Below are 55,551 nucleotides of genomic sequence, written 5' to 3' on the forward strand. Positions count from 1 at the left end.
GCGAGACCTATACCGGCACGGTGGTGGAAATCGTCGCCGTCTCGCGCGACATCACGTTGCGCATCGAAGCCCAGGAGACCCTGGCCCACAGCGCCCGCGTCGCCACCTTGGGCGAGCTCGCCTCGGGCATTGCCCATGAGATCAACCAGCCGCTGGCAGCGGTGCTCAATTACAGCAACGCCAGCCTGCGTTACCTGCACAACCTCGACCATGACCCCCAGGCCCGCGAACGCATCGCTCAGGGCTTGCAACGTATCAACGCCCAGGCCAACCATGCCGCGCAGGTGATCCGTCGCCTACGGGCCTTCCTGCGCAAGGGGCCGCGTCATCTCCAGGCGCTGGATATCGCCGATGTGGTGGGTGAGGCGTTGCGTCTGTGCGCCTGGGAGGCCGGGCAGGCCCAGGTGCGCATCGAACAGCGCCTGGGCCCGCAGTTGCCCAAGGTGTACGCCGACCGGGTATTGCTCGAGCAGGTGCTGCTCAATCTGCTGCGCAATGCTATCGACGCCAACCGCGAGCAGCACGGGACGCAGGCCTCGCGTATCCTGCTCATCGCCAAGGCCGTGGACGACGGGCTGCTGGTGGAGGTCTGCGATCAGGGCCCGGGCGTGGCGGTGAAACGCCTGGATGAGATCTTCACGCCGTTCACCACGACCAAGGCCGATGGCCTGGGATTGGGGTTGAGCATGAGCCGGAGCATTGTCGAGGGCTTTGGTGGCAGCCTACAGGCGCGGCCGGGCGAGGCGGGTGGCTTGGTGCTGTGCTGTCGTCTGCCGGCGAACAACGGATAAGGAGAGGGGCCAGTGGTGCAAGCGAAGGTGTATGTGGTCGATGACGACCAGGGCATGCTCGACTCGACGGTCTGGTTGCTGGAGTCGGTAGGCCTGCACGCGCTGCCGTTCACAGGGGGGCAGGCGTTTCTCGATGTCTGCGATGACCGCGAGCCGGCCTGCGTGCTTTTGGATGTGCGCATGCCAGGCCTGGGCGGGCTGGCGGTACAGGCGGCGCTACGTGAGCGCGGGCTCGACATCCCGGTGATCTTCGTCAGCGGCCACGCCGATGTGCCCATCGTGGTACGGGCCTTCAAGGCCGGTGCCTGCGACTTCATCGAAAAACCCTACAACGACCAATTGCTGCTCGACAGCGTGCAAGCCGCCCTGGACCAGGTCCGTCGCCGACAGCAGGGCAGCGAAGCCCTGGCCGCCGTGCAGGCGCGGATCGACGGGCTCACGCCCCGTGAGCGCGACGTGTTCATTCCCTTGGCCCAAGGGCTGAGCAACCGGGAAATCGCCGAGCAATTGGGCGTCAGCGTCAAGACCGTCGACCTGTATCGAGGGCGGGTGATGAAGCGCCTGCAGGCTGCGAGCCTTCCTGAGCTGGTGGGTATGGCCATCGCTTGTGGGCAGGTCGCGGCGCTGGGATTACAGGAGTCCTGAGGGCTTCTGTACGAAAATTTACATAGCAGGCTATTTAAGGCTTTGACATTCACTGCCTAGGCAGTAATATTTTTAAACAATTGCCTGAGCAGCCTGTCATGTCCCATTTCTCTCCGGAAAACTTCCAGACCTGCACCATCGGCCTGCTGCTTGGCCGCGCCGCGCTCCTGAAGGACCGCATCCTCGACTCTCACCTGGAAGCCGACGGCGTCACTGCCGCCCAGTTCAAGGTGCTGATCATCGTCACCCAGTACCAAGTGGACACGCCGGCCGAGCTGTGTCGCTACCTGGGCCTGGACAGCGGCTCGATGACCCGCATGCTCGATCGCCTCGAGCAGAAGGAGCTGATCGTGCGTAACCGCTGCCCAGAAGACCGTCGCCAGGTGCGCCTGGCGTTGACTGCCGAGGGTCAGCGCCTGGCCGACCGGCTGCCGGAGATCGGCGCGGCGGCGATGAACGAGCTGGTCGGTGTGCTCGAGCCCGAAGAGCTCAAGGCCCTTGAAGGCTTGCTTGCCAAGGTGCTGATCAGCGCCGGCGACCCCCTGACGATCAGCCGTTTCGCCGATCGTTGATCCCTCACGACTCATCCAAGGTATTGTCATGGCCACTTCCGCTGACACCTCCACCCCAGCACCTGCGCCGGACAACACAGGCAAGCGCAAGGCCTGGTTGCTTGGCTTGCTGCTGGTGCTGATCCTTGCCGGTGCCGCCGCCTGGGGCTGGTACACCCTGGTCGGGCGCTGGCATGAAAGCACCGACGACGCCTACGTCAATGGCAACGTGGTGGAAATCACGCCGCTGGTGACCGGTACCGTCACCAGCATCGGTGCCGATGATGGCGACTTGGTGCACGAAGGCCAGGTCCTGCTGCGCTTCGACCCGGCCGACAGCGAGGTCGCCTTGCAGGCCGCCGAGGCCAAGCTGGCGCGCACTGTGCGTCAGGTCCGGGGCCTGTACAGCAACGTCGATGCGCTCAAGGCGCAATTGCAGACGCGTCAGGCTGAGCTGCAGAAAGCCCAGGACAATTACAACCGGCGCAAGGTGCTGGCAGACAGTGGGGCAATCGCCGCTGAGGAAATCTCCCACGCTCGCGACGACTTGATCGTCGCCCAGAGCGCCTTGAACAGCGCCCGCCAGCAACTGAACACCAGCACTGCACTGGTCGACGATACCGTGGTCTCCTCGCACCCCGAGGTAATGGCTGCCGCCGCCGACCTGCGCCAGGCCTACCTCGACAATGCCCGCACCACATTGGTAGCACCGGTCACCGGCTACGTGGCCAAGCGTACCGTGCAACTGGGCCAGCGCCTGCAGCCGGGTGTCGCGACCATGGCGGTGATCCCGCTGGACCAGGTCTGGATCGATGCCAACTTCAAGGAAACCCAACTGCGCGACATGCGCATCGGTCAGCCGGTGGAAATCTCTGCCGATCTTTATGGCAGCGACGTGAAATACAGCGGTACCGTGGACAGCCTGGGCGCCGGTACCGGCAGCGCCTTTGCGCTGTTGCCGGCGCAGAACGCCACCGGCAACTGGATCAAGATCGTGCAACGGGTACCGGTGCGTATTCACCTGAACCCCGAACAGCTCAAGGACCACCCCCTGCGTATTGGCCTGTCCACCGTTGTCGAGGTCGATCTGCATGACCAGAGCGGCCCGGCGCTGGCCCAGCAGCCGCCACAGCAAGCCAGCTACACCACCCAGGTGTACGATCGCCAGTTGGTCGAAGCCGACAACCTGATCGCCCGGCTGATCCACGAGAACAGCGCCACCGGCAAGACGGCCCAGCGATGAGCAAGGACGCGCCCGCGCAGTTCACTCCGCCGAGCCTGCTGCTGACGACCATCGGCCTGTCGCTGGCGACTTTCATGCAGGTGCTCGACACCACCATCGCCAACGTGGCCCTGCCGACCATCTCCGGCAACCTGGGGGTGAGCTACGAGCAGGGCACCTGGGTGATCACCTCGTTCGCGGTGAGCAATGCCATCGCCTTGCCGCTGACGGGCTGGCTGAGCCGGCGCTTCGGCGAGGTGAAGCTATTCCTGTGGGCCACATTGCTGTTCGTGCTGGCCTCGTTCCTGTGCGGCATCGCCCAGTCGATGCCGGAACTGGTGGCCTTCCGCGTGCTGCAGGGTGTGGTCGCCGGGCCGCTGTACCCGATGACCCAGACCCTGCTGATCGCCGTGTACCCGCCCGCTAAAAGGGGCATGGCGCTGGCCTTGCTGGCCATGGTCACGGTGGTGGCGCCGATTGCCGGGCCGATTCTCGGTGGCTGGATCACCGACAGCTACAGCTGGCCCTGGATCTTCTTCATCAACGTCCCCATCGGCCTGTTCGCCGCGGCCGTGGTGCGCCAGCAGATGCGCGCGCGACCCGTGGTCACCAGCCGTCAGCCGATGGACTATATCGGCCTGCTGACGCTGATCATCGGCGTGGGCGCTTTGCAGGTGGTGCTGGACAAAGGCAACGACCTGGATTGGTTCGAATCCTCGTTCATCGTCATCGGCAGCCTGATTTCGGTGGTATTTCTGGCGGTCTTCATCATCTGGGAACTCACCGATCGTCATCCGGTGGTCAACCTGCGTTTGTTCGTGCACCGCAATTTCCGTGTCGGCACCTTGGTGATGGTGCTTGGCTATGCGGGCTTCTTCGGCATCAACCTGATCCTGCCGCAATGGTTGCAGACCCAGATGGGTTACACCGCCACCTGGGCGGGCTTGGCAGTGGCGCCGATCGGCCTGCTGCCTGTGGTCCTGTCGCCATTCGTGGGCAAGTATGCGCACCGGGTCGATCTGCGTTTGCTGGCGGGGTTGGCGTTCCTGGCGATCGGCGCCAGCTGCTACATGCGCGCCGGCTTCACCAGCGAGGTGGACTTCCAGCACGTGGCACTGGTGCAACTGTTCATGGGCATCGGCGTGGCGCTGTTCTTCATGCCGACCTTGAGCATCCTGCTGTCGGACCTGCCGCCTCACCAGATCGCCGATGGCTCGGGGCTGGCGACCTTCCTGCGCACCCTCGGAGGCAGCTTCGCCGCCTCGCTGACCACCTGGATCTGGATTCGCCGCGCCGACCAGCACCACGCGTACCTGAGCGAGCACATCAGTCAGTACGATCCTTCCACCCAGCACATGCTGGAGCAGTTGGGCGGGGCCAACCCGCAGAGCTATGCGCAGCTGGAGCGGATCCTCAACGGCCAGGCCTACATGATGTCGACGGTGGATTACTTCACCTTGATGACCTGGGTGTTCGCAGGGCTGATCCTGCTGGTATGGCTCGCACGGCCGCCGTTCACCGCCAAGGCGGGGCCAGCGTCGGCCGGACACTGATGCAACGGCTTCTTCGCGGATGAGCCACTCGCGCCTGGCCCGGGTTGCTCCCTGTGACAGTGGACTCGCCCGCGAAGGGGCTCTGCACGCGTGCGACCGCTAACGTTCAGGCGGGCATTCACAACCCTCTGCATTTCTTCTATTGTCGAACGTTCATTTCCAGGCAATTGGCAGATTCATGGAGAACGTCATCGTCATCACCGGTGCCAGCCGTGGCATCGGCGCCGCCACCGCCTTGCTGGCGGCGCAGCAGGGTTATCGCATCTGCATCAACTACCACGCCGACGACCAGGCCGCCGAACAGGTGCTGGCCCAGGTGCGTGCGCTCGGGGCCACGGCCATCGCCGTGCGAGCCGATGCCAGTGTCGAAGATGAAGTGGCGCAGCTGTTCCATCGCGTCGACCAGGAGCTTGGTCCGGTTACCGCGCTGGTCAACAACGCCGGCACCATCGGCCAGCAGAGTCGGGTGGAGGAGATGTCTGAGTTCCGCCTGCTCAAGGTGATGAAGACCAACGTGGTCGGCCCAATGCTGTGCGCTAAGCACGCATTGCTGCGCATGGCCCGCCGTCATGGCGGGCAGGGCGGGGCGATCGTCAATGTATCGTCCGTGGCGGCGCGCCTTGGCGCTCCCCACGAATATGTCGACTACGCCGCCTCCAAGGGTGCGCTGGACACCTTCACCGTCGGCCTGGCCAAGGAAGTGGCAGGCGAGGGCGTGCGGGTCAATGGCGTACGGCCTGGCTACATCCACACAGGTTTCCATGCGTTGAGTGGCGATCCGGACCGGGTATCCAAACTCGAACCGGGTTTGCCCATGGGGCGTGGAGGACGGCCGGAGGAAGTGGCCGAGGCGATCCTGTGGCTGCTGTCGGACAAAGCGTCCTATTCGACAGGTAGTTTCATTGACCTGGGTGGTGGGCGCTAAGTAGCTGGGGGAGCGCGCACCGCGGTGGGCTGCGAAGCAGACCCTGCTGCGCGATCAGAACGACCTCACGATCCGCCCCAACGTCTCCATGGCCTGCTCGGCACCCTCATTCCAAGGGCTGCCGTAGTTCAGGCGGATGCAGTTACCAAAGCGCCGCGTGGGCGAGAAGATTGGCCCCGGGGCGATGCTGATGCCCTGGGCCAGGGCCATGTGGAACAACTTGAGCGCATCCATCTGCTCCGGCAGTTCAAGCCACAGGAAGTAACCACCGCTGGGGTGGCTTACACGGGTCTGCGCCGGGAAATGCCGGGCGATGGCGGCCAGCATGCTCAACTGCTGGCCTTCCAGGGCATAGCGCAGCTTGCGCAGGTGGCGGTCGTAGCCGCCGTATTGCAGGTAGTCGGCGATCGCAGCCTGGGCGGGCATCGAGGCGCACAGCGAGGTCATCAGCTTGAGCCGCTCGATCTTCTGGGCAAAGCGCCCGGCAGCCACCCAGCCAATGCGATAGCCCGGTGCCAGGCTCTTGGCGAAGGAACCGCAGTGCATCACCAGGCCCTCGGTGTCGAAGGCCTTGGCCGGCTTGGGCGCTTGCTGGGCATAGTAGAGCTCGGCGTAGACATCGTCTTCGATCAGCGGCACCTGGTGGCGGCGCAGCAGCTCCACCAACGCCTGCTTCTTCGCCTCAGGCATGCTTGCGCCCACCGGATTCTGGAAGTTGGTCATGCACCAGACGGCTTTTACCGGGTGTTTCTCCAAGGTTTGCGCCAGTACTGCCAGGTCCATGCCTTCACGTGGATGCACCGGGATTTCCACGGCCTTGAGCTTCAGGCGCTCGAGCACCTGCAGGCAGGCATAGAAGGCCGGGGCTTCGATTGCGACCAGATCGCCAGGTTCGGTGACCGCCTGCAGGCACAGATTGAGCGCCTCCAGGGCGCCGTTGGTGATCAGCAGCTCCTCCATGGGCAGCATCAGCCCACCGACCATGTAGCGCAGGGCGATCTGCCTGCGCAGTTGCGGATTGCCCGGCGACAGGTCAGTGACCACCATGCGCGGGTCCATGGCTCGGCTGGCGCTCGCCAGCGAGCGCGACAGACGCTGGAGGGGGAAGAGTTCCGGGCTGGGGAAGGCCGAGCCGAACGGCACGGTATGCGGATCCTTGATCGAGTCGAGGATGGAGAATACCAACGCGCTGACGTCCACCTGGGTGGATTCGCTGACCGGTGCCAAGGCCTGGGGTTCGCTGAACGGCCGGGGTGCGTGGGCATTGACGAAGTAGCCTGAGCGCGGCCGGGCGCGAATCAGGCCACGGCGCTCGAGCAAGTAGTAAGCCTGAAACACCGTGGACGGGCTGACGCCGTGGGTCTGGCTGGCGTAGCGCACCGAAGGTACACGTTGACCGGGCCCCAGGACGCCGGAGCGGATCAGTTCGGCAATGTCGTCAGCGAATCGTTCGTAGCGTTTCATCGTGGCTCGGCAGTCAAGGTGACAAGTCAGTGTAAGGGATCAACGGTTCAGTGGCGCGACGAAGCGGCTGTCGGCGCGGCTGTAGATCGTCGGCTCATCGCTGTCGCGGACTTCGAAGGTGATCTGCTGGGCACTGTTGGTGGGGCGGTCGGCCAGCAATGCGACCGATACCGGCAGCTCGCTCATTTCTCCGGCGGGAATGACGAAGGCCGTCTTGCCGTTCAGCGCGAAGCCCTCGGCGTCCACCAGACGCAGTTCGTAGCGCTGGGGAGACTGGGTCTTGTTGATGACCTTGAGCAAGTAGATGTTCTCGATCTGGCCTTGAGCGTTCTCGCGGAACAGGCCGCGGTCCTTGATCACATCCAGCGACACCATCGGGCGCAGGTTCAGGGCCACCACCAAGGCACCGATCATCAGCACCAGGGCACTGGCGTAGCCTAGCAGGCGTGGGCGCAGCCAGTGCGTCTTGCCGCCTTGCAAGGTGTGTTCGGACTTGTAGCCGATCAGGCCACGGGCATAGCCCATCTTATCCATCACGTTGTCGCAGGCGTCGATGCAGGCGGCGCAGCCAATGCAGGCCATCTGCAGGCCGTCGCGGATATCGATGCCGGTGGGGCACACCTGCACGCACAGGGTACAGTCGATGCAATCGCCCAGGTTCTGCGCGCGCGGGTCGCTGCCTTTCTTGCGCGGGCCACGGGCCTCGCCGCGGCGAGGGTCGTAAGCCACCGCCAGGGTGTCCTTGTCGAACATCACGCTCTGAAAACGTGCGTAGGGGCACATGTGCATGCACACCGCTTCGCGCAGCCAGCCGGCGTTGAGGTAGGTGGCGGCGGTGAAGAACACCACCCAGAACAGCGCCACGCCGCCCAACTGCAAGGTGAACAGCGCCTCGGCCAAGGGGCGGATGGGCGTGAAGTACCCCACGAAGGTCAGCCCTGTGAGCACTCCGATGGCCAACCACAGGCTGTGCTTTAGGGTGCGGCGCGCAAGCTTTTCAAGGGTCCAGGGGGCTGCGGCGAGCTTGATACGCTGGTTGCGGTCACCTTCGCTGACCTTCTCGCACCACATGAACAGCCAGGTCCATACACTCTGCGGGCAACTGTAGCCGCACCAGACACGGCCCGCGAACACCGTGATGGCAAACAGCCCGAAGGCGCAGATGATCAAAAGCGCCGACAGCAGGATGAAGTCCTGAGGCCAGAAGGTGGCGCCGAAGATATGGAATTTGCTTTCGGCAAGGTCCCAGAGCACAGCCTGGCGGCCGTTCCAGTCCAGCCAGGCGGTGCCGAAGAACAGCACGAACAGCGCACCGGCAAAGCCAATACGCAGGTTGCGGTACAGGCCGGTGAAACTGCGTGTATGGATGCCGCTGTCGCCCAGGCGCTTGCGCGGGCTGGCGGGCGCGTCAACGTCGATCACGCGGTACGGGATTCTATCGCTCATGGCTTGTGCTCTTGAGTCTCGATCAGGCCCGTTCACTATGGGGCGCGATCTGTTTCCAGCACAGACTCAGGTGGCGCGATAAAAACCGTATCAGATGAACCGCTGGTACCTCGCAGGCCTCAGATCACGGAGCCTGGCGTGCTTGCCTTCAGATGCCTGCGGCTATCCACCGCACCGGCCACGGTGAGCGCGTCGGCCTCGGCTTCGGTGATGGGGACGCGCTGGTTGGCGAGCAGGGCCACCGACATGCGCAACTGCTCATCCGTGACGATCTCGATGTCCGGCCCTTCGGCCTCGAGGCGTAGGTCTTCGCCGATCAACGTACAGCGGCGGGTGCTTTCGTCGATTTCTACGGGCATGGCGATGTCCTCTTGGTTGGCTGTCTGCAGTTGTGACCGCGCCAAACAGGTGGTTGCTGCATCGCTGCGCTCAGTGGATTCGGTTGCACTCCCGGCAAGCCCAACGGTCCATCCCTTGAGAGGTACGAGCGTCGCTCCCACGACCTGGAGGTCTGACATGCACCCTTGGTGGCACACGGTATGGCTGGCCATACAAGCCGAGTTCGCCGACATCGCCGACCTGCGCGAGGTCACCCAGATCCTGGTGCGCTTGTTGATGGCCGCCGTGCTGGGCGCGGTGCTGGGCTTCGAGCGCGAGCACAAGGGCAAGTCCGCGGGCGTGCGCACGCACATGTTGGTGTGCCTGGGGGCGGCGCTGTTCGTCCTGGCGCCGAGCATGGCCGGCGCTGACGAGCAGGCGCTCAGCCGAGTGGTCCAGGGGATCGTCGCGGGGATCGGTTTTCTGGGCGCCGGGACGATTCTCAAAGGGAACGGCCAGGAGACCAGCCATGTGAAAGGCCTGACCACCGCCGCCGGATTGTGGATGACCGCCGCCATCGGCACGGCCGCGGGTGTGGGGCGTGAGGCCACTGCCGTGATCAGCACGGTGCTGGCGCTGCTGGTGCTGGGCAGCATGCCGCTGCTGGTGGAGAAGCTTGAAGGCGAGGATGAAGGGAAGCAGGAGGAGGAGCGTGACAGGAAGCACTGAGGGGAGCCGAAGCTCCCCTCAAAGCGTTGTTGCCTGCTCTTTTTTTTATTATTGGAGACTGGCCTGTTGTTGTTTTTGTCAGCCATTGCCTCGGTAGTGCGGGTGGCCCCCACTCGGGGCACAAGAGCAAACGTATTTTTTTGAGCGCTGACCTGCTTTCATCATTGCTGATCCGATGCTGACTGCCGCTACCTTGCAGGTAGTTTTATTGTTCTGTGTCAGACCGCGAGGGCGAACCCTCTGAAAAGCGTGCCTACTCCAAAAAAATCTGCTTGCTACGCCTCTGCCGTGTTGTTCTTGTTATGTCAGAGCCGTTACCTATTGTTTTTATTGGGTGTCACGTTGTTGTTCTTGTTATGCCAGAGATAAAGCAGATGCCATGCCAACTTTTTAAAATCCTTTAAAATCAATGCCTTGTCTGAATTCGCAGAAGCCGGGCCACCTGAAAATCTGTCGATTTGTTTCCCTGTTACCCGATTTTTTGCTGGCAAACGGGGGTGAGGTAACACTCACCCACACACATGTGACACCCGTATGACTTATTGAGCGCTACGCGCCCGTGCAACCCGCGACCCCGTGACGCGGCCCAGCACCGAACTGATGCGCTGGCCGGCCGCGATCAGGCGCTCCAGGTCGATGCCGGTGTCGATTCCCAGGCCTTGCATGAGGTACACAACATCCTCGGTGGCAACGTTGCCGGTCGCGCCCTTGGCGTACGGACAGCCGCCCAGGCCCGCCACGGAACTGTCGAAGACCTGGATGCCTTCGAGCAGACTGGCATAGACATTGGTCAGGGCCTGGCCGTAGGTGTCATGGAAATGCCCGGCCAATTGCCCACGTGGCACCTGGGCCGAGACCACCTCGAACAACCGGCGTGTTTCGCCAGCGGTACCGGTGCCGATGGTGTCGCCCAAAGACACTTCGTAGCAGCCCATCTCATGCAGTGCCCGCGCCACCGGCGCGACCTGCTCGGCGCTGACCTTGCCTTCGTAAGGGCAGCCCAGCACGCACGACACATAACCGCGCACGCGCACGCCATGGCTGCGCGCCGCCTCCATGATCGGCTCGAAGCGCTTGAGGCTCTCGCTGATCGAGCAATTGATGTTGCGCTGTGAGAACGCCTCGGATGCGGCGGCGAATACCGCCACTTCTTTCACCCCAGCTGCCAGGGCGTCTTCGAAACCGCGCAAGTTGGGCGCCAGGGCGGCGTAGGTCACGCCTGGGCGTTGCTTGATGGCGGCGAACACCTCGGCTGAGCCGGCCATCTGCGGTACCCATTTGGGCGAGACGAAGCTGCCCACCTCGATATAGGACAACCCGGCCTCGGTGAGCTCGTCCACCAGGCGCACTTTGTCCGCGACGCTGATGGGCTGGGCTTCGTTCTGCAGGCCGTCGCGCGGGCCGACTTCGACCAGGCGGACTTTCTCGGGCAATGACATGGCGGGGTTCCTGTGTCAGGTCAACGGTTATTGTGATTGTGCTGGTTGAGGGTGGCGGCCAGGGCCTGTTCGCAGCGTTCCTGGGCAGTGTCCAGCTCCAGGTGCATTTGCTGGATATCGAGCATCTGCTGTTCCAACTGAGCGCGGCGCTCGGCGATCTTGGCCAGCATGCTGTTGAGCTGCTTGAGATTGCCGCTGGTAGGGTCATACAGCTCGATCAGCTCCCGGCATTCGGCCAGGGAGAAACCGATGCGCTTGCCGCGCAGGATCAGCTTCAAGGTGACCTTGTCGCGCGCCGAATAGATGCGCTCCAGGCCTCGACGTTCGGGGCTCAGCAGGCCTTGCTCCTCATAGAAGCGAATCGCGCGGGTGGTGATGTCCAGCTCGCGGGACAGGTCGGAGATGCTGTAGGTCTGGCTGCTCATGCTTGGGCTCGGAAGAGGTGATAGCCGCTAACCTAAAGGCTGCTTGACGTAAACGTCAAGCAGGCGCTGCTGGCCCCTGGGATTGGGCCGATCGCCGGAAGCCATTTGGCGTCTGGCCGGACAGGCGCTTGAAGAACCGGGCGAAGTAGGTCGGGTCGGTGAAGCCCAGGCGGTCTGACAGCTGGCCGATGCTCATGCGCGTGTACACCAGGTTGCGTCGTGCTTCCAGCAACAGGCGCTGGTGAACGACTTGCAGAGCGGTCTGCCCGGCCAGGTCCCGGCACAGCTGGTTGAGACGCAGGCTGGAAATACCCAGCTTCGCCGCGAAGTCTTCGACCGACAGGTGCTCGCGGTAATGGGCTTCCACCAAGCGCAGGTATCGGCTTAGCAATTGCCGGTCGCGTTCATCTCGGTTGCGCGGGGCCTGGCCCAGTTGTTGGCGACGGCTGATCCACACCATCAGTGCGGTGAGCAGCGCCTGCAGCATGGCGCCCCGCCCGGGCGCGTGGCCCTGGTATTCCTGCTGCAGCGTGTCGATCAGACCGTGCAGGCGGATACGGTCCTTGCCCAGCGGGTAGCAACCCACCGACGTCAGCACTGCCAGGGGTGCGCCGAGGCGCTGCTCCAGATCGGCCACCAGGGCGGTGCCGAACGTCAGCACGTGGCCCTGGATGTCGGCGCTGAAACGAAACCCATGCACGGTCAGCGGAGGGACCACCTGAATCGCCGCTTCGTGGATTTCGCTGCGCTGGCCTTCGATCTGTACCTGCGCCCGGCCCCTTTGCACGTAAAGCAGCTGGAACAGCTCGGCATGGCGATGGGGCTTGATTTCCCAGTGGTGCAAACGGCTGCGCGCAGGGATCGACTCGCAATGCAGCAAGTCGGCACCGGGCCAGGCCTGGTTTTCGCCGTAGAGCTGGAACAGTGGCACTCCGGGAAGTCGGGTGGTCATGGCATGTCTGTCCGTTAATCGAACGAAATTTGCAAAAGTGCAGTTAATGCACGGGATTTCACACTTTTTGCCAGGCAGTGGCCAGTAAAAATGCAGGTGCAAACCCAAATCTGCAGATGCCAAGGCATGCGTTGCCAGTACCGGCATCGATACGACGAGACAACAACAATGAAGACTCAGGTTGCAATCATCGGGGCTGGTCCGTCCGGCCTGCTGCTTGGCCAGTTGCTGCACAGAGCTGGCATCGACACCGTGATCCTCGAACGTCAGACCCCAGACTACGTGCTCGGCCGCATCCGTGCCGGCGTGCTGGAGCAAGGCACGGTCGACCTGTTGCGCGAGGCGGGTGTCGCCGAACGCATGGATCGTGAAGGACTGGTGCATGAGGGCGTCGAGCTGCTAGTCGGCGGTCGTCGCCAACGCCTTGACCTGAAGGCCCTCACCGGCGGCAAAACAGTCATGGTGTACGGCCAGACCGAGGTCACCCGTGACCTCATGCAGGCCCGCCAGGCCAGCGGTGCGCCGATCGTCTATTCGGCCAGCCAGGTGCAGTTGCACGGGCTGAACTCTTCACAGCCCTTTGTCACTTTCGAGCAGGACGGCCGACGCCTGCGCGTGGACTGCGATTACATTGCCGGATGCGATGGTTTCCACGGTGTGTCGCGCCAGAGCATCCCTGCGGGGGTGCTCAAGCAATACGAGCGTGTCTATCCGTTCGGCTGGCTGGGCCTCTTGGCCGATACGCCGCCGGTCAACCACGAGCTGATCTACGCCCACCATGAGCGCGGGTTCGTGCTGTGCAGCCAGCGTTCCCACACCCGCAGCCGCTACTACCTGCAGGTGCCGCTGCAAGAGCGTGTGGAAGATTGGAGCGACGAGCGCTTTTGGGAAGAGCTCAAGGCGCGGCTGCCAGAGGACGTGGCGGCACGACTGGTCACCGGGGCGGCGCTGGAGAAAAGCATCGCACCGCTGCGCAGCCAGGTGGTCGAGCCCATGCAGTTCGGCCGGCTTTTTTTGCTCGGCGATGCCGCGCACATCGTCCCGCCCACGGGTGCCAAGGGGCTTAACCTGGCGGCGTCGGACGTCAATTACCTCTACCGGATCCTGGTCAAGGTCTACCGCGAAGGGCGTACCGACCTGCTGGCTCAGTACTCGCCCCTGGCCCTGCGCCGGGTGTGGAAGGGTGAGCGCTTCAGCTGGTTCATGACCCAGTTGCTGCATGACTTCGGCGAGCATCAGGATGACTGGGACCGCAAGATGCAGGAAGCTGACCGGGAGTATTACCTCAGCTCGCCGGCCGGGTTGGTGAACATTGCCGAGAACTATGTGGGGTTGCCGTTCGAGGCGGTGGAGTAGGGCGGACGGCTCCATTCGCCCTCATTTCTCCAGTAACGCCACGATCTCCCGATATCCTCGCTGCTGCGCGTGCTCCAGTGCCGTCACGCCGTCCTTGTCGGCGATCGCCGGGTCCGCCCCGGCCGCCAGTAGCCGGCGGACGATGTCCACGTGACGCGGGCCACCATCGCCAAGGATCACCGCCTCCAGCAAGGCGGTCCAGTGCAGGCGGTTGAGATGGTTCACGTCGACACCTGCGTCGATCAGCATCTGTACGGTCTGCACATGGCCGCGTTCGGCGGCGGGAATCAGCGCGGTGCCACCGTAGCGGTTGGTGCTCTTGAGGTCGGCACCGTGATTCAGGGTCAGTCGCAGGATCTCGTTCAGACCACGGGCCCCGGCATATAAATAAGGACTGTCCTGGATGTCGTCCTTGGCATTGACGTCGGCGCCAGCTTCTATCAGCACCTTGGCTGTCGCGACCTCATTGGCGTGGGTGGCCACCAGCAGCGCGGTGCGGCGCCGAGCGTCCCGCGCATCGACGTTGGCGCCTTCATCGAGCAGACGGCGTACGGCAGAAGCATCGCCACGCTGGGCGGCATCGAGCAGTTGGGTATCCATGGCAAGGGTCTCGGCGTGGGCGACAACGCTGATGAGCAAGGCGAAGAGGGCGGCGAACGGCAAGCGCATGGGAGAGGCTCCTGAATGACCGGTCTTCATCCTAGGAAATACCCTTGAGTGCTTGAAGTTAATTCTGCGCATGAACATCAGTGCATTTCTGGATATACCCCTGTTTTCGGGCTTTTGCGCAGGTTCGGCTAAAATCGCTGGTTTTGGCGCCCTGCGCCTGCCCTCGAATTACAGGATGTCCTTCTTGAAAAGGCCTTTACCCGTTGTAGTGCGTGTCACGGCTCTGTGTTGCCTGGCGACCTTGACCAGTTGTGGCTGGGGTGGACGAACGGCAGAAACGCCCTCGGTCTTGCCGTTGCCACCCGAGCTCGACTCCGGCTACCGCGCCGGGTTAAAGCCGACTCATGCCAGCCGGCACATGGCTGCCGCCGCCAACCCCTTGGCCAGTGACGCAGGGCGCTCGGTGTTGCGCGCAGGTGGCAGCGCCATCGATGCTGCCATCGCCATGCAGGCGGTGCTCACCTTGGTCGAACCGCAGTCCAGCGGTATCGGTGGAGGGGCGTTCATCCTCTATTGGGACGGGCACCAGGTCCAGGCCTTCGACGGTCGTGAAACCGCGCCCTCGCAGGTTACGCCGAACCTGTTCCTTAAGTCTGACGGCACGCCCATGGCATTTCGTGACGCCCAGATCGGCGGCCGCTCAGTGGCCGTACCCGGCGTGCTGCGCGCCTTGCATTTGGCCCATGAACAGCATGGTCGACTGCCATGGCGCGACCTGTTTGCCCCGGCCATCGCCTTGGCCCGCGACGGTTTCCCGATGTCCAAGCGATTGCACACACTGCTGGCAGCGGACACCTATGTCGCCGGCTCGCCCGGCATGGCCCGCTATTTTCTCGATGCCCAAGGCAAGCCCTTGGCGGTCGGCACGCTTCTGAAGAACCCCGAGCTTGCACAGACGCTGGAACTGATCGCCACGCAGGGGCCTGATGCGTTCTACACCGGCGACATTGCCCAGGCGATGGTCGAGGCTGTGCGCGGCCATGCCAACCCCGGCCTGCTGTCGCTCGAAGACCTGCGCCGCTACCAGGCCAAGGAGCGCACGCCCGTCTGTGGGCCCTACAAGATCTGGCGCATTTGCGGCATGCCACCGCCATCCTCCGGTGGCGTCGCGGTATTGCAGACCCTGGGCATCCTCGAAGCCCTGCAGTCGGCCACGCCGTCGCTGGACTTGGCCAGCATGGCACCGACGCAGGCGGCGTCGGTGGCGGGTCTGGAACCCGCGCCCATGGCGGTTCACCTGATTGCCGAGGCCGAGCGCCTGGCCTACGCCGATCGTGCTCAGTATCTGGCTGATAGCGACTATGTGGCGGTGAATCTCCAAGGGCTGACCAACAAGGCGTACCTGGCGAGTCGTGCCCGGCTGATCGCCCCGAGCAGCATGAAGCACGCCGAGGCCGGTACACCGCCGGGTAACAACTTGGCCCTGTCGCCTGACCGGTCTCCCTTGCGCATTGCCACCTCCCATGTCTCGGCCGTCGACGATCTGGGCGGTGCGGTTGCCATGACCACGTCCGTGGAGGCCGCTTTTGGCTCGCACCTGTTCGTCAAAGGATTTCTGCTGAACAACCACCTGACCGACTTCTCGTTCGTACCCAGTGCAGACGGCAAGCCCGTCGCCAATGCGGTCGCTCCCGGCAAGCGACCGCTGTCCTCGATGTCGCCGACACTGGTATTCACACGTGAGTCCGGCGAACTGCTGGCCAGTCTGGGCTCACCCGGTGGCTCGCAGATCATCGGTTACGTGAACAAGGCATTGATCGGCCTGTTGGATTGGAAGCTCGATCCCCAAGCGGCCATCAACCTGCCCAACTTCGGCAGTCGCAACCTCGGCACCGAGGTGGAAGCGGGGTTGGCAAGCCCAGCCCTGATACAGGCGCTTCAAGCCCGCGGCCATGAGGTGACACCGATGACGATGACCAGCGGGACGCAGATCATCCAGCGCACCGCTGACGGCTGGTCGGCGGGTGCCGATCCTCGGCGCGAAGGGACGGCGCTGGGCGACTGACGCGCTGGCGCGTGCGGTTGCCGGCGGTGTATGGGCGTGCTAGAAGTCGGGTCTGTCATTCAGAAGTTGAATACACCGATGTCTATCAGCGTTAAACCGAATAGGGCCCTGTTCGACCTCGACCTGCTGCGCGCCATTGTCGTGGTGGCCGACTGCGGCAGTTTCACCACGGCGGCGACGCGCTTGCACTCCACCCAGTCGACCATCAGCCAGAAAGTACGCCGGCTGGAGGACATGGTGGGGCACCGCCTGCTGGTGCGAGGCAACCGCGACGTGCTGCCCACGGACGCAGGGCAGACACTGCTGGGTTATGCCCGGCACATGCTGGCGCTGAACGACCAGATGCTCGAAGCCCTGGCGGGGGCGATGGTTGGCGTGACGGTGCGCTTGGGAGTACCTGAGGATTTCGTCGGTGGGCGCACCACCAATGCCTTGTCGGCATTCAGTCGACGCCATCCTCAGGTCAAGTTGGAGGTTACCAGCGGGTTGTGCCGGGACCTGAGCCAAGCCTATGACAACGGCGAATTGGATCTGGTGTTGCTCAAGCAGCGGCGTAATGCGAGGGAAGGGGTGGCGTGCTGGCCTGAGCGATTGCAGTGGATCGACAGTGCCCGGACACCGGCCTTCGAACTCGACCCGATCCCACTGGTGACTTTTCCGCCGCGGGGGTTGTATCGCGATGACATGATTACCGCGATCGAGGGGATGGGGCGGCGTTGGCGTATCAGCTTTACCAGCTCCAGCTTGAGCGGGATACAAGCGGCGGTGGCCGATGGCATGGGGATCAGTCTGTTGCCGCCGCGGGCGGCGACGGCGGAGCACCGGGTGTTGGGAGTGGAGCAGGGGCTGCCGGAGGTCGATAGCTACGAGATCGTGGTGGTGCATCGGCCGACGGCGGATGGAATGGTTCGGGCGTTGGCCGAGGTGCTCATGGAGTTGCTTGCGGCGCACGAGATTTGATTTGGCGTTGGTTGTTGTTGGTTGTTGGTTGTTGGTTGTTGGTTGTTGGTTTTGAGGTTTGTGGGCTTATCCGTTTGATTTGTCGGCGCTGATTCACCTTTCCGCCCTTACGGCGGGTCACTTTTGGTCTTGGCCAAAAGTAACCAAAAGCCGCGCGCCCCTGCATCCGGCCCGGCGCTTCGCACCGGGTCCCCTCGCTGCGGTGTCTTACGGGGCCTCGCGGCCTCCGGCTGGCGTAGCAAGCCGGAGGCCGCGAAGCCCCGAAAGGCACCGGAGCGCAGGGAACCCCGGAGCGCAGCGCAGGGGCCGGATGTGGGAGCCAACGGTTTTTGCCTACTTTTGCCCAAGAGCAAAAGTAGGTCGCCGTAAAGGCGAAAAGCGCCGGTAGCGCCCCCACCAAACCCGGATATTCACCCAGCCTGAAAGCCCAAGCCCAAGCCCAAGCCCAAGCCCAAGCCCAAGCCCTCACTCATGACAACACTGCCCAGCCCGCGCCCCCACCTCATACCGATCATGATGCCGCACCCAATCCATCGTCCCCCCCTCATTCCTCCCCAACGGCGCAATGTCGAGAAAGTTGTAAGCCCCCACCAGAATGTCCAACCCCCGCGCATACGTGGAATAGGTGTGATAGACCGCCCCATTCCCGTCCCGGTAGAACGCACTGAGCCCTGGCAGCTCCCGCTCATTCCCCGCATAAGCCTCGTAGTTGTACTGCCCAGACCCATCCGTGGCGACACTCACCCCAAAGTCCTCGTTGAAACTGCCACCGTGTGACGAGAACCAAGGAAACCGCCACCCCATCCGCCGCCGGAAGTCCTGGAACTGGCCATAGGGCGCCCGCGACACCGCGACCAGCGAAACGTCATGGTGCGCCAGGTGCAGGTTGGCACCGTCGAAATGATCGGCCAGGAACGAACACCCCGGGCAGCCCTCGCTCCAACCGTCGGCGAACATGAAGTGATAGACCAGCAGTTGGCTGCGCCCGGCAAACAGGTCCGTCAGCCCCAGCTCGCCATCGGGCCCGTGGAAGCGGTAAGGCTGTTCGACTTTGACCCACGGCAAGGCCCGCCTGGCCGCTGCCACTTCGTCACGCTGATGAGTAAGGGCTTTTTCATGCAGCCAGAGCTGGCGCCGGACGGCGAGCCACTCGCTTCGGGTCACCACTGGGTGCTTGATGTCTGGATTGTTCATGACGCTGGCTCCACGTGAGGGATTCAGCGAATGGTCGAATGGCGGCTGTTGGATTCGACAAAGGCTTGCCCCCTCACGACGAATGGTGCAGTAGCCCGGATGAATTCGAGTGATATCATCAGGCCACTAACCACAAGGAGCTGTGCATGCGCTGGCGTTGTCTGTCGTTATTTCTGTTGACTCTTCTGCTCGGCATCACGTCGGCCCAGGCGGCTAACACCCCGTGCTCGGGTCGCAAGGGTGGGATTGCAGGGTGTGACGGCGAGATCTTCCTGTGCAACGACGGTTCGATCAGCGCTTCGAAGAAAAACTGCAGCGCGTTATACGGGAGCCGTTCCGCGCGCCCGGCAGTGCAGTCATTGCGCGCCAGCGACGAAGGCTGCGGATGCGGCAGTGGCAACTACTGCACGGGCCCGCGAGGCGGGGTGTATTGCCTGACACCCTCGGGCAACAAAAGCTACCGTCGACGCTAGCCGGCCATCTCGTCTATCAACGCCCACAACCGCGTGTCGTTGAAATCTTCGACCACCAATCGCGCCCCGGCAGCGAGCAATCGCTCGGCAGTCTGGGTAGTGGCGATGCCCACTGTGAAGATGCCTGCATCGCTGGCAGCCTTTACGCCGGGCAGGGAGTCCTCGAAGGCCAGGGCCTGGCTGGCCGTGGCTGCAAGGCGCTGCAGGCCAGTCAGGTAGGGCAGCGGGTCGGGCTTGGGGCGGGCCAGTTCCTCGGCCACCAGTACATGTCCGAAACATCCCTCCAGGCCCATGGCTTTCAGCATGTGCTCGGCATTGAGGCGGGGCGCATTGGTCACCACGCACATACCGATTTCATGCTGCCGGGCGTAGGTCATCAGGCGTGCCAGCCCGGGCATGGGCGTCAGCCGAGGCGACAGTTCGCGGAATAACGCCTCCTTGCGCTCGGCCAGGGCCAGGCATTGGGCCGGGCTGCAGAGAGGAAAAAGCTCGGCGAACAGCTCTCCGTTGGCCCGCCCGCTGACCTGGGCCTCGAACTGCGCTTGGCTCAGCTCGCGGCCGTCATGCTCGCGCAGCAACTGGCGGAAGGCCTGCAAATGCAGGGTATCGGTATCGGTGAGGGTTCCATCGAGGTCGAACAGCAGGGCGGTCAGCATCGGGTATCCAAAAGGGGAAAACGTCAATCCGGCCATGATAGCCAAACCGGACGACGAAGGGGGCTGTTCACTGTACGCCGAAAAGAGTACAAATGTACTCCATGGATAACATGACCCCCAAACGCCGCGCCATTCTCGAATTCATCCGCGAGCGCATCGCCGATCACGGCCAGCCCCCCAGCCTGGCCGACATCGCCCAGCGCTTCGGTTTTGCCTCGCGCAGCGTGGCGCGCAAGCACATCACCGCCTTGAGCCAGGCCGGCTTCATCGACGTGACACCTAACCAGGCCCGCGGCATCCGGCTGGCCGAGCCGCTGCGTCGGCCCGAGATCCTCGAAATCCCGGTGCTTGGCCAAGTGGCGGCGGGCGCGCCGATCGGTCCCGACCTGGACATCCACGAGCAGCTGTTGCTCGACCCCAGCCTGTTCCGTCGTACGCCCGACTACCTGCTCAAGGTGCGCGGCGACTCGATGATCGACGACGGCATTTTCGATGGCGATCTGGTCGGCATCCGCCAGCAGGGCGAGGCCCGCGACGGGCAGATCGTGGTCGCCCGCCTGGATGGCGAGGTGACCATCAAGCGCCTTCAGCGCATCCCCGGAGGCTATCGCCTGCTGCCACGCAACCCTGCCTATGCGCCAATCGATGTGGCGTCGGGTCGGGATTTCGTCATCGAAGGCGTGTTCTGTGGCCTGCTGAGGCGTGACTGATGGGCGCGGTAGTCGACCTCGATCGCCTGCTTGACCAGCGTCGGATCTGGCGCGGGCGCCAGGTCCAGGCACGGCCTCAGGGCCTGCAGCCTACCGGCCATGCCTCGCTTGACGATCGGCTGCCCGAAGGCGGCTGGCCGGCTGCTGCACTCACGGAACTGCTGCTGGCCAGTCCTGGCTGCGGTGAGCTGCAATTGCTCTGGCCAAGCCTGGCGCGCCTGACCGGTGAAGGCGGCCGGGTGGTGCTGGTGGCACCACCGTTCATTCCCTATGCGCCGGCCTGGCAGGCGGCCGGTGTCGATCTGCGCTGGTTGGCCCAGGTCGAGGCCCCTGCGGCCGAAGCCTTGTGGGCCGCCGAGCAGTGCCTGCGCTCCGGCAGTTGCGCGGCCGTGCTGTGCTGGCCGGAGCGTGCCGATGACCGAGCCCTGCGGCGCTTGCAGGTGGCTGCCGAGACAGGGCAGGCCCTGGCGTTCGTCTGCCGCGGGCAGCAGGCTTTGCACAATCCTTCGCCAGCAGCCTTGCGTATTGCCATCGACACCCGGCCTGCCCAATGGCGGGTGCTCAAATGCCGTGGCGGCTTGTCGCCGGCAGCGCCCATCGCCTGCCCGGTGCGGAGCTGATGCAGCATGCTGTGGGCGTGTATCGTGTTTCCGCAACTGGCGTTGGACAGCGTCCTGCGTGAGCGTGACGACCCTGGCGCCCCCCTGGTGCTGATCGGCGGGCCGCAGCAGCGGCGGGTGGTGCAATCGGTCAATGCGGCGGCTGCGGCGCTGGGCCTGCGGGCCGGGCAAACCCTCACGACCGCCCGTGCCCTGGCTGATGGCTTCACGTGCGTGGAGGCCGACCCTGCACGCATCGAGCAGCTCCAGCAGTTGCTCGCCACTTGGGCCTACCGCTTCAGTGGCCAGGTCAGTCGGCACTACCCGCGGGCATTGCTCTTGGAGGTCGGTTCAAGTCTGGGGCTGTTCGGGCCCTGGCCGGCGTTCGAGGCTCGATTGCGTCTGGAGCTGGACGAACTGGGGCTGCGTCACCGTATTGTCCTGGCCACCAACCCGGTGGCCGCGCGCGTGCTCGCCAATGGTCATGACGGCTTGGCAGTGATGACGGTGGAGGATACCCGGGCTGCCCTGGCATGCATGCCTGTCGACAAGATCGGTCTGCCCCCGGAGGCGGCGACGGCGTTCGCCCGCATGGGGCTGCGCCATCTCGGTGAAGTCCTGGCCCTGCCACGCGATGCGCTGGCCCGGCGCTTTGCCGCCCAGGTGCAGGTGCACCTGGACCAGTTGCTCGGCCTGCGCAGCCTGGGCCTGGCCTACCATCAACCAGCGGAGCGCTTCGAGGTGCGGCTGGAGCTGAACTTCGATGTCGAATCGCACCAGGCGTTGTTGTTCCCCTTGCGCCGTCTGCTGAGCGACCTGGCGGTCTTTCTCGCGGGGCGGGACTGCGGCGTCCTGCGCTTCCACCTGTACCTGGAACATGCCCAAGGGCCGGCGACCGAGCTCAAGGTCGGTCTGCTGGCCGCCGAGCGCGATGCTGCCAGGCTGTTCGAGCTGGCACGCGGGCGCCTGGAGTCGCTGCGCATTCCTGCGCCGGTACGTAACCTTCGTTTACTGGCCGAGGACCTGCCACCTTTCGTGCCCCAGCACCAGGCACTGTTCGACCCTCGGGCCCAACAGGCCCAACCCTGGGAGCAGCTGCGCGAACGCCTGCGGGCGCGCCTGGGCGACGATGCGGTCAAGGCGCTGAGCGCCGAAGCCGATCACCGTCCCGAATGCGCTTGGCAGCCGGTGGAGCAGGGGGCCTTGGGCGTATTGCTGGTCGCGCCAGGCAGCCGCCCTGGCTGGCTGCTACCTGAGCCCCAGCCGCTGAGCGAAGCAGGCTTGCGCCGGTTGGGGCGGGCCGAGCGTATCGAGTCGGGTTGGTGGGACGGCGGCGACGTGCGTCGTGACTACTACCGCATCGAGACCCGTGATGGTTTGCAGGGGTGGGCCTATGACGACCTGAGCAAGCCCGGGCAGTTGTGGCTGCAGGGGTGGTTCGCATGAGTCTGTTGGATTACGCCGAGCTGCATTGCCTGTCGAATTTCAGCTTCCAACGCGGGGCCTCCAGTGCCGACGAGCTGTTCAAGCGGGCCAAGGCCTTGGGTTACCAGGCCCTGGCGATCACCGACGAATGCACCCTGGCCGGCATCGTCCGCGCCTGGCAGGCAGCCCGGCAGGAGGGTGTACGGCTTATCGTCGGGAGCGAAGTACAGCTTCATGGGGGCGCCAAGCTGGTGCTGCTGGTCGAAAGCCTCGAGGGCTACCAGAACCTCTGCGCACTGATCACTCGGGCGCGACGCCGGTCGGAAAAAGGCACCTACCAATTGCTCCGCGAGGACTTGCAAGCCCATTGCCAGGGTCTGCTGGCGCTGTGGGTTGCCCAGCCCGGGGATGCACCGGCCAATGGGCTATGGCTGAAGTCGCTGTTCGGCGAGCGGCTGTGGCTGGCGGTGCACCTGCATCGAGGGTGCGACGATGCCCGGCGTCTGCAACAACTGCACGTCCTGGCGGGCCAGGTGGGGATTCGCGCGGTGGCGTGCGGCGACGTACATATGCATGTCCGGGGCCGGCGCGCCCTGCAGGACTGCATGACTGCAATCCGCCAGCATTGCACCCTGGCAGAGGCCGGCCGCTACCTGTACCCCAATGGCGAGCGCCACCTGCGCACCTTGACCGAGCTTGGCGAGCTGTATCCGCCCGACCTGCTGGCCGAAACCCAGGTCATTGCCCACCGCTGTCGCTTCGGCCTGGATGAGCTGAAATACCAGTACCCCAGCGAAGTGGTGCCGCAAGGACACACCCCCGCCAGCTGGTTGCGCCATCTGTGCCAGTCGCGCTTGCCCGAACGCTGGCCGCAAGGTGTCAGCCGCAAGGCGCTGGACACCTTGGACAAAGAGTTACGACTGATCACCGAGCTGGGTTACGAAAGCTACTTTCTCACCGTCTACGACATCGTCGATTTCGCTCGCAAACAGGGCATCCTCTGCCAAGGGCGGGGCTCTGCCGCCAACTCGGTGGTGTGTTTCGTGCTGGGCATCACCGAACTGGACCCGATGGAGCATCGGCTGCTGTTCGAGCGCTTCCTGTCCCGTGAGCGCAACGAGCCGCCGGACATCGACGTGGACTTCGAGCATGACCGCCGGGAAGAGGTCATCCAGTATGTGTTCCGTCGCTATGGCCGTGACCGGGCGGCGCTCACGGCAGTGGTCAACACCTACCATGCCGCCGGCGCGATACGTGATGTGGCCCGGGCCCTGGGGCTGCCGGCCGACCAGGTCGACGCCCTGGCCAAGTGCTGCGGGCGCTGGAGCGACCGCATCCCCGATGCCCAGCGCCTGGCCGAGGCGGGTTTCGAGGCACAGAGCCCTTCGCTGCAACGCATCCTGGTGCTGGCTGGCCAGCTGATCGGCTTTCCCAGGCACCTGTCGCAGCACCCAGGGGGCTTCGTCATCTGCCAGCAGCCGCTGGACCGCCTGGTGCCGGTGGAGAACGCCGCCATGGCGCAGCGCACGGTGATCCAGTGGGACAAAGACGACCTCGACCTGGTCGGCCTGCTCAAGGTCGATGTGCTGGCCTTGGGCATGCTCAGCGCCTTGCGCCGCTGCTTCGACCTGTTGGCCCGTCACCGAGACCGGCACCTGACCTTGGCGACTATCCCCAAGGAAGACCCCGCCACCTACGCCATGATCAGCCGCGCCGAGACCATGGGTGTGTTCCAGATCGAGTCGCGGGCGCAGATGGCCATGCTGCCGCGCCTCAAACCCAAGAAGTTCTATGACCTGGTGATCGAGGTGGCCATCGTCCGGCCCGGGCCGATCCAGGGTGACATGGTCCACCCCTACCTGCGCCGACGCCTGAAGCAGGAGAAAGTGACCTATCCCTCACCCGAACTGGAAGCTGTGTTCGAGCGTACCCTCGGGGTGCCGTTGTTCCAGGAGCAGGTGATGGAGCTGGCCATGATCGCCGCCGACTACACCCCGGGCGAGGCGGACCAGTTGCGCCGCAGCATGGCTGCCTGGAAACGCCACGGCGGCCTGGAGCCGCACCGTGAACGATTGATCAATGGCATGTTGAAGAACCGCTACGAGCGGGCCTTTGCCGAGCGGATCTTCGAGCAGATCAAGGGCTTTGGCAGTTATGGCTTCCCCGAGTCCCATGCCGCCAGCTTCGCCTTGCTCTGCTATGCCAGCAGTTGGCTCAAGTGCCATGAGCCAGCGATCTTCACCTGCGCGCTGATCAATAGCTGGCCCATGGGCTTCTACAGCCCTGATCAGCTGTTGCAGGAGGCGCGTCGCCAGGGCATCGAGGTGCGGCCGGTGGACGTGTGCCACAGCGAATGGGACTGCACCCTGGAACCGCACGGTGAGGGCGCGTTGGCGATTCGCCTGGGGTTGCGGCAGATACGCGGGTTCAGCGAGGCCGATGCCCGACGCCTCGAGCAGGCGAGGGCGCGTCAGCCCTGGCGTGATGTCGAGGACTTGTGCTTGCGCGCCGAGCTCGACAGCCGCGCCCGTGCCCGCTTGGCCGATGCCGGTGCTTTGCGTGCTTTGGCTCGCGACCGTCATCAGGCACGTTGGCACGTGGCGGCCGTGCAGGCGCAGCTGCCGTTGTTCGCCCAGGTGGAGGCTGCGCCAGAAGTGGCGGTGGAGTTGCCGGTGCCGAGCGTGGCCGAGGACCTGTTTGCCGATTACGCCACCCTGGGCACGACCCTGGGGCCACATCCTCTGGCGTTGTTGCGACGAAATCTTCGGGCATTGGGATGTCGCAGCTCTGCCGAGCTGGCGGATGTCGAGCATGGGGACAGCATCGCCGTGGCCGGCGTGGTGGTAGGGCGACAGCGGCCGCAGACCGCCAGCGGCGTGACGTTCGTTACCCTCGAAGATGAGCACGGCATGGTCAACGTAGTGGTCTGGCGTGACCTGGCTGAGCGCCAACGCAGGGCACTGGTCGGGTCGCAACTGCTCAAGGTGAGCGGACGGCTGGAGCAGGAGAAGGGCGTCCGCCACTTGATTGCCCGGCGCCTTGAGGACATCAGCCCCTTGTTGCAGGGGCTGGATGTGCGCAGCCGGGATTTTCACTAGCCTCGAACCCGATCGCGGAGAGCGCCGGGCCAAGCAGCCCCGAAGAACGCTCAGACCATCGCCAGGTGCTGCTTGCGCGTCGGCGCCGGAAATGCCTTGTCGATCGCCTGCAAGTCCTCGTCGGTCAGGCTCAGTTCGCCCGCCGCCGCGTTGAGCCGCACATGCAGTGGCTCCACCGCCTTGGGGATGGCGATGACGCCTTCGTTGCGCGTCACCCAGGCCAGGCTCACCTGGGCCGGTGTGGCCCCATGCCGCTCGGCGATCTCGGCCAGTACCGGGTGTTGCAGCAAACGCCCGGCCTGGGCCAGCGGGCAGTAGGCCATGGTCGGCAATCGATGTGTCTGGCTCCATGGCAGCAGATCGAACTCGATGCCTCGTTGAGCCGGGTTATACAGCACTTGGTTGGTGGCACAGTCGGGATTGTCCAGCTCGAGCAGGTCCTCCAGGTCGAAGTTGGACACGCCCCAGCGACGGATCTTGCCCTGCTCGCGTAGGCGCTCGAAGGCTTCGACGGTTTCCTCCAGCGGATACTGGCCGCGCCAGTGCAACAGGTACAGGTCGATGCAGTCGGTACCCATACGCGTCAGGCTCCGCTCGCAGGCAGCGGGAATGCCGCGGCGGCTGGCATTGTGCGGGTAGACCTTGCTGACCAGGAATACCTGTTCTCGGCGTCCGGCGATGGCTTGGCCGACCACCTGCTCGGCGCCACCTTCGGCGTACATCTCCGCCGTGTCGATCAGTGTCAGGCCCAGTTCGATGCCCTGTTGCAGGGCGGCCACCTCGGCGGCCTTGTGTCGTGGGTCCTCGCCCATGTACCAGGTGCCTTGGCCAATGGCCGGGACGCTGGCGTCTGCCAGATTCACGAAACGCATGTCACCTCCTGTGGATCGGTGTGGGAAAGCACGACGTCGAGCAACGCTTGCGCTGCCGTGGAAAGTTTGTGGTCGGCCAGGGCAATGACGCCGATGCGGCGCTCCACGCGGGGCTCGACCAGGGCCACGCAGCGCGCGCCGAGCTCCTGCATCTGGTTGATGCACAGCGCTGGCACGGCGCTCACGCCCAGGCCGTTGGCGACCATGCGACCTACGGTCGACAGTTGATGACTCTCGAACGCCGCAGTCAGTTTGCCGTGGCTGGCTGCTACATTCTGCTCCATCAGCAGACGCACCGCCGAAGGACGCTGCAAGGCAATGAAATCCTGGGCCAGCAGATCCTGCCAGGTGACCTGAGGTTGGCTTGCCAGTGGCGAGTCGGCGGGTACCACCGCCACGAAGCGGTCCAGATAAAGGGGATGAAAACGCAAACCGTCGAGGTTTTCCGGTTCGAAACCGATACCCAGCTCGACGCGGCGATGGCGCACCAGCTCCAGCACCTGTTCGTTGATCACGTCATGCACGGTGACGTTGACCTTGGGGTAGCGCTGGCGGAACACCTTCAGCGAGCGCGGTAGCAGGTTGCCGGCAAAGGCGGGCATGGCCGCCACCGAGACCCGCCCCAATTGCAGGGTGAAGCGCTGGCGTAGCATTTCCTCGGTGTCATCCCAATCTGCCAGCAGGCGCCGGGCCAAGGGCAATAGCACTTCACCTTCGGGGGTGAGGCTGACGCTGCGGGTGGTGCGGGTTAACAGCGCACCGCCGAGGTTGTCCTCCAGGGCCTTGATGGTCAGGCTCAAGGCCGGCTGGGAGACATGCAGGTGTTCGCCGGCCTGGGCGAAGCTCTGGTACTTGGCCACGGTGATGAAGGCGCGTAACTGCTTGACGTTCATGACGAACCCGATTTTGTTTTGAAAAAGTTATCAATCGATGACGAAAACAAAATTAACAAATCAGTCGACAGCGGTGAAGATGCCTCCACGGTTCCAACAACTACAAAAGGCGACTGAGCATGGCCGGACTGGACAAGCGCGTAGCAACCTATGAAGAGGCCCTCGCAGGCCTGACCGACAACATGACGGTACTGGCCGGCGGCTTCGGCTTGTGCGGCATCCCCGAAAACCTCATCGCTGAAATCAAGCGCCGCGGCGTCAAAGGCCTGACCGTGGTCTCCAACAACTGCGGCGTCGACGGCTTCGGCCTGGGTGTCCTCTTGGAAGACCGTCAGATCCGCAAGATGATCGCATCCTATGTCGGCGAAAACGCCGAGTTCGAACGCCAACTGCTCAGCGGTGAGTTGGAAGTCGAGCTGACCCCTCAAGGCACCCTGGCCGAAAAGATGCGCGCAGGCGGTGCCGGCATCCCGGCCTTCTACACGGCCACCGGCTACGGCACTCCCGTCGCCGAAGGCAAGGAAGTGCGTGAATTCAAGGGGCGCAAGTACATCCTCGAAGAATCCATCACGGGCGATTTCGCCATCGTCAAGGGCTGGAAAGCCGACCACTACGGCAATGTGGTGTACCGCAACACCGCGCAGAACTTCAACCCGCTGGCCGCCACCGCCGGCAAGATCACCGTGGTCGAGGTCGAGGAGATCGTCGAACCGGGCGTGTTGCTGCCCAGCGAGATCCACACCCCCGGCATCTATGTCGACCGGGTCATCGTCGGCACGTTCGAAAAGCGCATCGAGAAGCGCACCGTCAAGGCCTAACGCGCCGTCCACAGAACAACAAAGAGATCCTGACCATGGCACTGACCCGCGAACAGATGGCGCAACGCGTCGCCCGTGAACTGAAGGACGGTTACTACGTCAACCTCGGTATCGGCATCCCCACCCTGGTGGCCAACTACGTGCCCGCCGACATGGACGTGATGCTGCAATCGGAAAACGGCCTGCTCGGCATGGGCGAGTTCCCCACCGAAGGCACGATCGATGCCGACATGATCAATGCCGGCAAGCAGACCGTCACCGCCCGCCGCGGTGCATCGATCTTCGACTCCGCGCAATCCTTCGCCATGATCCGTGGCGGCCACGTCGACCTCACCGTGCTGGGAGCGTTCGAAGTGGACGTGGAGGGTAACATCGCCTCCTGGATGATTCCTGGCAAGCTGGTCAAGGGCATGGGCGGCGCCATGGACTTGGTAGCTGGTGCCGAGAACATCATCGTCACCATGACCCATGCCTCCAAGGATGGTGAATCCAAGCTGCTGCCGCGCTGTAGCCTGCCGCTGACCGGCGCCGGTTGCATCCGCAAGGTGCTCACCGACTTGGCCTACCTGGAAATCGAAGACGGCGCGTTCATCCTGCGCGAGACCGCCCCGGGGGTCAGCGTGGAGGAAATCATCGAGAAGACCGCCGGCAAGCTGATCGTGCCGGATGACGTGAAGGAAATGACCTTCTAAGAAACATCGGCCCTGTGGGAGCGGGTTTGCCCGCGAAAGCGTCAGTCGAGGCGACACCGTCGCCTGAACGGACGTCTTCGCGGGTGAGTCTGTTCCCACAGGGCTTTGTGCTGCTTCAGTGCTTGAAAATCAAAAAAACAAATAAAAGGAAAATCCCGTGGCCGCTGAAATCCAAGACAGCCGCTCCGCCCGTTTTGCCCTGCGTTGCTCCAATTGGGCCGAACGCTGGTTCCCCGATTCCTGGGTATTCGCCGCCCTGGCCGTTGTGTTGGTGTGCCTGGGCGCGATGGTCATGGGCGCCAAGCCTACCGATACCGCCAAGGCGTTCGGCGATGGCTTCTGGAGCCTGATCCCATTCACCATGCAAATGGCTTTCGTGGTCATTGGTGGTTATGTGGTGGCCAGCTCGCCGCCCGCCGCGCGGCTGATCGACCGCCTGGCCAGGTTGCCGAAGAACGGTCGTTCGGCGGTGTGCTGGGTAGCGCTGATCTCGATGCTCGCATCCTTGCTCAACTGGGGGCTGTCGCTGGTATTCGGCGGTCTGCTGGTTCGTGCCCTGGCCCGGCGCCAAGACCTGAAGATGGATTACCGCGCCGCAGGGGCTGCCGCCTATCTGGGCCTGGGTGCGGTCTGGGCGCTAGGGCTTTCGTCGTCGGCTGCACAGTTGCAGGCCAACCCGGCCAGTCTGCCGCCGTCGATCCTCGCCATTACGGGGGTGATTCCATTCACCGAGACCATTTTCCTCTGGCAATCCGGCGTCATGCTGGCGGCCTTGGTGATCGTTTCGCTGATCATTGCCTATGCCACTGCGCCAGGGCCGAACAGTGCCCGCACCGCCGAGCAATGCGGCGTCGACCCAAGCTTCAGCGCGGCACCGGTGGCCCAACGCACCCGTCCGGGCGAGTGGCTGGAGTACAGCCCAATACTGACCCTGCTGCTGGTTGCCCTGGCTGGCGGTTGGCTGTACCAAGAATTCGCCACCAAACCTGCGATCACCGCCATCTCCGGCCTGAATACCTACAACTTCCTGTTCATCATGCTCGGCGCCTTGCTCCACTGGCGTCCGCGCAGCTTCCTCGATGCTGTGACCCGCGCGGTGCCGACCACCACCGGGGTGTTGATCCAGTTCCCGTTGTACGGCTCGATCGCCGCGATCCTCACTCAGGTCAAAGGCGTGGATGAACAGACCCTGGCGCACCACATCTCTACGTTCTTCGTGCAGATCGCCTCCCACGACACCTATGCCGTGCTCATGGGGGTGTACTCGGCAGTGCTGGGCTTCTTCATCCCGTCCGGCGGCGGCAAATGGATCATCGAGGCGCCCTACGTGATGCTGGTGGCCAACGACCTGCAGTACCACCTGGGCTGGGCGGTGCAGATCTACAACGCCGCCGAGGCCTTGCCCAACCTGATCAACCCGTTCTACATGCTGCCTCTGCTGGGCGTGCTGGGGCTCAAGGCGCGGGACCTGATCGGCTTTTCATTCGTACAATTGCTGGTGCACGTGCCGTTGGTGCTAGTGTTGCTGTGGGCCCTGGGCACGACTTTGCACTATGTGCCACCGGTCATGCCGTAAGGTTTGCAGAGTGTGGGAAGAGGGCGGTGAGAACCGCCCTTTTTTGCCTGATGAGTGCGCCTTGTCAGTGGTCTCTGGAATGTTTACCCGCTGATGGCTGGCTCAGGTCTCGCGCATGTTGTCGACTCATTTCAAGTCGACGAGCAATTACCCATGCCCATTCACAAACTTGTCCCCGGTCAACCCGATGATGCCAACAGCCCACTCGTTGGTCAGATACTGCCGCGCCCTGAACCCGTCGAGCCGCCACCGGAGCCTGACACCACCGCCCCGGATTTCACGGCAGAGCTGACCCGTGCGCTGGGCCTTAAGCAGATCAAGGCCACTGATCGCATGGTGCTGCGTGATCAACATGGGCGTGTCCTGTGCGTTCATGCAAAGTCCGATGATTGGGGGTGGGTGTATCTGGGTGAGCCGGAACGATATGGCGCTGAACTAGTGCCGTTGGTGGTGCATCTGGACCCGACCAGTCAAAACCTGTCGATGTCCGCGGAAAAGAAGATGGTCGGCTGGTCCTTCTTCGCCGATGGCAACTCGACTGCTGGAGATTATGTATTCGCGGGGTTCAAGGTTTGGACGGACTATCCGCGCCTGCGTTTCAGGATCAAGCGAAGTGGGACCACAATCGTCAACCATCGACAAATGTTTGCTTTCACGCTGAGCTGTGAAATCGGCAGCACGCGTATGGCCGTGCAGGCGCCTGCTGGTAAGTGGGGGTGGGTGAAGCTGGTGCCTGAAAGCGACGTCTCCGACGATGACCAGCTTCGGTTCTCTTTGCACAAATTGTCGATTCCGCTTGTCAGGGTGAGAGAGTTGATCAAAGCGACCTGGCCCAATACGACTTTGACGTATCAGACGTCCGTGGATTCGTACTACGAGGCCATATCCGCTCAACAAGCGCGCGGCATCTGGGTTGAGTCAGGCCTCAAGTATTTCAGGTACAAGCCAGAGGTGTTCGATTGCGATGATTTCGCCTTGGCCTACAAATCCAAGGCCGCCAAAACGGCGTACTCGGAAAACAATCTGTATCCCTACTCGGTGGGCATCGTATTCGGGCAGAATGCCAAAGGTGCCCATGCGGCGAATCTGTTCATCGACCAATGGCTGCGCCTGCAACTGCTCGAGCCGCAAACCGGCGCTGTTCAGCGTGCATCAGAGTGGGCCTATACGCCGTATCACATCATGTTTTGACGTTTTTCCAGGCGCGATGAGGGCGCAGCGATGATCGAGGTGTCGCGGTTCTGGCGGGATCCGGCTTTACCCTTCGTTGAAGCCCGGCGAGTGGGGGATGGCCGCCAGGTGTGCTATGCGCCCCATTCCCACGAGAGCTTTTCGATTGGCGTTATCACCGGCGGGCGCAGCACCTACGTGACGGGCACCGTACGACGGGAGGTAAGTGCAGGCACCACGGTGCTGATGAACCCCGGCGTGGTCCATACTTGCAACCCCATCAAGGACGAGCCTTGGTCCTACCTGATGCTGTTCGTCGACCTGCCGTGGCTACAGGCCCAGGGCTTTGAACTGCCGTTGGCGACGTACAGCACCTCACCGGTGCTGTACGGGCGGCTGCTTGAGGTCTTTGCCACACTGTTCGATGACCAGTGCGCAGACCGTCAAGCCTGCCTGGCCGCGTTTTTCAGGACATTGCGGGGTGACCTCGACGACGAGCCGACACCGCCGATACAGTTCAATCCCCGATTGGAAGCTGCTGCTGCGTTCATCCGCGCTCATCGGCTCGACCCTTTGACGATCGAAGATATCTGCGCTGCCGTCGGCCTGACGCGGGCTTACCTGATCCGCGCCTTTGGTCAGCGTTTCGGCCTGACACCCCATGGCTACCTGCTCGACCAACGCGTGCAGCACGCCCGGGCCCAATTACGCCAGGGGCGGGCGATCGCCGAAGTAGCGGCGGAGGCAGGCTTTGCCGATCAGGCGCATCTGCAACGGGCATTCAAGCAGCACCTGGCGGCGACCCCTGGGCATTATCGCTCGGGCCGCTAGGGTCAGCCCAAGGCCAGGTACAACGCGCTGGCGAGCAACAAAGCTGCCAGTGCCCGGTTGAACATGCGCATATGCCCAGGGTTGCCCAGGTACTGGCGAATCACACTGCCGGCCCAGGCCCAACTGGCAATCGAGACGAAGCAGATCGGCCCATAGATCCAGGCAAACAGCCATAACAAATGCTGCTCACCCCCTGTATAGGCTCCAATGCCTGCCACAGCGGCCAGCCAGGCCTTGGGGTTGAGCCACTGCATGGCCGCGCCATGCCAGGCTGACGGCGCGTCGTCCTGATGCTCGGTAGTCAACTGGCCATTGTCACAGGCCAGCTTCCAGGCCATGTACAGCAAGAAAAGCACCCCGCCGCCATGCAGCAAGCGGCCCAGCAACGGCCAGCGCAGCAGCAGTTCATGCAGGCCCAGGCCAACCAGCACCAACAACAGGCAAAAGCCCAGGGTCGCCCCGGCGGCATGGCCAAGGCTTGCGCGCAGGCCATGGCGAGCGCCACTGCCTAGGGCAACGATGTTGACCGGGCCGGGTGAAATGGACGCCGCCAGAGCGAAAGCAGCCATGGACAGGGACAGGCTCATGAGAAATATTCCTTGAGTGGTGGGACGCACCATCGTGGCCGAAGGGGGCAGGCAGGGTATTGAAGAAAAGTTCCCTACAGCTTTTGTAATAGTTTCACCCTGTCAGAAAAAGCCGCGGTGACTGTAGGATCAACATCCCAATTAGCCATCAAGGTCACCATGAGCACCTTCTCGGAGCCCCCCAGTCTCTGGCCATATCGGCCTTCCTTCCCACGTCCCTGTTACGCCTCCCGCATGAGTACTTCGCAATGGAATGGCTAGCCGATCCTACGGCCTGGCTGGGCCTTGCCACGCTTATCGTGCTCGAACTGGTGCTGGGCATCGACAACCTGGTGTTTATCGCCATCCTGGCCGACAAGCTGCCGCCGCATCAGCGCGACCGTGCGCGGGTCATTGGCCTGAGCCTGGCCTTGATCATGCGTCTGGGCCTGTTGGCCAGCATTTCCTGGATGGTCACCTTGACCGCGCCATTGTTCGAGGTGCTGGGCAAGAGTTTTTCGGGTCGTGACTTGATCATGCTGTTCGGTGGTGTGTTCCTGTTGTTCAAGGCCACCATGGAGTTGCATGAGCGTTTGGAAGGGCATGTGGTGCAGACCAACGGCGCTACCCGGCATGCGGCGTTCTGGCCCATCGTGGCGCAGATCGTGGTGTTGGATGCGGTGTTCTCCCTCGACGCGGTGATTACCGCAGTGGGTATGGTCGAGCATTTGTCGGTGATGATGATCGCAGTGATCTTCTCCATCGGCATCATGATCGTCGCCAGCAAGCCCCTGACCCGCTTCGTCAATGCCCACCCCACGGTGATCATGCTGTGCCTGGGCTTCTTGATGATGATCGGCTTCAGCCTGACAGCCGAGGGCCTGGGCTTCCACATTCCGAAAGGCTACCTGTACGCGGCCATCGGCTTCTCGTTGCTGATCGAGCTGTTCAACCAGTTGGCGCGTGCGCGTCGCAAGCGCAGCTTGCAACAGCATCGACCGCTGCGCGAGCGAACTGCCCATGCCGTCCTACGGCTGATGGGCGGGCGCCGGGTGGAGGCGGACGAAGTGGGCGATGAGATCGCCGATCTGGTCGAAGGCGGTGGTGAACAGGTGGTCTTCGACCGTCGCGAGCGGGTGATGATCAGTGGCGTGCTGAATCTGGCCGAGCGGCCGATCCGCACCGTGATGACCGTGCGCGTCAAGGTGGATGCCATCGACCTGGCCCTGCCTGCCGATGCCATCGCCCAAGCGCTGGCCCACTCGCCCTATTCACGTCTGCCGCTGATCCGCGATGGGCGGATAGAAGAGCCGTTGGGCTTCGTGCACAAGAAAGAACTGCTCAAGGAATTGCTGTCCGGTGGGCGACCTGACCTGGAGCGCCTGGCACGTGCGCCGCTTAACCTGCTGGAGAGCTTCAGCATCCTCAATGCCTTGGAGCAGATGCGCGCACATTCCACGCATATCGCCTTCGTGGTCAATGAGTTCGGTGACTTCACAGGCTTGCTGACCATGACCGACATCCTTGAGTCGATCGCCGGAGAACTGCCTGACGCCAGTGAAGTGACTGGGCCAGGCATCGTCGAAGAGGGCGGGGCGTTTGTGGTCAGCGGTGCGTTGAACCTGAGCCAAGTACAGGCGCGTACCGGTTTCAGCGCCCGCGCTACCGAGGATTACCAGACCCTCGCGGGTCTGGTCATGAGCTTGCTGGATCGTCTGCCGGTGGTCGGTGATCGTCTGGCCTGCGATGGCTGGACGCTGACGGTGATGGCAGTGGAGGAGCGCAGGGTGCGTCAGGTTCGCCTTACACCGAGCGACGACGCTGGCGTAGCAGGTGCTTGAAGCCTTCAAGCACCAGCACCAGCACTGCGGCCCAGATCGGCAGGTAGGTCAGCCACTGGTCAGGGCCGATGGTCTCGCCCAGCAGCAGGGCTACGCCGACCAACAGCACCGGCTCCACGTAGCTGAGCAGCCCGAACAGACTAAATGGCAGCAAGCGGCTGGCCAGCACGTAGGCGATCAGGGCTGAGGCGCTGATCGCGCCGAGCAACGGGATCAAGCCATAGAGGCCCGGATGTTCGGCCAAGTCGGCCGGCGTGAGCGGGCGCTGCATCACGAAGTACAGCGCCCACGGCAGTAACAGGAACATGTCGCACCACAAACCGCCCAGGTGATCGGTGCGGCAGCGCCGACGCAGGACGAAGTAGATTGGGTAGCCAATGGTCACCACCAGGGTTTCCCAGGCAAAGCTGCCGTTCTGGTACAGCTCATGCCCCACGCCCAGGACGGCGCACGCTACCGCAACTTTTTGCAGGCGCGAAAGGCGCTCGCCATAGACCAGTCGACCAGTCAGGACCATGGCCAGCGGCAACAGAAAGTAGCCCATGGAAACCTCCAGGCTGCGCCCATGCAAAGGCGCCCAGAGGAACAGCCATAGCTGCACGCCCATCAGCCAGGACGTGCCGATCATCCCCAGTAGCAATGTCGGCGTCTGTTTGACCCGAGCGAGCAAGCCACCGACCAGTTTCCAGTCCTTGGTGGCCAGCATGAACAGGGTGAGGCAGGGGAGCGTGAGCAGCGTGCGCCAGCCGAAGATCTCCTCGCCATCCAGTGGAGCCATCAGGGAGGTATAGAAATACATCACGGCGAACAGACAGGACGCCATGACGGACGAAACGATGCCTTTTGACACGAATGCCTCTGTTAATGGATATGAGCGTGTGGATCAGTTGGGCATGATCTCAGGCCGTATGCTGTGCGGCAACCGCGAGCTCCCCGGGCGGGCGGCCAGGGCTTGGAGGAAGTCGTCCACAGGCATCGGTCGGCCGAACAGGTAGCCTTGCTGGAAGCCTACCTGGTGCCGGGCCAGGTAATCGCGTTGAACCTCGGTCTCGACTCCTTCGGCCACGATGCCCAGGCCCAGCTTGCCTGAGAGTTCGATGATGGTGTCGAGAATGTGCTGGGACAACGCGTCGCCGCCGATCATGGCCACGAAACTCTGGTCGATCTTCAGGTAGTCGACCTTGAACTGGCGCAGGTAGTTGAGGCTCGATTGGCCCGTGCCGAAGTCGTCCAGAGCGATCATCACTCCCATGTCATGAAGTTTCTCGAACAACTCCAGGGTAATGGGGGTGGCTTCGATCAGCTTGCGCTCGGTCAGCTCCAAGGTCAGCACCACGCGCCCCGGCGGGAAGTGCTGGAGGAAGGTGCGGCAATCATCCAGCAACTCCAAGTCGCGGCAATGATCGGCGGTAATGTTGATGCCTATGTGAAAGCCATCCTCCAGCAGTGCGGCATACGGCGCCAGGGCCTGGGCGGTACGCAGCATCAAAGCGCGGGTCATGGGGACGATCAGGCCGCTGTGCTCGGCATAGGGAATAAAAAGGTCGGGACGCACCAGGCCTTCGCGTGGGTGGTCCCAACGCATCAGGACTTCGACCCCAGCCCAGCGGTAGTCGTCCTTGCGCACCACGGGTTGGAAGTATGGGAGGAATTCATCGGCCTCCAGGGCTCGGCTAAGTTCGGCTCGAGGCGACGAGGCACGCCGTATCTGCCAGTGGCAGACGATGCCGGCGAGGACGCCGAGCAATAGCAACAGACTGAGCAGGGCCGGATAGTGTTCGGAGACGAACTGGACTTTCTTCCCTGTTCCATAGCCGCCATGAACGCTGAACGGGTAGCGGATCGATGCCTGTACCGAGGGTGCGATGGCCGCTGCTGGCGGCGTGCCTTTGTGTACCACACCGTCCTTGCCCATCCAGTGGTCGCCGACCTGAAGCTGCAGTTCTTCTCCAGAACTGACCCACTGCAGTGCGCTGGTCAGGTGGTCGCCATCGACGGTGGCGATCGCACCGCTGCCAGCGTTGCTGGCGCGATAGGCCAGCAAGGGGTGGTTGGGCGTAACCGAGTTGCCGCTCATCAGCCAGAGGCGACCGTCGGTATAGTCTTGCGCATCTACCGGCTCGTCGAAGTTGCCGAACAGCGAGGAACAATAGAGGGTGTTGTTGTGGAACAGGTTGGTGGAGCGCACAAAGGCGTTCCGGGTGACTTGGCTGCGCAGAGCCAGGTCGATTTCGTCGCAGGGGCGGCCGACCAGCGGCAATAGCTCTTTGGCGGCGTTGGAAATGTTGTCGAGGATATGTTCGACCTGTTCTACCACTTGTCGGGTCGTCGCCTGGCTGGTGTTTTGCAACTCGCGTTGGGCCTGCCAATGCATGATTGCCAGGCCACACAGCAGCGGCAGCGCGCCGACGGCCCAGGGAAGCAGGACTCGCCAGCCCCGACGGGCGGAGCGTTTAACCTTGAAAGGCATGCTGATCTAATCTAATGAAAAACAATGGGCAGAGGATAGCCGTTTGTCGGCCGAAGCGGTGAACTAAAGCGCGACAAATGATTTTACGCACTGTAGAATCCGTTTACGAATACAAGAATAAGGTTCTCCGCGTTCCGGAGGATCAAGCCCGCCGAGAATGGGTCCATATGACATATCAAGGGTTCAAACTCATCATTGGTGACTTCCTTGCCCGCAGCGTGCGCGGCATACCCTGCTCGCCACCACGCCTGTCCGACATCCAAAGCACCTGATTTCACTGTTTTTCGCTTATAGATGAGGACACCAACATGGCTGATATCTTCGACAACCCGATGGGTCTGATGGGCTTTGAGTTCATCGAATTCGCTTCCCCCACCCCAGGCGTTCTGGAGCCGGTCTTCCAGATGCTGGGTTTCACCAAGGTGGCTACCCACCGTTCCAAAGATGTGCACCTGTATCGTCAGGGCGGCATCAACCTGATCCTGAACAACGAACCCAAGAGCATCGCCTCGTACTTTGCCGCCGAGCACGGCCCATCGGTCTGCGGCATGGCATTTCGTGTTCGCAATGCCCACGAAGCCTACGCCCGCGCCCTGGAGCTGGGTGCGCAGCCGGTCGAAATCGAAACCGGTCCGATGGAGCTGCGTCTGCCAGCGATCAAAGGTATTGGCGGCGCGCCGTTGTACCTGATCGACCGCTTCGAAGAAGGCAGCTCGATCTACGACATCGACTTCAAGTTCATCGAGGGCGTTGACCGCAATCCGAAAGGCGCGGGCCTCAAGCTCATCGACCACCTGACCCATAATGTCTATCGCGGCCGTATGGCCTACTGGGCCGGTTTCTACGAGAAACTGTTCAACTTCCGCGAGATCCGCTACTTCGACATCAAAGGTGAATACACCGGCCTGACCTCGCGTGCCATGACGGCGCCCGATGGCATGATCCGTATTCCGCTGAACGAAGAATCGTCCAAGGGCTCGGGGCAGATCGAAGAGTTCCTGATGCAGTACAACGGTGAGGGCATCCAACACGTGGCCTTCTTCACCGATGACCTGATCAAGACCTGGGATGCCCTCAAAGGTTATGGCATGCGCTTCATGACCGCGCCTCCACAGACCTACTACGAAATGCTCGAAGAGCGCCTGCCAGGTCATGGCGAGCCAGTCGACGAGCTGCAGGCCCGTGGCATCCTGCTCGACGGCTCTTCCGAGGCGGGCGACAAGCGTCTGTTGCTGCAGATCTTCTCCGAGACCCTGCTCGGCCCAGTCTTCTTCGAGTTCATCCAGCGCAAGGGTGACGACGGCTTCGGTGAAGGCAACTTCAAGGCGCTGTTCGAGTCCATCGAGCGTGACCAGGTTCGCCGCGGCGTCCTGAACGTCGAATAAGGCCCAGGGCACGCTGGGTCATCCCCGGGATGACGCAGCGTGCCTGCCACTGGCACGATTCCTGAAAATTCCCCAATACATCATTGCCCCCGTCAGCAGCCCTATCAGGGCGAGTGAGGGGAGTATCTGCAACATCGATTGACGAATCTCCTGGCTGGTATGGCCTTGGGGATAACCTCCCTTGACCGTGTACCCATGCTTGCTCGACATCGCACTGCGAAAGAACTCCGCTTGCGAAGGGCGTTGGGCTTCTCGGCTATCGCCTGCGCTCCACAGGTATGTCTCCCCAAATTCCAACAGCAGCACCAGGCCATCCTGGAACCCGCGTAGTTCGTTGCGCAGCTCCAGGCCGTAGGCGGTGGCAATCACTCCTGGGTTGGCATAGGTCAGACGCAGTTCGACGACCACGTCATTGGGTGTGACCGGCGAGTTGAAGTTGAGCTGCACATGGGCGCTGGGAGTGGAAAAGGCAGGGCTGTAGGACGAAGTGGTTTCGATCGTGCTGCAGTAGGCCTGGCCATCCTGGGTCAGCACCAGCGAGCGAATGCGCGGATCGCCAGCCACCAGCCGTTCGAGCTTCCCCAGAACCTTCGCACAGGGCTGTCCAGCCAGCGGCAGTGCAGTGGAGGCGGCTGTTTGCAAATGGTCCAATACTCGGTCGACGGTGAAGATGGCCTCCTGAACGGACACCAAGGCGTTTTCTTCGAGTTTTCTTTCCAGCTGGTACACCATCACTAGCAGGCCTGACACCATCGGGACCAGTCCGATCGTCAGGACCAGCAGTATCTCGAGCAGGCTGCGGCCTGCGTGAGTGAACCTCGACATCGAAATGTAACCCTCCGACCAGACTGTCCTGAATGGACAGAAGCCGGAAAGATTAACGGGGCAGGTAGCCGGTGGACTGTAGCTGCGATCCGTTTGCGCAGCGGTACATGGCAAAAGACGTTGTCGGAGTCATGCCGGCTTTTTCAGTCGCTCCAGCACCTGTTGCGCTACCTGCCGGCTCGAGGCCGGATTCTGCCCGGTGATCAGCCGGTCGTCGCTGACGACGAAGGCAGCCCAAGGGTCCTCGTGCTTGCTGTATTTGCCGCCACGGGCGACCAGTTCGTTTTCCGTCAGGAACGGAACGACCTTGTCCAACTCGGCGAGTTTCTCCTCGGTGTTGGAGAACCCGGTGACCTGTCGCCCCCTGACCAACAAGCTGTTGTCACTGAGCTTGATGTTGAGCAAGCCGACCACGCCATGGCACACCGCAGCCACCACCCCTCCGGCCTCGTAGATGCGTCGGGCCAGTTCCTGCAGCGGCGCGTTGTCGGGAAGGTCCCAGACCACGCCATGGCCGCCGGCGTAGTAGATCGCGCAATAACTGTCGGCCTTGACTTGGCCGGGAGAAAGGGTGCTGCCCAGGCGACTCATGAAGGCTTTGTCGTCATACCACTGCCAATCGAGCTCGGGCGCCATTTGCAGGCTGTGGGGATCGATCGGTACATAGCCCCCGGCGGGGCTGACGTAGTCGACGGCATAGCCGGCCTTCTGGACCTCGTCGACAAAGTGCACCGCTTCGCCCAGCCACAGACCGGTGGCGCGCCGCAGCGTTGGATATTTCGCCGTATTGGTCAGCACAACCAGGATTTTCTTGCTCATGACCACACTCCCAGCGCCAGCAAAGTGCCCGGATCTGCCCGGGGCAGAAGAAAACCTAATGAGCATAGACGCCCATGGCGGGAAAGCCACGGCCCGGCGCGTGTGCTAGCCTGCTCGGCAGACCGTCGAGCATGGCGGCATGACAGGAGGCAGTATGGACACATTCATGCAGGCGGCCATCGATGAGGCGCGCCAAGGACTTGCCGAAGGGGGCATCCCCATTGGCTCGGTGCTGGTTCATGAGGGGCGGATCATCGGGCGTGGGCATAACCGCCGGGTGCAATGCGGCAGTGCCATCCTGCACGGCGAGATGGATGCCCTGGAACGGGCCGGTCGCCAAAACGCGCAGGTCTACCGCGAGGCTACGCTGTACACGACGCTGTCGCCTTGCCCGATGTGCAGTGGCGCCATCTTGCTCTATGGCATCGGCCATGTGGTGGTGGGAGAGAACCGCACGTTCATGGGTGAAGAGCAATTGCTGCAAAGCCGGGGAGTACGCGTAGAAGTGCTGCAGGATGCCTCGTGCGAGCAGATGATGCGCGACTTCATCGAAAACCATCCAGCGCTGTGGAATGAAGACATCGGTCGTTGATCAGGCCTCGCCGAGCATCTGCATGACCCGGGCCTGCAACTGGCTCAGTTCGAACGGTTTGCAGATCAGCTGCATGCCGGGGTCGAGAAAGTCGTCGCGAGCCATGGCGGTCTCGGCATAGCCGGTGATGAACAGCACCTGCAGGCCAGGCCGCCGTTTACGGGCGATCTGCGCGAGCTGACGACCGTTCATTCCTGGTAGCCCTACATCACTGATCAGCAAAGCAAACTGCCTTGGCGAGTTCAGCAGTTGCAGGGCTTCATCGGCATTGCAGGCGGCCTGACAGGGGAAACCCTCTTCGCGCAGCGCCTGGAAAACCAGGTTTCGTACATGAGGATCGTCCTCGACGATCAGCACATCACGATTGCCGTCGACGGCTTTCATGGGGTGCGTATCTGTCTTGGGCTTTGCCTGGCCGCGATAGCGTGGCAGGTAAAGGTCGACCTGGGTACCGTGTCCAATCTGGCTGTGCAGCACCACATGGCCGTGAGACTGTTTGCTGAAACCGTAGACCATCGACAGGCCCAGGCCGATACCCTGACCGATCGGTTTGGTGCTGAAGAACGGCTCGAAGGCACGTTCAAGGGTGCCTTGCGACATGCCATGGCCGGTGTCACGGATGCTCAGGCGCAGATAGTCGCCATCGGACAGTCCACCGCCGCTGAAACAGGCATCGTCGATATGCTGATTGCTGGCTTCGATGTCGAGCTGACCACCGCTTGGCATGGCTTCGCAGGCGTTTAGTACCAGGTTGTCCAGTACTTCACGCAATTGCATCTCGTCTGCCTCGACCAACCAAAGATTCGTTGGCAGGATCAGCTGCAACGTCACGGATACGCTGAGCTTGGCTTGCAGGGATTCTCGCTGGAGCAGGCTGCGCAGATCGATGATTTTTCGTTGCAAGGACTGCCGAGAAGAGAACGCCAGCAACTGATGGGTGAGGCGAGCGGCGCGTGCCACGGCTTCGCGTCCCATGCGCAGTACGCCTCCCAACTGCTCCGTACGTCCTTGGAGCAAGCGCTTTTCGATCAGTTCGAAGCTGCCGCCGATGCTGGTGAGCAAGTTGTTGAAGTCATGAGCGATGCCGCCAGCCAGCTGGCCTACGGCGTCCATCTTCCGGGTCTGGCGCCATGCCCGATCCTCCTCCTTAGGCCGTTGCCGTTGGTCATCGAGGCGCTGTTGCAGTTCGCACAGGCGGTCACGGGCACGGTACTGCCGGCGCCGTGCATGCAGGGCCACCTGGCTCATCTGAAGGAGCTGGGTATCGTCGACAGGCGATGGCAATTGCAGCAGATGGCCCAGTCGTGAGGTGGGAGGGTCGGTACCTGAAGGGGGGGTATCGAGCAGCAGCAGAACAGGCAGGTCCGACCACACCGGTTGTTGGTCGATGAACACTTGCAGCGGCGATTGCGGGTCTGTCGGCAGCGTGCTGTTGGCGGCAATCAGTAGGCCTACACCTTCGGCCAGCCATTCGCCCAGGCGCGTGACATTGTCGGTGCACAGGCACACGAAGCCTGCACCTGTCAGCAGGCGAGACATCTGCGCAGCGATCTGCGCGGGCCCCAGGATGAGAGCCCGTTCGTCTATGAGCACCGCAGCGGCCAAGGGATTCTCCTGACTCTGGTCACCGATACCCACTGGACCACGAACAGAGAGCAGGGGTTCCGCCGCAGATGAGCGGCGTCCTACAAGCCTTGCTGGAGCAACGGATCGTCCGGATTCTGCCGCTCGAGTTCGGCCAGCAGCACCTGTACGTTCTGCAGTTGCCCGGTTTCCTTCCAGTACTGAATCAACAGCACCCGCGCACGCCGATTCGCAGGTTCCCGGCTCAGCACGGTCTCCAGCTGTTTCTGCGCAGCCTCGACCTGCTCCAGGTCATGCAGAGTGACGGCCAGGCTGTAGCGGTAGTCGAGGTTGTCCGGCTCCAGCTCGACGGCGCGTGAGAAGGCGAGCAGGGCGTACTCTTCTTGATCGTGGCGGGTCAGCCAAAGGCCCAGCTGATGCTGCAGGAAGGCTGAGTCCGGGCGCAGGGCCAAGGCTTTGGCGAGCACTTGACGAGAGGCGTCGTGCTGGCCCTGGCGTTCGAGCAGTCGGACCTGCGTGGCCAGTGCGTCGAGGTTGTCAGGGGCGATCTTGAGGCTGCGTTGCAGGGCGGCGGCGGCCTGGTCGTAGGCATCTTCATGCAGATACAGACGCGCCAGGTGCACTTGCGCGGCGGCGTCGTCGGGCTGGGCCTCCAGTGCCTGCTGGTACTGCTCCAAGGTGTCCTGCAAGGGGCCGAAGTACAAACCGATTGCATCGGGATCGAGGCCCAGCAAGGCATCCACCGCAGCAAAACGCACGCCTTGGTCCTCGTCCTCCAGCAACGGGCCCAGAACCAGACTACGTTGAGCTGCGGGTAACAGCCGGCGAATGCTGGTAATGGCGGCGCGGCGAACCATCGGGTCGTCGTGCTCCAGGTCCTGGCGAGCGAGTTTCAGTGCCTGGGGGGAGGGGTAGTTGGGCAGCTCGGCGTGCAGGGCTGCCCGGCGGATCGGCGCCAGGTCGTTGCGCTGCAGTTGCTGGTAGAGCACCCGCGCTGCACCCGGCTCGCCATCATGAGCTTGGCGCAAGGCCTTGGCATAGCTGTGGGCAGGGATGGCAGGGGCAGTGGGTTGCGGGTCACGCCTCAGGTAGCCGATGACACCCGATACCAGGACCAGCAAGAGCAGGGCAATCAGGTAACGACGGCGGTTGGGCATCGGGCGGTCCGTGGCGGCGGGAATGGCAGAGCTTGGGACAGCCGGACACTAATTGCAACGCCCGTGCGGCAGCTGGCCAGGCCAGATCGTATGGAAAGGTCTGTTAAGATTCGCGCGTTTCCAACTGTGGCCAAGGAGCCGTTTCATGATCATCAGCACCACCAGCCAGCTCGAAGGCCGCCCCGTCGCCGAATACCTGGGTGTGGTCAGCGCCGAATCGGTGCAAGGCATCAACTTCGTGCGCGATTTCTTTGCTCGCTTTCGTGATTTCTTCGGCGGCCGTTCCCAGACTCTGGAAAGCGCCCTGCGCGAGGCGCGTGAGCAGGCCACCGAGGAGCTGAAGGCGCGGGCACGTCAATTGCATGCCGATGCAGTGCTGGGTGTGGATTTCGAAATCAGCATGCCATCAGTCCAAGGCGGCATGGTCGTGGTATTCGCAACCGGTACGGCAGTCCGCCTGAAGTAGGGCACTTTGCCACTGGTCGGGTGGTGCCGGATTGTCCGGAAGGTCTGCAAATGACCGACTAGTCTCCATTTCAACGGGCCGCCGCTTCTGAGCAAGCAGAGTGCTTGCTGGCGCAGCCATCATTGGAGGGAGCAGGGCATGAGCGAATCCTTTTCCGAAGACATGAACGATGCGTTCCCGATCAACAGCCAAGTGTGGTGTGGCCAGGCGTTCTTGCGCCTGGGGTTCGCCAACATGACCCTGGATGAATCGGAACAACTTAAGCCTGCACATTTGCAGCGCGTCAAAAAGGGCCGTTTCACGCCCCGGTTCCGGACCCGGAAGTAACCCCGCCCAGCGTTCTCGCCTGGCCAGCAATACAGCGGTCAGGCGAGGGCACTTTGGCTCCTGCGCCGACGCTTGCCTGATCGATCGGAGAACTGCATCACGATCGCTGGCAGCTTTTCATCCTGTTTGTTGATCTTGCTCATGGCATCGGTGGGTCGTACTCGCCGGGCGCTCACGGCTGTGCTTTTCTTGCGCCGATTTTCAGCACAAGGAGGTGAATGCATGCGTGTCAGGGAACAGACTTACTGGGAATGGGCCGATGCCCAGTTGCACAGCCGCTGCCATGACGAAGTCCTGAGTGATGGCACCGTGCTCGATATCCAGGTGCGGTTGTCGCGGTTGGGTGCCACGCAATTGTTTCTCGGGCTATATGCTGGAAACGGCAAAGCCCTGCTGGAGGAGTACTATCCCGCGCGCCCCGGTGAAACCATGACCCGTGCCCTGGTCTGGGGCGTGGAGCGCGCTCGGGCCTTGGCCACCGGCGCCGTGCCGTTGCCCGCGGCCAGGGCCCGGCGACTTCAGGCCTGAGCGCGGCGGTTGCGGCTGGCCTGGACGATACGCTCGGCCGGCACGCGCAGCTGGCGCAACAGGTACTCTGCAAAATCCTTGGCCCAAGGCTGCAAGGCAATGGCTTGTTCCATGCAGCTTAGCCAGACGTTGGCGTGCTCTTCGTCGATTGGCCATTGTGCGTGGAATGAGGGAATGGCGATCGAGCCATAGCGCTCGCTGTACAGGCGTGGTCCACCGAGCCAACCGCTCAGAAAGCAGGCCAGTTTGTCCCGTGAGCCTTCAAGGTTGTCAGGGTGCATGCGCCGCACGCTGGATGCTTCAGGGCGCTGGTCCATCAATCGGTAAAAATCATCGACCAGACGGCGCAGGCCGTCGATGCCGCCAGCGGCCAGGTAGGACGCGTCGCCGGTGCCATAGGCAGGGATATTCATCGCAGGCTCCAACAAACAGGAGCGCACAGTGTAACAGGCATGAAAAAGCCCGGCCTTGCAGGGCCGGGCTCAAAGAAGGGTGGTACGACTCAGTTCAATGGGTCTATCACCTTGACTGCCTGCCGCTCACGGGCGGTAGGCCATTCTTGTTGTAGGGTCTGCAGGACGCGACCGACGAACTCGGTGTCGGCGGCGGCCTTCTTGCCGACATAGCCTTGGCCACGGCGGTAGACCTTGAAGCGGGCGCGCATGCTGGGCATGTGCGATTCGAATTCATTTTCGACCGTGTTGGGTGGCAGACGGTCGAGGCGTACCTCGCCAGTCTGGCTGACCCACAGCAGGTGGTCATCGAGGCTGTCCTTGCGCGCGGCGAACAGCTGGGCCAATTGGTCGATCGTAGGATTGTTGTTCAAATTCATCATAAAGCCCCCATTACCCATCAGTCAGTGATTTTTCACTCGGCGCCACGATGTGTAGCGCACTAACACGGCTGCTACAGCAGCATTGCAACAGGGGCCTTCTCACGCTGCCTTTTGGACAGTTTCCCTCTCCACGGACGGCCTGCGTTACCGCGCAGGCCGTCTGGAACACCCTTGCCACCGCTCCCGATCAGGGAGACGGCCTCATCATGCCCAAGGGTGATGAACGACGTCAACAGGTTTGTAGTGAATATTTTTTGGCACTACATGTTGTCCGACAATCGATCACGCGCAGCGCCTCGAGCCTGTTCTGGGGCTGAAGTGGCTGCTTCGTGTCTCAGCGCTCCAAGGCGGAAAGGATCTGGTAGGCCGCGCGTACCCTGGCTTCATTTGGGTAGTTGCGGTTGGCGAGCAGGACGATCCCCAGCCCCTTGGCCGGGATGAAGGCGTAGTACGCACCGAAACCTCCGGTGGCACCGGTCTTGTTGTACCAAGCGGCTGGTTCGGTGGGCAGGGTCGGTTGCAAACGGACGGTAGGTTGGGGGTTGAGAGCTACCTCAGAGCTATTGCCTTTAAGCAAGGTTTCCAAGGCGACTGGATACCGGTAGCGCTCCCATCCAAGGCCCTGGGTCATCGGGCCGACCTTGAAGTAGCCCGCCTGGGTGAGGGCGATCGCCTTTTGCAGCGATGGCGCCAGCGAGTCGGCGTTCAACTGCAGGCGCACATAGCGTGCGGCATCGTTCACGGTGGTCTTGATTCCATAGGCTTCGTCCGCCAATGGTCCTGGATTGACCCGCACCGGCTGGTTGCTGGCGTTGTAGCCCTGGGCATAACGCTGTTGTGCAGTGCCAGGTACGGCAAGGTAGGTATCGGTCAGGCCTAGTGCAGGCAAGAGTTGTTCGGTCATGATCTTGGCGAACAATTGTTTCTGTGCACGCGCCGCCAGATCACCAAACAGGCCTAGGCTGGGGTTGGAGTAACAGCGCTGAGTGGCCCGTGCAACACGCGGTTTCCAGTGCTGATAGAAGGCCTGCACCTGCGCTTCGGTCTGCACGTTGTCGGGGAATTGCAGCGGTAGGCAATCGGCGCTGTAGGCACCCAGTTCCAGCACACTGGCCTCACCCAGGGACGTGCCTTCAAGGGCCGGATGGTAGCGTTTGGCGGGGGCATCCAGCGCCAGCGTACCCTGGGCGCTGGCAAGCGCAACGAGGGTGGCGGTGTAGGTCTTGCTGAGCGAGCCGACCTCGAACAACGTGTCGCGTTTCACGGGTTGGGCGTTGGCCTTGTTGGCCACGCCGTACGTGAAGTAGTGCTCCTTGCCATCGGCGATCACGGCCACGGCCATGCCCGCGATGTCGTGTTCACGCATCAAGGGCTCGATAACCTCATCGACCTGTGTGTGCAGCGCGTCGGCCAGGCTGTGCCCGGTCACGGTGGCGAGGCTCAAAGCGAGTGCAAAGCGCACGTAGGGCAGTGGCTTCATGCAAAAGATCCTTTTCAGATTCAGTAAGGTGTGTGGCGTCGCAGGAACTCGCCTGGCGATTGGCCGAAATGCTCGCCAAAGGCCGCGATGAATGCTGAAAGCGAGGCATAGCCACAAGCCAAGGCCACGTCAGTGACCCGTTCTGCGCGCTCCAGCGCTGGCAAGGCACTTAGCAGGCGCACCCGTTGACGCCATAGGCGGAAGGTCAGGCCGGTCTCGCGCAGAAAGCGCCGGCTGAGGGTCTTTTCCGAGATGCCAAGACGCAGCGCCCAGTCGGCCAGGCTGCGGGTATCGTCGGGCGAGGCTTGCAGGCGGCGGCAGATCTGACGCAAGTGACGATCGCGAGGGAGCGGCAGGAGCATCTGTTCTTCCTGGGCACTGGCCAGACGGTCGAGCAGCACCTGCACCAGACGCCCATCGGCGCCTGACTCGTCATAGTGCACGGGCAATTGCGAGAACGCCTGGATCAGTTCGCCCAGCAGCGGTTCCACTACCACCACCCGGCAGGCCATGGCCGGCCAGGGCAGGGCGGCAGGTTCGATATACAGGCTACGGATACAGGTGTTGGGCTCGCAGACTACACGGTGGGGAACCTGTGCGGCGATCCAGACGGCCCGTTGGGGGGGCACCAGATACAGGCCTTCGGGCGTGTGCACGCGCAGGATGCCGTTGCGGGCGTGGGAGAGTTGCCCCCATGGATGCCGGTGACGATAGCCCAAGGCAATGTTGGGGAGGCTTTCGGCCTGGCCATAGACCTGTCGTGGTAGGCATTCGAGCTGGTCGAGGCAGGCCTCGGGATGTCCGTTCAGCGACACTAGTGGGGGTTCCGGCGTTAGCGGTAGGGAAGGCGAGACCTTATCGTTTGCTCCTGCATAAATACAACTCGGAATAAACCATGAAGTACGTCAGAAAAATCTTCGATAACTTCACCTTAGCCTTGCTTGGGGTCGTGCTGATCGCCACCTTCTTGCCGTGTTCAGGCGATGGCGCGGTGTTCTTTGGCTGGTTGACCAATTTGGCGATTGGCCTGCTGTTCTTCCTGCACGGCGCCAAGCTGTCGCGCGAAGCGATCATCGCCGGCGCCAGCCATTGGCGGTTGCACCTGCTGGTGTTCGCCTGCACGTTCGTGATGTTTCCGTTGCTGGGCATGGCCTTCAAGCCGCTGTTCGTGCCGTTGGTGGGCAACGAGCTGTATCTGGGCGTGCTTTATCTGTGCGCCTTGCCGGCGACAGTGCAGTCGGCGATTGCCTTCACCTCCCTGGCGCGCGGCAACATTCCGGCGGCGATCTGCAGCGCAGCGGCATCGAGCCTGCTGGGGATCTTCCTCACACCGTTGCTGGTGATGCTACTGCTCGGTGCCGAGGGCGACACCGGGTCGGGGTTGGACGCGGTGTTGAAGATCACGCTGCAACTGCTGGTCCCGTTCGTGGCAGGGCAGGTTGCCCGTCGCTGGATCGGGGAATGGGTCAAGCGCAATGCACGGTGGCTGAAGATCGTCGACCAAGGTTCGATCCTGCTGGTGGTGTATACGGCTTTCAGCGATGCGGTGGTCACCGGGCTTTGGCATACGGTCTCGGCGCAGCATTTGGCGGGGCTGTTCGTCGTCTGCGGGATCTTGCTTGCAGCGGTGTTGTTCGTGACCCGGCTGTTGGGGCGTGTGTTGGGGTTCAGTGTGGAAGATCGCATCACCATCTTGTTTGCCGGGTCGAAGAAGAGCCTGGCTACGGGCGTGCCGATGGCTCAGGTCTTGTTCGTGGGCGGTGGGATTGGGGCGATGATCTTGCCGTTGATGTTGTTTCATCAGATTCAGTTGATGGTGTGTGCGGTGTTGGCTCAGAAGTACGCTGCGCGTGGGGTTGAGGGGGTTTCGGCGGTTTCCTGATGTTTTTGTGGTTTTGTGGTTTTGTGGTTTGTGGGCTTATCCGTTTGATTTGGCGACGGTTAGTCACCTTTCCGCCCTTACGGCGGGTCACTTTTGGTCTTGGCCAAAAGTAACCAAAAGCCGCGCGCCCCTGCATCCGGCCCGGCGCTTCGCACCGGGTCCCCTCGCTGCGGTGTCTTACGGGGCCTCGCGGCCTCCGGCTGGCTACGCCAGCCTCCATCTCGCGACTTCGGCTACGCCGAAGGGCGCTGCGCGCCTGCCCCTCCAGACACCTCCACTCGGCCTGCTGATGGGGCGCAAGTTACAGCGGCGCCTGGACTGGCGTTGTTTTATTCAATGGTTTTTGTGGTGAGCTTTTGGCCTATTCGCGGGTAAATGAGCGCCGAACCGCCGCTCATTTACCCGCGAACAGGCCGTAACAAACACCCAAAGAATTAACTTGTTTGCCGTTGCCGTTGCTTTTGATACGCGATAGTCCAGACGCCACCCACGCGACCTCAGGAGGCCGAGTGGAGGTGTCTGGAGGGGCAGGCGCGCAGCGCCCTTCGGCGCTAGCCGAAGTCGCGAGATGGAGGCTGGCGTAGCAAGCCGGAGGCCGCGGAGCCCCGCAAGACACCGCAGCGAGGGGACCCCGGAGCGCAGCGCAGGGGCCGGATGTGGGAGCCAGCGGTTTTTGCCTACTTTTGCCCAAGAGCAAAAGTAGGTCGCCGTAAAGGCGAAAAGCGCCGGTGGCGCCACCACAACACCGGATATTCACACAGCCTGAAAGCCCAAGCCCCTCAAAAAAAAGCCCCGCAGACCAAAGGCCAGCAGGGCAAACGGTTGGGGGAGGAACCAACCAAAGGAGTCCTAGAAAAACCTCAGCGAACGCTGGCCACCGCCTGCCCCTCAGGCTGCCACCCGCCCCCCAGAGCCTTGTAGATCGCCACAATGCCCCGATAAAGCTCAACCTCACCCTGCGCCTGCGCATCCTCGGCACTGAGCCGCTCCCGCTCCGCATCGAGCAGCACCAGATAATCGACAGTCCCTTCCCGATACCGCACCGACGCCAAGTCAGCCGCCTTGCGACTCGCATCGCTTTGGCGGATCAACGCCAGCAGCCGTTGCTGACGCTTGCCGTAATCACTGAAAGCATTGGCCGATTCTTCCAAGGCCAGCAGCACCTGCTGTTCATAGTTGGCCAGCGCCCCCTCGGCATCGGCCTTGGCGCCACGCAGGCGGGCCCGGACGCTGCCCAGGTCGAACGCCGCCCAGGTAATGCTCGGCCCCAAAGCCCAGGCATTGGCCGCCGACGAGCCGATCTGCGACCCACGCGCCGCGGTAAAGCCCAGGAATCCACTGAGGCTCACCCGCGGGAATAGGTCCGCGGTGGCCACACCGACGTTGGCCGTGGCCGCTGCCAGCTGGCGTTCGGCACTGCGGATGTCCGGGCGGCGGCGCAGCAGTTCGCCGGGGTCACCCACCGGCAAGGCCTTGGCAATCGCCGGCAAGGCTTTGGGCGAGAGGTCCACGCTCAGCGCATCCGGACGCTGGCCAAGCAGGGTGGCGATGCGGTTGCGGGCGCGCACTTGTTCGGCCTGCAACTGTGGCACGGTCGCTTCCACCGCGGCCAGGCGGGCATCGGCGCGAACCACGTCCAGGTCATTGCCGACCCCGGCATCGCGCAGGGTCTCGGTGATGCTGCGCGACTCCTGCTGGGTCTTGAGGTTGGCCAAGGCGATCTTCTCGCGCAGTTGGGCGCCGCGCAGTTGGCCATAGGCGTCCACCAGTTCTGCGATGAGGCTGACCTGCAACTGCTGCAGGTCGGCCGCAGCAGCCTCCTCCTGCGCTTCGCTGGCCTCGATTTGCCGCTGGATGCGGCCGAACAGGTCCAGCTCCCAGGCCATGTCCAGGCCCAGGTCATAGCGCTCACTGTTGACTCGCTGCTCGGTCTGGCCAGGGATCTGGCCTTTGCCGATGTCGCTGCTGACGCGGCTGGTCACCACCGGCAGTTGGTCGTTCTCGGCGTCCTCGCGAATCGAGCGCGCTGACTTGAGCCTGGCGAAAGCCACGCGCAGGTCACGGTTGCCTTCCAGCGATGCCTGTACCAGTTGGTTGAGCACCGGGTCGTCGAACTGCTTCCACCAGATGCTCTCGAAGCGGCTGCGGTCCAAGGCCTTGGTCGGCAGTTCGGCGTCCAGGTGCGCAGGCTCGGTCGCCGGCGCCTGGTAGTCCGGGCCCACCGCGCAGGCCGCCAGGGCCAATGCCAGCAGGCTCGGGGTCAGGGGTTTGAGCAGGTTCATGCATGGCTCTCCAGCGAGTGGGCGCGCTCGGCCTTGCGGGCCTGGCGACGTTCGACGAAACGGCGGATCAGGAAGAAGAACACCGGCGTCAGGAACAGGCCGAACACGGTCACGCCAATCATCCCCGAGAACACCGCCACCCCCATGGCATGGCGCATTTCAGCGCCGGCACCGGAGGAGAACACCAGCGGCACCACACCCATGATGAAGGCGATCGAGGTCATCAGGATCGGACGCAGACGCAGGCGGCACGCCTCCAGCACCGCAGCCAGCGGATCCAGGCCCTCGGCCTGCTTGTCCTTGGCGAACTCGACGATGAGGATGGCGTTCTTGCACGCCAGGCCCACCAGCACGATCAAGCCGATCTGGGTGAAGATGTTGTTGTCCCCCCCCGAAATGATCACACCGGTGATGGCCGACAGCAGGGTCATCGGCACGATCAGGATCACCGCCAACGGCAGGCTCCAGCTCTCGTACTGGGCGGCCAGCACCAAGAAGGCCAGCAATACGCAGAGCGGGAAGACGAACAGCGCGGTGTTGCCCGCCAGGATCTGCTGGTAGGTCAGGTCGGTCCATTCGAAGGTCATGCCGTTGGGCAGTTCTTCCTTGAGCAGTTTCTCCATGGCGGCCTCGGCCTGGCCGGAGCTGTAGCCGGGCGCGGCACCGCCGTTGATCTCGGCGGTGATGAAGCCGTTGTAGTGCATCACCCGGTCAGGTCCCGAGGTATCGCTGACCTTGAGGAAGGTCGCCAGCGGGATCATCTCGCCCAGGTTGTTGCGTACCTTCAGCTGGCCGATCTGTTCGGCGTCGAGACGGAACTGCTGTTCGGCCTGGACATTGACCTGGTAGGTGCGGCCAAAGCGGTTGAAGTCGTTGGTGTACAGCGAGCCCAGGTAGATCTGCAGCGTCTCGAAGATGTCGTTGATCGCCACGCCATGAGTCTTGGCTTTTTCGCGGTCGATGGCGGCATCGACCTGAGGCACGTTGACCTGATAGCTGGTGAACAGACCTGCCAGCTCCGGCACGTTATGGCTCTTGGCGATGATGTTCTGGGTTTCCTTGTACAGCGCTTCGTAACCCAGGTTGCCACGGTCCTCGATCTGCAGGCGGAAGCCACCGATGGTGCCCAGGCCCTGCACGGGCGGCGGCGGGAAGATCGCGATGTAGGCGTCTTGGATGTCAGCGAACTTGGCGTTCAGCGCCGCCGCGATGGCGGCCGCCGACTGGCTCGGGTCCTTGCGCTCGTCGAAGGGTTTGAGCGGGGTGAACACGATGCCGCTGTTGGGGCTGTTGGTGAAGCCGTTGATCGACAGGCCAGGGAAGGCCACCGAGTCGGCTACGCCAGGTTGCTCCAGGGCGATCTCGCTCATCTTCTTGATCACCGCCTCGGTGCGGTCGAGGCTGGCGGCGTCCGGCAGTTGGGCGAAGGCCACCAAGTACTGCTTGTCCTGGGCCGGGACGAAACCGGTCGGGGTGGACGAGAAGCCCAGGTACGTCAGGCCCATCAAGCCTGCATAGACGAACAGGGCGATACCGCTGGAACGAATGACCCGGCGCACACCGCCAACATAACGATGGCTTGCACGGTCGAAGAAGCGGTTGAACGGGGCGAACAGCCAGCTGCCCAGCAGTTTTTCAAGGAACCGCGAGAAGCGGTCCTTGGGCGCGTGGTGGTCCTTGAGCAGCACCGCGGCCAGGGCCGGCGACAGGGTCAGCGAGTTGAACGCCGAAATCACGGTCGAAATGGCGATGGTCAGGGCGAACTGCTTGTAGAACTGCCCGGTAAGGCCGGAGATGAACGCGGCCGGCACGAACACGGCGCACAGCACCAGCGCGGTGGCGATGATCGGCCCGGTCACTTCGCTCATGGCCTTTTGCGTCGCTTCCATGGGTTTGAGGCCCAGGCCGATGTTGCGCTCGACGTTCTCCACCACGACGATGGCATCGTCCACCACGATCCCGATGGCCAGCACCAGGCCAAACAGCGACAGCGCGTTGAGCGAGAAGCCGAACAGGTGCATCACCGCGAAGGTGCCGATCAGCGATACCGGCACGGCCATCAGCGGGATGATCGAGGCGCGCCAGGTCTGCAGGAACAGGATCACCACCAGCACCACCAACACCAGGGCCTCGAACAAGGTGTGCACTACGGCCTCGATGGAGCCGCGAACGAACACGGTCGGGTCATAGACGATGCTGTAGTCCATCCCCTCGGGGAAGTCCTTCTTCAGCTCGGCCATCTTGGCGCGAACTTCGTCCGAGATTTCGATGGCATTGGACCCCGGGCGCTGGAAGATCGGGATCGCCACCGCCGGCTGGTTGTTCAGCAGCGAGCGCAAGGCGTACTGGCTGGAGCCCAGCTCTACCCGGGCGATGTCCTTCAGGCGAGTGATCTCGCCGTTCTCGCCGGCGCGGATGATGATGTTCTCGAACTCTTCCTCGTTGACCAGGCGGCCTTGGGTATTGATCGACAACTGGAAGCTGGTCGCGCCAGGGGCGGGCGGGGCGCCCAGCTGGCCGGCGGCGACCTGGCGGTTCTGTTCGCGGATGGCCGCCACCACGTCGCTGGCAGTCAGGTTGCGCGAGGCGGTCTTGTTCGGATCGAGCCAGACCCGCAGGGAATAGTCGCCCATGCCGAACAATTGCACGTCACCCACGCCACCCAGGCGCGCCAGCTCATCCTTGATGTTGAGGATGGCGTAGTTGGACAGATACAGCATGTCGTAGCGGTTGTCCGGCGAGGTCAGGTGCACGACCATGGTCAGGTCGGGCGAGGCCTTGTCGACCGTGATACCGATGCGCGTCACTTCTTCGGGCAGCTTCGGCTGGGTCCGGGTGACCCGGTTCTGCACTTGCACCTGGGCGTTGTCCAGGTCGGTGCCCAGGGCGAAGGTGATGGTCAGGGTCAGCTTGCCGTCGGCGGTAGACTGCGAAGACATGTACAACATGTTCTCGACGCCCGTGATCGCCTGCTCCAGCGGTGCGGCGACGGTTTCGCCGATCACTTTGGGGTTGGCGCCGGGGAAGTTGGCGCGCACCACCACGGTAGGCGGCACCACTTCCGGATATTCGCTGATCGGCAGCTTGAACAGCGCGATGGAGCCTGCGATCAGCAGCACCAGCGAAAGCACGGCGGCGAAAATCGGCCGGGTGATGAAGAATTTCGAAAAGTTCATCGGTGGGGTCCCTTAACCGCGCGGTGCCTGGGCACTGGCGACGTTTTCACGAGCGCCGGCGACGGCCGGTGCTGCCTTGTTGCTGGCTTCCAGGGCCTGGCGCTGGCGGGCCAGGGTGGCAAGGGTCTCTTCGCTGGCCATCGGCGTTTCCTGTGGCGTGACCGGCGAGCCGGGGCGTACGCGCTGCAGGCCCTTGACCACGATGCGGTCATCCTTGCTCAGGCCGCTGCGCACGATCCGCAGGCCTTCGAGCTTGGGCCCAAGTTCCACAGCGCGGTAGGCGGCCTTGTTGTCCTTGTCCATGACCAGTACGAACTTCTTGCCAAGGTCGGTGCCCACGGCCTCGTCGTTGATCAGCACGGCGTCGTACTTGGCGCTGCCGACCAGCTTCAGGCGGGCATACAGGCCGGGAGTGAACCGGCCGTCGCGGTTGTCGAACACCGCGCGGCCACGAATGGTGCCGGTGCGTGGGTTGACCTGATTGTCGACGAAGTTCATCTGGCCCAGGTGCGGATTGCCGGTCTCGTTGGTCAGGCCCAGGTATACCGGGGTGCTCTGGCCGCGTTGACCGTCGCGGGCCAGCTGGGTGTACTTGAGGTAGACCCGCTCGTCGGCGTCGAAGTAGGCGTAGACCTTGTCGGTGGAAACCACGGAGGTGAGCGGCGTGACGTCTGCGGTGACGATGTTGCCGGCGGTGAACTGGGCGCGGCTGACACGGCCGCTGATCGGCGCGGTCACTCGGGTGAAGCTCAGGTTCAGGCGGGCCAGGTCCAGTTGCGCCTGGATCGCCGCGACGCCGGCGCGAGCCTCGGCGGCGGCGCTGCTGCGCGATTCGGCCAGCTCTGCGGAAATCGCGTTGCTGTCACGCAGGCGTTCACC

At 63.0% G+C, this 55,551-nt stretch carries 52 protein-coding genes (2 of these 52 cut by a window edge); 27 read left to right on the top strand and 25 right to left on the bottom strand.

What is annotated here, in order from left to right:
- The 6 genes from DQ397_RS11285 to DQ397_RS11310 all read left to right on the top strand — a co-directional run.
- Positions 1-791: the 3' portion of a sensor histidine kinase gene (locus DQ397_RS11285; RefSeq protein ID WP_043211271.1), read on the top strand. Its footprint begins 607 nt before the window's first position; the window shows 791 of its 1,398 coding nt (coding positions 608-1,398); its start codon lies beyond the left edge, outside the window; it ends in the stop codon at positions 789-791.
- Positions 792-803: 12 nt separating this feature from the next.
- Complete coding sequence (locus tag DQ397_RS11290; protein WP_148921546.1) at positions 804-1,436, top strand: response regulator transcription factor; 633 nt, start codon at positions 804-806, stop codon at positions 1,434-1,436.
- A 98-nt stretch (positions 1,437-1,534) separates the two neighbouring features.
- On the top strand, positions 1,535-2,008 hold the full coding sequence (locus DQ397_RS11295; protein ID WP_043211269.1) for a MarR family winged helix-turn-helix transcriptional regulator: 474 nt from the start codon (positions 1,535-1,537) through the stop codon (positions 2,006-2,008).
- A gap of 28 nt (positions 2,009-2,036) precedes the next feature.
- Entirely contained in the window at positions 2,037-3,230 is a 1,194-nt protein-coding gene (locus tag DQ397_RS11300) for an efflux RND transporter periplasmic adaptor subunit (protein ID WP_043211268.1), read from the top strand.
- Entirely contained in the window at positions 3,227-4,762 is a 1,536-nt protein-coding gene (locus tag DQ397_RS11305) for a DHA2 family efflux MFS transporter permease subunit (protein ID WP_043211265.1), read from the top strand. The genes DQ397_RS11300 and DQ397_RS11305 overlap by 4 nt, the downstream gene beginning before the upstream one ends.
- A 178-nt stretch (positions 4,763-4,940) precedes the next feature.
- Positions 4,941-5,687, top strand: a complete 747-nt coding sequence (locus DQ397_RS11310) for an SDR family oxidoreductase (protein ID WP_043211264.1) — start codon at positions 4,941-4,943, stop codon at positions 5,685-5,687.
- Positions 5,688-5,741: 54 nt separating this feature from the next.
- Here DQ397_RS11310 and mapR read toward each other — a convergent pair whose 3' ends face one another.
- The 3 genes from mapR to DQ397_RS11325 form a co-directional block, all read right to left on the bottom strand.
- A complete protein-coding gene (mapR, locus tag DQ397_RS11315) occupies positions 5,742-7,151 on the bottom strand; it encodes a GntR family transcriptional regulator MpaR (RefSeq protein ID WP_043211262.1) in 1,410 nt (469 codons plus the stop codon).
- Between the two features lie 39 nt (positions 7,152-7,190).
- Positions 7,191-8,597 carry a cytochrome c oxidase accessory protein CcoG gene (ccoG, locus tag DQ397_RS11320; protein WP_043211259.1) on the bottom strand — a complete coding sequence of 469 codons (1,407 nt, stop codon included), beginning with the start codon at positions 8,595-8,597 and terminating at the stop codon, positions 7,191-7,193.
- 119 nt (positions 8,598-8,716) lie between these two features.
- Positions 8,717-8,956 (bottom strand): DUF3203 family protein, encoded by a 240-nt coding sequence (locus DQ397_RS11325; protein ID WP_043211257.1) that lies wholly within the window; start codon positions 8,954-8,956, stop codon positions 8,717-8,719.
- Between the two features lie 157 nt (positions 8,957-9,113).
- On the opposite strand from DQ397_RS11325, the gene DQ397_RS11330 reads away from it, so the two are divergent.
- Positions 9,114-9,644, top strand: a complete 531-nt coding sequence (locus DQ397_RS11330) for an MgtC/SapB family protein (protein WP_043211255.1) — start codon at positions 9,114-9,116, stop codon at positions 9,642-9,644.
- A gap of 539 nt (positions 9,645-10,183) precedes the next feature.
- On the opposite strand, the gene DQ397_RS11335 is transcribed toward DQ397_RS11330, so the two are convergent.
- The 3 genes from DQ397_RS11335 to DQ397_RS11345 are packed head-to-tail and all read right to left on the bottom strand — an operon-like array spanning position 10,184 to position 12,460.
- The gene (locus DQ397_RS11335; RefSeq protein WP_043211253.1) at positions 10,184-11,083 is read right to left on the bottom strand and encodes a hydroxymethylglutaryl-CoA lyase; all 900 of its coding nucleotides are present in this window, start codon (positions 11,081-11,083) and stop codon (positions 10,184-10,186) included.
- 20 nt (positions 11,084-11,103) lie between these two features.
- Positions 11,104-11,508 (bottom strand): MerR family DNA-binding transcriptional regulator, encoded by a 405-nt coding sequence (locus DQ397_RS11340; RefSeq protein ID WP_043211252.1) that lies wholly within the window; start codon positions 11,506-11,508, stop codon positions 11,104-11,106.
- Positions 11,509-11,563: 55 nt separating this feature from the next.
- Positions 11,564-12,460, bottom strand: coding sequence for a helix-turn-helix domain-containing protein (locus DQ397_RS11345; protein ID WP_043211250.1), 897 nt, complete (start codon positions 12,458-12,460; stop codon positions 11,564-11,566).
- 168 nt (positions 12,461-12,628) lie between these two features.
- Between DQ397_RS11345 and pobA the strand changes: the two genes are divergently transcribed.
- On the top strand, positions 12,629-13,816 hold the full coding sequence (gene pobA / locus DQ397_RS11350; protein ID WP_043211248.1) for a 4-hydroxybenzoate 3-monooxygenase: 1,188 nt from the start codon (positions 12,629-12,631) through the stop codon (positions 13,814-13,816).
- A 21-nt stretch (positions 13,817-13,837) separates the two neighbouring features.
- On the opposite strand, the gene DQ397_RS11355 is transcribed toward pobA, so the two are convergent.
- Positions 13,838-14,485: an ankyrin repeat domain-containing protein gene (locus tag DQ397_RS11355; protein ID WP_043211245.1), complete on the bottom strand. Its 648-nt coding sequence runs from the start codon at positions 14,483-14,485 to the stop codon at positions 13,838-13,840.
- Positions 14,486-14,660: 175 nt separating this feature from the next.
- Between DQ397_RS11355 and ggt the strand changes: the two genes are divergently transcribed.
- Together ggt and DQ397_RS11365 are read left to right on the top strand one after the other, a co-directional pair.
- A complete protein-coding gene (gene ggt, locus DQ397_RS11360) occupies positions 14,661-16,490 on the top strand; it encodes a gamma-glutamyltransferase (RefSeq protein ID WP_080642103.1) in 1,830 nt (609 codons plus the stop codon).
- A gap of 78 nt (positions 16,491-16,568) precedes the next feature.
- Positions 16,569-17,450, top strand: coding sequence for a LysR family transcriptional regulator (locus tag DQ397_RS11365; RefSeq protein ID WP_043211342.1), 882 nt, complete (start codon positions 16,569-16,571; stop codon positions 17,448-17,450).
- A 465-nt stretch (positions 17,451-17,915) separates the two neighbouring features.
- Here DQ397_RS11365 and DQ397_RS11370 read toward each other — a convergent pair whose 3' ends face one another.
- Positions 17,916-18,644 carry a thioredoxin family protein gene (locus tag DQ397_RS11370; protein WP_043215568.1) on the bottom strand — a complete coding sequence of 243 codons (729 nt, stop codon included), beginning with the start codon at positions 18,642-18,644 and terminating at the stop codon, positions 17,916-17,918.
- Positions 18,645-18,790: 146 nt separating this feature from the next.
- Between DQ397_RS11370 and DQ397_RS24725 the strand changes: the two genes are divergently transcribed.
- On the top strand, positions 18,791-19,117 hold the full coding sequence (locus DQ397_RS24725) for a hypothetical protein (RefSeq protein ID WP_043215571.1): 327 nt from the start codon (positions 18,791-18,793) through the stop codon (positions 19,115-19,117).
- Here the strand turns inward: DQ397_RS24725 and DQ397_RS11380 are convergent.
- Positions 19,114-19,773, bottom strand: coding sequence for an HAD family phosphatase (locus tag DQ397_RS11380; protein WP_043215573.1), 660 nt, complete (start codon positions 19,771-19,773; stop codon positions 19,114-19,116). The genes DQ397_RS24725 and DQ397_RS11380 overlap by 4 nt on opposite strands.
- A 92-nt stretch (positions 19,774-19,865) precedes the next feature.
- Between DQ397_RS11380 and lexA the strand changes: the two genes are divergently transcribed.
- The 4 genes from lexA to DQ397_RS11400 are packed head-to-tail and all read left to right on the top strand — an operon-like array spanning position 19,866 to position 25,605.
- On the top strand, positions 19,866-20,483 hold the full coding sequence (lexA, locus tag DQ397_RS11385; RefSeq protein ID WP_043215574.1) for a transcriptional repressor LexA: 618 nt from the start codon (positions 19,866-19,868) through the stop codon (positions 20,481-20,483).
- Complete coding sequence (gene imuA, locus DQ397_RS11390) at positions 20,483-21,103, top strand: translesion DNA synthesis-associated protein ImuA (protein ID WP_043215577.1); 621 nt, start codon at positions 20,483-20,485, stop codon at positions 21,101-21,103. The genes lexA and imuA overlap by 1 nt, the downstream gene beginning before the upstream one ends.
- Before the next feature lie 6 nt (positions 21,104-21,109).
- Complete coding sequence (locus DQ397_RS11395) at positions 21,110-22,528, top strand: DNA polymerase Y family protein (protein WP_043215579.1); 1,419 nt, start codon at positions 21,110-21,112, stop codon at positions 22,526-22,528.
- Positions 22,525-25,605 (top strand): error-prone DNA polymerase, encoded by a 3,081-nt coding sequence (locus DQ397_RS11400; RefSeq protein ID WP_043215581.1) that lies wholly within the window; start codon positions 22,525-22,527, stop codon positions 25,603-25,605. Before DQ397_RS11395 ends, DQ397_RS11400 begins: the two co-directional genes overlap by 4 nt.
- Before the next feature lie 50 nt (positions 25,606-25,655).
- Here the strand turns inward: DQ397_RS11400 and DQ397_RS11405 are convergent, their stop codons facing one another.
- Positions 25,656-26,477, bottom strand: coding sequence for an aldo/keto reductase (locus tag DQ397_RS11405; RefSeq protein WP_043215584.1), 822 nt, complete (start codon positions 26,475-26,477; stop codon positions 25,656-25,658).
- On the bottom strand, positions 26,465-27,370 hold the full coding sequence (locus DQ397_RS11410; RefSeq protein WP_043215586.1) for a LysR family transcriptional regulator: 906 nt from the start codon (positions 27,368-27,370) through the stop codon (positions 26,465-26,467). The genes DQ397_RS11405 and DQ397_RS11410 overlap by 13 nt, the downstream gene beginning before the upstream one ends.
- A gap of 119 nt (positions 27,371-27,489) precedes the next feature.
- Here DQ397_RS11410 and DQ397_RS11415 point away from each other — a divergent pair, with 119 nt between their 5' ends.
- From DQ397_RS11415 to DQ397_RS11435, 5 genes are all read left to right on the top strand, one after another.
- Entirely contained in the window at positions 27,490-28,188 is a 699-nt protein-coding gene (locus tag DQ397_RS11415; protein ID WP_043215587.1) for a CoA transferase subunit A, read from the top strand.
- 35 nt (positions 28,189-28,223) lie between these two features.
- A complete protein-coding gene (locus DQ397_RS11420) occupies positions 28,224-28,880 on the top strand; it encodes a CoA transferase subunit B (RefSeq protein ID WP_070572443.1) in 657 nt (218 codons plus the stop codon).
- A 157-nt stretch (positions 28,881-29,037) separates the two neighbouring features.
- Positions 29,038-30,456 (top strand): short-chain fatty acid transporter, encoded by a 1,419-nt coding sequence (locus DQ397_RS11425; RefSeq protein WP_148921547.1) that lies wholly within the window; start codon positions 29,038-29,040, stop codon positions 30,454-30,456.
- Positions 30,457-30,609: 153 nt separating this feature from the next.
- Positions 30,610-31,647, top strand: coding sequence for a lectin MOA-related protein (locus tag DQ397_RS11430; RefSeq protein ID WP_148921548.1), 1,038 nt, complete (start codon positions 30,610-30,612; stop codon positions 31,645-31,647).
- 30 nt (positions 31,648-31,677) lie between these two features.
- On the top strand, positions 31,678-32,457 hold the full coding sequence (locus DQ397_RS11435; RefSeq protein ID WP_043215009.1) for an AraC family transcriptional regulator: 780 nt from the start codon (positions 31,678-31,680) through the stop codon (positions 32,455-32,457).
- A 2-nt stretch (positions 32,458-32,459) separates the two neighbouring features.
- Here DQ397_RS11435 and DQ397_RS11440 read toward each other — a convergent pair whose 3' ends face one another.
- Positions 32,460-33,044 carry a LysE family translocator gene (locus DQ397_RS11440; RefSeq protein ID WP_043215007.1) on the bottom strand — a complete coding sequence of 195 codons (585 nt, stop codon included), beginning with the start codon at positions 33,042-33,044 and terminating at the stop codon, positions 32,460-32,462.
- A gap of 248 nt (positions 33,045-33,292) precedes the next feature.
- On the opposite strand from DQ397_RS11440, the gene DQ397_RS11445 reads away from it, so the two are divergent.
- A complete protein-coding gene (locus tag DQ397_RS11445; RefSeq protein WP_043215005.1) occupies positions 33,293-34,864 on the top strand; it encodes a TerC family protein in 1,572 nt (523 codons plus the stop codon).
- On the opposite strand, the gene rarD is transcribed toward DQ397_RS11445, so the two are convergent.
- Complete coding sequence (gene rarD, locus DQ397_RS11450; RefSeq protein WP_043215003.1) at positions 34,827-35,714, bottom strand: EamA family transporter RarD; 888 nt, start codon at positions 35,712-35,714, stop codon at positions 34,827-34,829. The genes DQ397_RS11445 and rarD overlap by 38 nt on opposite strands.
- A 33-nt stretch (positions 35,715-35,747) precedes the next feature.
- Positions 35,748-37,334: an EAL domain-containing protein gene (locus DQ397_RS11455; RefSeq protein WP_043215001.1), complete on the bottom strand. Its 1,587-nt coding sequence runs from the start codon at positions 37,332-37,334 to the stop codon at positions 35,748-35,750.
- 308 nt (positions 37,335-37,642) lie between these two features.
- Here DQ397_RS11455 and hppD point away from each other — a divergent pair, with 308 nt between their 5' ends.
- The gene (gene hppD / locus DQ397_RS11465) at positions 37,643-38,719 is read left to right on the top strand and encodes a 4-hydroxyphenylpyruvate dioxygenase (RefSeq protein WP_043214998.1); all 1,077 of its coding nucleotides are present in this window, start codon (positions 37,643-37,645) and stop codon (positions 38,717-38,719) included.
- 18 nt (positions 38,720-38,737) lie between these two features.
- Here the strand turns inward: hppD and DQ397_RS11470 are convergent, their stop codons facing one another.
- Both DQ397_RS11470 and DQ397_RS11475 read right to left on the bottom strand, forming a co-directional pair.
- A complete protein-coding gene (locus DQ397_RS11470) occupies positions 38,738-39,544 on the bottom strand; it encodes a CSS-motif domain-containing protein (RefSeq protein ID WP_043214995.1) in 807 nt (268 codons plus the stop codon).
- A gap of 129 nt (positions 39,545-39,673) precedes the next feature.
- A complete protein-coding gene (locus DQ397_RS11475; protein WP_043214993.1) occupies positions 39,674-40,363 on the bottom strand; it encodes a type 1 glutamine amidotransferase domain-containing protein in 690 nt (229 codons plus the stop codon).
- Between the two features lie 154 nt (positions 40,364-40,517).
- On the opposite strand from DQ397_RS11475, the gene DQ397_RS11480 reads away from it, so the two are divergent.
- The gene (locus DQ397_RS11480) at positions 40,518-40,955 is read left to right on the top strand and encodes a nucleoside deaminase (RefSeq protein ID WP_043214990.1); all 438 of its coding nucleotides are present in this window, start codon (positions 40,518-40,520) and stop codon (positions 40,953-40,955) included.
- Here the strand turns inward: DQ397_RS11480 and DQ397_RS11485 are convergent, their stop codons facing one another.
- Positions 40,956-42,560 (bottom strand): ATP-binding protein, encoded by a 1,605-nt coding sequence (locus tag DQ397_RS11485; RefSeq protein WP_043214988.1) that lies wholly within the window; start codon positions 42,558-42,560, stop codon positions 40,956-40,958. It abuts the gene before it with no gap.
- A gap of 80 nt (positions 42,561-42,640) precedes the next feature.
- The gene (locus DQ397_RS11490; RefSeq protein WP_043214985.1) at positions 42,641-43,696 is read right to left on the bottom strand and encodes a tetratricopeptide repeat protein; all 1,056 of its coding nucleotides are present in this window, start codon (positions 43,694-43,696) and stop codon (positions 42,641-42,643) included.
- A 145-nt stretch (positions 43,697-43,841) separates the two neighbouring features.
- On the opposite strand from DQ397_RS11490, the gene DQ397_RS11495 reads away from it, so the two are divergent.
- The 3 genes from DQ397_RS11495 (at position 43,842) to DQ397_RS11505 (ending at position 45,017) form a co-directional block, all read left to right on the top strand.
- Positions 43,842-44,162, top strand: coding sequence for a YbjQ family protein (locus DQ397_RS11495; RefSeq protein ID WP_043214982.1), 321 nt, complete (start codon positions 43,842-43,844; stop codon positions 44,160-44,162).
- A gap of 138 nt (positions 44,163-44,300) precedes the next feature.
- On the top strand, positions 44,301-44,489 hold the full coding sequence (locus tag DQ397_RS11500) for a hypothetical protein (protein ID WP_043214981.1): 189 nt from the start codon (positions 44,301-44,303) through the stop codon (positions 44,487-44,489).
- Positions 44,490-44,711: 222 nt separating this feature from the next.
- Positions 44,712-45,017: a hypothetical protein gene (locus tag DQ397_RS11505; RefSeq protein ID WP_043214979.1), complete on the top strand. Its 306-nt coding sequence runs from the start codon at positions 44,712-44,714 to the stop codon at positions 45,015-45,017.
- Here the strand turns inward: DQ397_RS11505 and DQ397_RS11510 are convergent.
- The 4 genes from DQ397_RS11510 to DQ397_RS11525 all read right to left on the bottom strand — a co-directional run bounded on the left by DQ397_RS11510 (position 45,008) and on the right by DQ397_RS11525 (position 48,147).
- On the bottom strand, positions 45,008-45,430 hold the full coding sequence (locus DQ397_RS11510; protein ID WP_043214976.1) for a group II truncated hemoglobin: 423 nt from the start codon (positions 45,428-45,430) through the stop codon (positions 45,008-45,010). The genes DQ397_RS11505 and DQ397_RS11510 overlap by 10 nt on opposite strands.
- Positions 45,431-45,519: 89 nt before the next feature.
- Positions 45,520-45,852, bottom strand: a complete 333-nt coding sequence (locus DQ397_RS11515) for a hypothetical protein (RefSeq protein ID WP_043214974.1) — start codon at positions 45,850-45,852, stop codon at positions 45,520-45,522.
- Positions 45,853-46,186: 334 nt separating this feature from the next.
- Positions 46,187-47,332, bottom strand: a complete 1,146-nt coding sequence (gene ampC / locus DQ397_RS11520) for a class C beta-lactamase (RefSeq protein WP_043214972.1) — start codon at positions 47,330-47,332, stop codon at positions 46,187-46,189.
- Between the two features lie 20 nt (positions 47,333-47,352).
- Positions 47,353-48,147, bottom strand: a complete 795-nt coding sequence (locus tag DQ397_RS11525) for a helix-turn-helix transcriptional regulator (RefSeq protein ID WP_043214970.1) — start codon at positions 48,145-48,147, stop codon at positions 47,353-47,355.
- An 80-nt stretch (positions 48,148-48,227) separates the two neighbouring features.
- On the opposite strand from DQ397_RS11525, the gene DQ397_RS11530 reads away from it, so the two are divergent.
- Positions 48,228-49,214 carry a bile acid:sodium symporter family protein gene (locus DQ397_RS11530; RefSeq protein WP_043214969.1) on the top strand — a complete coding sequence of 329 codons (987 nt, stop codon included), beginning with the start codon at positions 48,228-48,230 and terminating at the stop codon, positions 49,212-49,214.
- 860 nt (positions 49,215-50,074) lie between these two features.
- On the opposite strand, the gene DQ397_RS11535 is transcribed toward DQ397_RS11530, so the two are convergent.
- The 3 genes in view from DQ397_RS11535 to mexE are tightly spaced (at most 12 nt apart) and all read right to left on the bottom strand, a layout consistent with a single transcriptional unit that may run on beyond the window.
- Positions 50,075-51,496, bottom strand: a complete 1,422-nt coding sequence (locus tag DQ397_RS11535; protein ID WP_043214070.1) for an efflux transporter outer membrane subunit — start codon at positions 51,494-51,496, stop codon at positions 50,075-50,077.
- Complete coding sequence (locus tag DQ397_RS11540; RefSeq protein ID WP_043214068.1) at positions 51,493-54,672, bottom strand: efflux RND transporter permease subunit; 3,180 nt, start codon at positions 54,670-54,672, stop codon at positions 51,493-51,495. Before DQ397_RS11540 ends, DQ397_RS11535 begins: the two co-directional genes overlap by 4 nt.
- Before the next feature lie 12 nt (positions 54,673-54,684).
- On the bottom strand, positions 54,685-55,551 hold the 3' portion of the coding sequence (gene mexE / locus DQ397_RS11545; protein ID WP_043214066.1) for a multidrug efflux RND transporter periplasmic adaptor subunit MexE. Its footprint extends 378 nt past the window's final position; the window shows 867 of its 1,245 coding nt (coding positions 379-1,245); the start codon falls outside the window, past its right edge — the gene reads right to left on this strand; its stop codon occupies positions 54,685-54,687.

Source organism: Pseudomonas sp. CK-NBRI-02 (genome assembly GCF_008124495.1).
Taxonomy (GTDB): Bacteria; Pseudomonadota; Gammaproteobacteria; order Pseudomonadales; family Pseudomonadaceae; genus Aquipseudomonas; species Aquipseudomonas guariconensis.

What these genes read in the sequence shown, in the direction of transcription:
- DQ397_RS11295 (WP_043211269.1), top strand. Translation starts at nt 1,535, where the DNA reads ATGTCCCATTTCTCTCCGGAAAACTTCCAGACCTGCACCATCGGCCTG.
- DQ397_RS11300 (WP_043211268.1), top strand. Translation starts at nt 2,037, where the DNA reads ATGGCCACTTCCGCTGACACCTCCACCCCAGCACCTGCGCCGGACAAC.
- DQ397_RS11305 (WP_043211265.1), top strand. Translation starts at nt 3,227, where the DNA reads ATGAGCAAGGACGCGCCCGCGCAGTTCACTCCGCCGAGCCTGCTGCTG.
- DQ397_RS11310 (WP_043211264.1), top strand. Translation starts at nt 4,941, where the DNA reads ATGGAGAACGTCATCGTCATCACCGGTGCCAGCCGTGGCATCGGCGCC.
- mapR (WP_043211262.1), bottom strand. Translation starts at nt 7,151, where the DNA reads ATGAAACGCTACGAACGATTCGCTGACGACATTGCCGAACTGATCCGC.
- ccoG (WP_043211259.1), bottom strand. Translation starts at nt 8,597, where the DNA reads ATGAGCGATAGAATCCCGTACCGCGTGATCGACGTTGACGCGCCCGCC.
- DQ397_RS11325 (WP_043211257.1), bottom strand. Translation starts at nt 8,956, where the DNA reads ATGCCCGTAGAAATCGACGAAAGCACCCGCCGCTGTACGTTGATCGGC.
- DQ397_RS11330 (WP_043211255.1), top strand. Translation starts at nt 9,114, where the DNA reads ATGCACCCTTGGTGGCACACGGTATGGCTGGCCATACAAGCCGAGTTC.
- DQ397_RS11335 (WP_043211253.1), bottom strand. Translation starts at nt 11,083, where the DNA reads ATGTCATTGCCCGAGAAAGTCCGCCTGGTCGAAGTCGGCCCGCGCGAC.
- DQ397_RS11340 (WP_043211252.1), bottom strand. Translation starts at nt 11,508, where the DNA reads ATGAGCAGCCAGACCTACAGCATCTCCGACCTGTCCCGCGAGCTGGAC.
- DQ397_RS11345 (WP_043211250.1), bottom strand. Translation starts at nt 12,460, where the DNA reads ATGACCACCCGACTTCCCGGAGTGCCACTGTTCCAGCTCTACGGCGAA.
- pobA (WP_043211248.1), top strand. Translation starts at nt 12,629, where the DNA reads ATGAAGACTCAGGTTGCAATCATCGGGGCTGGTCCGTCCGGCCTGCTG.
- DQ397_RS11355 (WP_043211245.1), bottom strand. Translation starts at nt 14,485, where the DNA reads ATGCGCTTGCCGTTCGCCGCCCTCTTCGCCTTGCTCATCAGCGTTGTC.
- ggt (WP_080642103.1), top strand. Translation starts at nt 14,661, where the DNA reads ATGTCCTTCTTGAAAAGGCCTTTACCCGTTGTAGTGCGTGTCACGGCT.
- DQ397_RS11365 (WP_043211342.1), top strand. Translation starts at nt 16,569, where the DNA reads ATGTCTATCAGCGTTAAACCGAATAGGGCCCTGTTCGACCTCGACCTG.
- DQ397_RS11370 (WP_043215568.1), bottom strand. Translation starts at nt 18,644, where the DNA reads ATGAACAATCCAGACATCAAGCACCCAGTGGTGACCCGAAGCGAGTGG.
- DQ397_RS24725 (WP_043215571.1), top strand. Translation starts at nt 18,791, where the DNA reads ATGCGCTGGCGTTGTCTGTCGTTATTTCTGTTGACTCTTCTGCTCGGC.
- DQ397_RS11380 (WP_043215573.1), bottom strand. Translation starts at nt 19,773, where the DNA reads ATGCTGACCGCCCTGCTGTTCGACCTCGATGGAACCCTCACCGATACC.
- lexA (WP_043215574.1), top strand. Translation starts at nt 19,866, where the DNA reads ATGTACTCCATGGATAACATGACCCCCAAACGCCGCGCCATTCTCGAA.
- imuA (WP_043215577.1), top strand. Translation starts at nt 20,483, where the DNA reads ATGGGCGCGGTAGTCGACCTCGATCGCCTGCTTGACCAGCGTCGGATC.
- DQ397_RS11395 (WP_043215579.1), top strand. Translation starts at nt 21,110, where the DNA reads ATGCTGTGGGCGTGTATCGTGTTTCCGCAACTGGCGTTGGACAGCGTC.
- DQ397_RS11400 (WP_043215581.1), top strand. Translation starts at nt 22,525, where the DNA reads ATGAGTCTGTTGGATTACGCCGAGCTGCATTGCCTGTCGAATTTCAGC.
- DQ397_RS11405 (WP_043215584.1), bottom strand. Translation starts at nt 26,477, where the DNA reads ATGCGTTTCGTGAATCTGGCAGACGCCAGCGTCCCGGCCATTGGCCAA.
- DQ397_RS11410 (WP_043215586.1), bottom strand. Translation starts at nt 27,370, where the DNA reads ATGAACGTCAAGCAGTTACGCGCCTTCATCACCGTGGCCAAGTACCAG.
- DQ397_RS11415 (WP_043215587.1), top strand. Translation starts at nt 27,490, where the DNA reads ATGGCCGGACTGGACAAGCGCGTAGCAACCTATGAAGAGGCCCTCGCA.
- DQ397_RS11420 (WP_070572443.1), top strand. Translation starts at nt 28,224, where the DNA reads ATGGCACTGACCCGCGAACAGATGGCGCAACGCGTCGCCCGTGAACTG.
- DQ397_RS11430 (WP_148921548.1), top strand. Translation starts at nt 30,610, where the DNA reads ATGCCCATTCACAAACTTGTCCCCGGTCAACCCGATGATGCCAACAGC.
- DQ397_RS11435 (WP_043215009.1), top strand. Translation starts at nt 31,678, where the DNA reads ATGATCGAGGTGTCGCGGTTCTGGCGGGATCCGGCTTTACCCTTCGTT.
- DQ397_RS11440 (WP_043215007.1), bottom strand. Translation starts at nt 33,044, where the DNA reads ATGAGCCTGTCCCTGTCCATGGCTGCTTTCGCTCTGGCGGCGTCCATT.
- DQ397_RS11445 (WP_043215005.1), top strand. Translation starts at nt 33,293, where the DNA reads ATGGAATGGCTAGCCGATCCTACGGCCTGGCTGGGCCTTGCCACGCTT.
- DQ397_RS11455 (WP_043215001.1), bottom strand. Translation starts at nt 37,334, where the DNA reads ATGCCTTTCAAGGTTAAACGCTCCGCCCGTCGGGGCTGGCGAGTCCTG.
- hppD (WP_043214998.1), top strand. Translation starts at nt 37,643, where the DNA reads ATGGCTGATATCTTCGACAACCCGATGGGTCTGATGGGCTTTGAGTTC.
- DQ397_RS11470 (WP_043214995.1), bottom strand. Translation starts at nt 39,544, where the DNA reads ATGTCGAGGTTCACTCACGCAGGCCGCAGCCTGCTCGAGATACTGCTG.
- DQ397_RS11475 (WP_043214993.1), bottom strand. Translation starts at nt 40,363, where the DNA reads ATGAGCAAGAAAATCCTGGTTGTGCTGACCAATACGGCGAAATATCCA.
- DQ397_RS11480 (WP_043214990.1), top strand. Translation starts at nt 40,518, where the DNA reads ATGGACACATTCATGCAGGCGGCCATCGATGAGGCGCGCCAAGGACTT.
- DQ397_RS11490 (WP_043214985.1), bottom strand. Translation starts at nt 43,696, where the DNA reads ATGCCCAACCGCCGTCGTTACCTGATTGCCCTGCTCTTGCTGGTCCTG.
- DQ397_RS11495 (WP_043214982.1), top strand. Translation starts at nt 43,842, where the DNA reads ATGATCATCAGCACCACCAGCCAGCTCGAAGGCCGCCCCGTCGCCGAA.
- DQ397_RS11500 (WP_043214981.1), top strand. Translation starts at nt 44,301, where the DNA reads ATGAGCGAATCCTTTTCCGAAGACATGAACGATGCGTTCCCGATCAAC.
- DQ397_RS11505 (WP_043214979.1), top strand. Translation starts at nt 44,712, where the DNA reads ATGCGTGTCAGGGAACAGACTTACTGGGAATGGGCCGATGCCCAGTTG.
- DQ397_RS11510 (WP_043214976.1), bottom strand. Translation starts at nt 45,430, where the DNA reads ATGAATATCCCTGCCTATGGCACCGGCGACGCGTCCTACCTGGCCGCT.
- DQ397_RS11515 (WP_043214974.1), bottom strand. Translation starts at nt 45,852, where the DNA reads ATGATGAATTTGAACAACAATCCTACGATCGACCAATTGGCCCAGCTG.
- ampC (WP_043214972.1), bottom strand. Translation starts at nt 47,332, where the DNA reads ATGAAGCCACTGCCCTACGTGCGCTTTGCACTCGCTTTGAGCCTCGCC.
- DQ397_RS11530 (WP_043214969.1), top strand. Translation starts at nt 48,228, where the DNA reads ATGAAGTACGTCAGAAAAATCTTCGATAACTTCACCTTAGCCTTGCTT.
- DQ397_RS11535 (WP_043214070.1), bottom strand. Translation starts at nt 51,496, where the DNA reads ATGAACCTGCTCAAACCCCTGACCCCGAGCCTGCTGGCATTGGCCCTG.
- DQ397_RS11540 (WP_043214068.1), bottom strand. Translation starts at nt 54,672, where the DNA reads ATGAACTTTTCGAAATTCTTCATCACCCGGCCGATTTTCGCCGCCGTG.